This window comes from Prevotella fusca JCM 17724, from assembly GCF_001262015.1.
Lineage (GTDB): Bacteria > Bacteroidota > Bacteroidia > Bacteroidales > Bacteroidaceae > Prevotella > Prevotella fusca.
Genome location: NZ_CP012074.1, coordinates 82,501 through 140,171 on the forward strand (window position 1 = coordinate 82,501; position 57,671 = coordinate 140,171).

A 57,671-nucleotide genomic window follows, 5' to 3' on the forward strand; every position below is an offset into this window, starting at 1 on the left:
AGTGAGTCAGGGCAGTGTGCATGTATCTCTTGATATTGTGCGCACTGGAAATGATTTCTTTACCCTCGACTTCCATGAGGCAGGCGCGGTAATGGTTTCGTGCGACGTCTGTCTTGACCAGATGGAGCAGCCCATAGAGACAACACAGCGTCTCGAAGTTAGATTTGGAACAGAAAACTCAGAAGAGGATGACCTTGTGACGGTGGCCGAGGACGAAGGAATACTCGATGTTACATGGTACCTCTACGAATTCATTGCTCTCGCAATCCCTATCAAGCATGTGCATGCACCTGGAAAATGCAACCCTGCTATGGTACGAGCTCTCGAGGAGTATTCTGCCGCCCGAAGCGGTGAGGAAGACGAGCAGGTGATGGATCCGCGCTGGGAAGCTCTATTAAAATTGAAAGAATAAAATATTAAACGTTTAAAGAATTATGGCACATCCAAAAAGAAGACAGTCAAAGACTCGTACACTCAAGAGAAGAACTCACGATAAGGCAGTAGCTCCTACATTGGCAGTATGCCCTAACTGTGGTGCTTATTATGTTTACCACACAGTTTGCCCAACTTGTGGTTACTATCGTGGCAAGGTTGCTGTCGTAAAGGAAACAGCTGAGTAAGCATGAGTAATATCAATGCGATTATAACAGGTGTCGCAGGTTACGTGCCTGACTATGTCCTCAACAACGAGGAACTGTCTCGCATGGTTGATACCAATGACGAGTGGATTACCACCCGTACAGGTATCAAGGAACGCCGCATCCTCACAGAAGAAGGACTCGGTACTTCCTATATGGCACGCAAGGCAGCCAAACTTCTGCTGAAGAAGACGGGTGCTGACCCTGACAGTATTGATGCTGTCATCGTTGCCACAACGACCCCTGACTATCCGCATCCTTCAACAGCTTCCATCGTTTTGGGCAAGCTGGGTCTGAAGAATGCTTTCGCATTTGACTTTGCTGCTGCATGTTGTGGATTCATGTATGCTTTCGATGTTGCCTGCAACATGATTCAGAGCGGTCGTCACAAGCGTATCATCGTTATCGGTGCTGACAAGATGTCGGCACTTACCGATTATCGTGATCGTGCAACGTGTCCGCTCTTCGGTGATGGTGCGGGTGCTGTGATGGTAGAAGGTACAACCGAAGAAGGCGTTGGTTTGATTGATTCTTATCATCGTACTGACGGCAAGGGACTTCCTTTCCTCCATGTCAAGGCGGGTGGTTCTGTATGTCCTTCATCCCGTTTTACAGTTGACCATCGTCTGCATTACACTTATCAGGAGGGTCGCACAGTCTTCCGTTATGCTGTAACGGCAATGGGAGACGATTGTGATACACTGTTGGAACGCAATGGATTGACGCAGGATGACATTGATTATGTAGTCTGTCATCAGGCTAACCTGCGCATCATTGAGGCAGTTGCAAAGCGGATTGGAGTCCCAGCTGAGAAGGTCTTGGTAAATATCCAGCGTTATGGTAATACCAGTGCTGCTTGTATGCCGCTCGTTCTCTGGGACTTCGAGTCACAGCTGAAGAAGGGTGACAACCTCATCTTCACTGGCTTCGGAGCTGGCTTCGTTAATGGTGCCACTTACTACAAGTGGGCATATGACGGAGATTCTGTAGCGGTTAAGAAATAAAGACTCTAAGTTATCATACAAAAAAACGCATCTTTCTTTTCTTATAAGATAGGTGCGTTTTTTGTTAAGGGACGTTAGCAGATGTATTCTTTGCTTCCGTTTCTCTCATAATAACAACAACAGAACATTTCAAAATCTCCTTCCCCGTGAAGGACATAGTGGTGGAAATATTATATGCACAAGGCAGGATTTGTAAATATCGTTGGTAATCCGAATGTCGGTAAGAGTACGCTGATGAATCAACTCGTCGGTGAGAAGCTCAGTATTGCTACATTCAAGGCACAGACAACACGCCATCGTATTATGGGAATTGTCAATACAGGGGATTCTCAGATAGTCTTTTCGGACACGCCAGGCGTACTGAAACCAAACTATAAGATGCAGGAGATGATGCTCCAGTTCTCTGAGTCAGCCTTGGCTGATGCCGATGTCCTGCTTTATGTAACGGATGTCGTTGAGAACCCGGAGAAGAATATGGACTTCCTTGAGAAGGTCTCAAAGATGACAATCCCTGTCATTCTTCTTATCAATAAGATTGACGAGAGTGACCAGAAGATGCTTGGCGACCTTGTGACGAAGTGGCATGGGCTGCTTCCTAATGCTGAGATTCTTCCCATATCGGCTAAGAATAAGTTTGGTACCGATATTCTTCTGAAGCGTGTCCATGAACTGTTGCCGGAGAGTCCGGCATTCTTCGACAAGGACCAGCTGACAGACAAGCCGGCAAGGTTCTTCGTGTCAGAGATTATCCGTGAGAAGATTCTACGCTATTACGACAAGGAAATTCCTTATTCTGTTGAGGTTGTCGTTGAGCGTTTCAAGGAAGATGACCGTCAGATTCACATCAATGCAATCATTTATGTGGAGCGTAGCAGTCAGAAGGGTATCATCATCGGACATCAGGGAATGGCACTCAAGAAGGTGTCTACTGAGGCACGCAAGAGTCTGGAGCGGTTCTTTGATAAGAAGATATTTCTTGAGACTTTCGTAAAAGTGGATAAGGACTGGCGCAACTCGCAGAAGGAACTGAATAATTTTGGGTATAACCCGGAGTAAGGGAGAACCTCCTACAACCCCTCCGAAGGAGGGGAGTGCCTGGAGGGATAGGCCGGAGAGAGATTTTATTAGCCTTATTGGACTAATAAGCCTTATTAGCCTAATAGTTCCCTTGATAATAAAAACAAATAGCCCTGACTGCTTAGTAGGGTACACTCTCGCACAATGCGAGGGCTGGGGAATGGTCATCCTCGGCAAATATTCATCGGGTGCCTGACCACATCCGGCGCCTTCTCATAGTAAGATAACGGCATAGCCCTGTTGTTATGAGGAGGGAAAAGACCAGCATAAATGGCAAATTTAGTAGCTATCGTGGGACGCCCGAACGTAGGTAAGTCCACACTTTTCAATCGATTAACCCAGACACGTCATGCAATTGTAAGCGATACTGCAGGTACAACACGTGACCGTCAGTATGGTAAGTGTCAGTGGAACGGACGTGAGTTCTCCGTTGTTGACACTGGCGGATGGGTTGTCAAGTCAGATGATATCTTTGAAGATGCAATCCGCAAGCAGGTGCTTGTGGCAACTGAAGAGGCGGATCTCGTGCTCTTTGTGGTTGATACAGAAACGGGTATTACCGACTGGGATGAGGATGTTGCGCTGATTCTTCGTCGCACCAAGCTCCCTGTACTTCTCGTTGCCAATAAGGTTGATAACAGTGGTGAGTATTATCAGGCAGCTGAGTTCTATAAACTCGGACTGGGAGAACCAATCTGTATCAGTGCTGCTACGGGTGGTGGTACGGGTGATTTGCTCGATATTCTGCTCGAAAAGATGAAGGATGTACCTGATGAGACAGTGGAACTGGACATCCCTCGCTTTGCAGTCGTAGGTCGTCCTAACGCAGGTAAGTCAAGTATTATCAATGCCTTCATCGGTGAGGACCGTAACATTGTGACAGAGATTGCAGGAACAACGCGCGATAGTATCTATACCCGTTACACCAAGTTCGGCTTCGATTTCTATCTGGTTGATACCGCCGGTATCCGCCGTAAGAACAAGGTAACCGAAGACTTGGAGTTCTATAGTGTCATGCGTTCCATCCGAAGCATCGAGAATTCTGATGTCTGCATCCTGATGCTGGATGCAACACGTGGTATTGAGGCGCAGGATATGAACATCTTTCAGCTCATACAGCGTAACAACAAGAGCCTTGTTGTCGTTGTGAACAAGTGGGACTTGGTGGAAGACAAGAACCAGAAGGTTATCGATACCTTTGAGAATGCTATCCGTAAGCGCATGGCACCGTTCGTTGACTTCCCAATCATTTTTGCTTCTGCACTGACCAAGCAGCGTATTTTCAAGGTTTTGGAGACGGCAAAAGAGGTTTATCAGAACCGCACGATACATATTGGTACAACGAAGCTGAACGAGGTGATGCTTCCTATTATTGAGGCAACGCCGCCACAGTCAGTGAAGGGAAAGTACATTAAAATCAAGTATTGCTCACAGCTACCTAATACACAGATTCCTTCTTTCGTTTTCTATGCGAACCTCCCACAGTACGTCAAGGAGCAGTATCGCCGTTTCCTGGAGAACAAGATACGTGAGAACTGGAACCTGCACGGCTGTCCGATTAACGTGTTCATCCGTCAGAAGTAGTCGCAGGAGGGGTGTGTATGAAGCGGATCATGCTACCCTTTCTTTTTGCTTCGGCATTGCTGTTGGTAGCTTGTGGAAGTAAGAAGGAAGAGGTTGATCAAGGAGAGTTGGCTGCACGGGCAGCCAAACTCTATTATGAACAACTGCTTGAAGGCAAGTACGAAGCCTTCTTGGAGGGTGAGAACCGTCCGGGAAAGCTGCCCGATGGCTATCGGAAACAGCTTCTGATTAATCTTCAGCAGTTTATGGAGCAGCAGAAGAGTCAGCACAAAGGGATTGATTCCATCTCGCTGGCTTCATCTGTATTCTCGGAGAAAGACAGTACGGCCAGTGCTTTTCTGCTTTTTCATTATGGTGACAAGACTACGGAACAGGTAGTTGTGCCGATGATAAAGAGGAAAGGTGTGTGGATGATGCGATAGGCATTGTGTGGATAATGGCATGTTTACCTTTAAGGCTGTTTGTACTAATGGAGATTACGGGTAGTCCTGGCGATAGAAAGTCGGTTTAATCTTAGATTCTTTTGCCTGAGCTGGGTCTTTATTGTCGGACGGATTTCCTGAAATAGAGAATGAAAAAGATGAAACAAAGCAAGTATCTCCTTTTGACGCTGCTGCTCATGGTCTTGGGAAGCAGCTGTGATAATCAGCGTAAGGTTCCACAGCAGGAGAATACTGCTGATACGGTTGTTGTGGTCAAGAAAGACTTGCTAAGTCTCTATGATAAGCAGATCAGAGCCTATTATCTGGACTTGACAAAAGTGTCGGATGGAGGAATCCTTTCTTTTCCGCAGAAGGCTCAAGTGGAATACACTGATATTGCTGTCGAACTGATAGATGAAGCAATCCGTCGCATGGGCTATAAACCCGTTGATAACGAGAGAGCCAGAGAAGCTATTCTGAAATATTTTGGTGTTGATGTAAGCCAAAGTAATGATATTCAATTGACGAGAGGCTTCAGAACGTACATCTTTAAGAATGGCAATGCAACAGAACGGGCTAAGCAGGAAAAGGCGATGGGTGGTGACAGTTTCGACGAACAAGAGTATTTCTGGAACAGACTTGTCTATGTACCAAACTACAATTACATCATTACTTCCCCCACAATTGACAGTGCGGTAAAGATTGAGGGGCTGTCTGAATATGCCATAGATGAGAATCACAGGAAAACAATAAAACGTGGAAAACTCTATTTTAACTTCAATGATAGCATATTTTTCAACGAAAACAATTTTATCTTCTATGATAGTAAAGACGCTCTTGAATGGTTGAAGAAGAACGAAGCTGCGTTTCTCATAGACCTGCTGCGTGAGTATGGATATGACAGGAACGAAGAAATAAACAAGTTAGTAATGGCTAACATGTTGAAAGAATATACTGATGTTGATGACCCTTGGATTCTTGACAATACTTTAGCCAGTAAAAGAAAGGCGAAGCACGCAAAAGTTGAAATCAGAAAAGGACTTTTGAAAAGCATCTTGAAACTACCTGCAACAGAAGAAAATATGGAGTGGATAAGGCTCTTCAATGATTATATAGACTACCTGTTGAATATAGAGGAGCAAAAACTTCCTATGTGGATGACTGAATTCACGAAGGAAGAACGCTATAAGGTTGCAGCCTATCTTTGTTATTATCTCTATAAGTTCAGTAAGAAGTATGACCGAGAGGATACTTCTCTCCTTGGACACGAGCTCTATTACAACGATTCTTTCCGCAACTATATTGATAGCCGGCATTATTTTAGTCTCCCTGGTTTTGAAACACTATGTGACAAGGTTTATGAGGAGTATGATGTGGCTGTGAAGATTAAAACAAGCCAAGACGAATGAGAATGATAAACTTTCCATTTGCTTTTGTTGACAGAATTGTGAACCCGATTCTTTCTAAGTATGTGGGACTTTGCGTCTGTCGATCTTATGGGAGAAACTTTTTTTTGTCCTGTTTTTTCTTTCCTTCATTTTCAATCTACGCTCTCTTGCACTTCAATTAAGGCTTAATTGCGGTTCAAAAGGGCGTTAATTGAAGCTCAATTAAGGCTTAATTGAAGTCCAATTAAGCACCTTTTTCGCACGACTTTATAACTAATTGATTTACTGCTGGTTGCAAACTTGCTTTTTACACATGTTTTTCCTTTGTTTGCAGATGATTTATTCGAAATCATGTAATGATTTTTCAAAACCCTATCTATGTTGGGTATGAACTCCTCTTGTCCTTCTAACTTTACGTAGCTGATACGCCTTCGTTACAAAGACAGACAATCTGCTCGACAATAAAACAAAACCTGTTCAGGCTCAAATGACTGATTTGCGGTTGGCTTTATCGGACAACAACAGAAATAGATAAGCCCTTATCCCCCTGTTTAGCAGGAAGGATAAGGGCTTGTTTCTGTATATTTCAGAACTGATAAGTTGCTGAATTTCCTTATAATGTAGTCTTGTTTTTTTCCATGCTCTTGACTTTCTTGAAGAGGTCAGAGGCGAAGACAAGGTCGTTCAGTTTCTTGTTCTGGGACGAGATTACGGAGTCCTTGTCGCCTTGCCATTCTTTCTTGCCGTCAGCAATGAAGATGATATTTTCACCAATGCCCATCACCGAGTTCATGTCGTGGGTGTTGATGATGGTTGTCATATTGAACTCACGTGTGATACTTGTCAGCAGTTCGTCGATGACCAATGAGGTTTTTGGGTCCAGTCCGGAGTTAGGCTCGTCACAGAAAAGATATTTCGGATTCATAACGATGGCTCTTGCAATGGCAACACGCTTCTGCATACCGCCCGAAATCTCACCGGGGAACTTCTCTTCGGCGCCGGTCAGGTTTACACGCTCAAGGCATTCCATAGCCCTTTTGTCACGTTCCTGTGAGGTCATGTCCGAGAACATATCCAAAGGGAAACGCACGTTTTCCAGCACGGTAAGCGAGTCGAAGAGAGCTGCACCCTGGAAAATCATTCCCATCTCACGACGCATGAGAATCTTCTCTTTCTTTGTCAGGTTGACAAAGTTACGTCCGTCATAGAGTACCTCGCCCTTTGTCGGGTCGAGCAGACCAGTGAGCGAACGCATCAGAACAGTCTTTCCTGCACCGCTCTGTCCGATGATGAGGTTTGTTTTTCCGTCTTCAAAAACGGTGTTTATATCCTTCAGCACTTCTTTATTGCCGAATGATTTATAGAGATGTTTTACTTCAATCATATTATGAGTATTTGTCAGGAGTTAAGGAGTGAAATGGAGTTAAGACAAATGTTCATCCATCTAATCTGTCATAGCATGGTTATTGGCAATACCACGGCAATATGCATTGAGCAACTTACTTGCTTCTTCAATCTTATTGTGAAGCTGTTGATACTGCTCCATGTATATATATTCTAAATCTCGTGATAAGATAATATAGTCTCTACACTCCTCTGAACTTCCTTGTGCAATGTTCATAAAACGTAATTTATCTTGTCGCCCCAGTTTCTTATATTCTTCTGCTATGTCAGCTTCGATAGATACGGCTGCTCTTCGGAACTGAGACGTTAGTCCAAACTTTTCCTCAGAAGGAAATAGTTTCGTTACTTTATATACACAAAGAACAAAGCTATGAGCTTTCTGCCATGCAATTATTTTTTCAAAACTATATGTTTGAGGATAGTAGAACATAAACTTTAATGCTTTTATTTTAGAGTATAATAGCTTGAGATGAGTTAGGAATTAAATTTGAAGTTGTTTTCTGATACTGTACAAAGCTGGTGTTGTCTTAACTCCATTTCACTCCTTGACTTCTTTAACTCCTTTGTTAACTCAACAACTGTGTGAGGAATACATCGCTGAAGAGAATTAGCACGCTTGAGCAGACTACTGCATCCGTGGAAGCCTTGCCCACTTCAACACTTCCGCCATTCACCGTATAGCCCATATATGAGGATACGCTTGAGATGATAAAGGCGAAGAAGAATCCCTTGATGATACTCATCCACATGAACCATGAGTTGAAGTCGTGCTGCAGTCCTGCGGTAAGGTCTATGGGGGTGATGATGTGTGCGATGTATGCCGTAGCGTATGCACCGACGATACCGGTTGCTGCCGAGAAGATGACAAGGAACGGCATAATGGTAATGAGTCCCAGTATTTTGGGGAGGATGAGGTAACTGGCAGAGTTGATACCCATAATCTCCAAGGCATCAATCTGTTGTGTCACGCGCATCGTTCCTAACTCAGATGCAATGTTTGAACCCACCTTGCCCGACAGGATAAGACACATGATACTGCTGGAGAACTCCAGAAGCATAATCTCGCGTGTTACATAACCCGATACCCAATGCGGCATCCAGGGGCTCTGCACGTTGAGTTTTATCTGTATACATATAACGGCACCGATGAAGAAGGAGATGAGTAGGACGATGCCGATGGAATCAACACCCAGCTGTGACATCTCCTTGATATAGCGTTTCAGGAACATCCTCATTCTCTCAGGGCGACTGAGTGATCGTCCCATCAGTATAAGATAATTGCCGAATGTGTTCAGCCACTTGAAGATAAGCATGATCTTTCTGTTTGGTTTTAAAGTTGCAAAATTAACCAAAATATCACAGAAAGCGGAAAGAAAGACATTATTTAATAAAATCTTTCCTTTTGCTCTGAAAGGTAAAGTGCCCATACGTTTAGTGCACTAAGTGTTTCCTCTTTCTCTATGTTGATGGATAGTTTCTGAAACAAACCGGCATATTGTGGCAATAAATTATGAACTGCAGCTTGTTCAATTGTTGTAATAACAAAAATGTAGCAGATACTTATGGGGGCATTAATAGGATTATTTGATGTCTGATGTTAATTTAACAGCTTTTTATTTGTATAAGTTTTAAAAAAGTATTAATATTGCAGACAAATCACTTATATGTTATGTTGTGATTGCATTTTTACAGAGTCTGGTAGAAGATAAAAGCATATCGAACATATTGTTTGTGTTCGGCAGATAAATTAAATAACTTCTTTCCCTTAACGGGGGAAGCCTAACTAACAAAAGCGTATGATGAAAAATTTACTTGTTTCAGCTTTGTTTCTAAGTTGTGTGAAACTTGTTTCGGCTCAGACTATTCCAAGTGAGCGTGTTGTTCTCAGTATAGCGCCTAATGCTACTGATGTTTCTTTTGTGGTTCGTACGGATGCAAATGCCCCTTTGGTCTGCAATTTTGGAGAGAATGAGGGGATCAAGACTTTCAATGCGGCAACGGATGGCAGCCTGACGAAGGTTGAATATACCTTTGTATATGCTTCCCCGAATGAGCGGACTATAGAAGTGGCTGCTGATAAGTTAGTTACTTTGCGTATTGTGCAGAAGAAACAGGTCAATGGGGTGTTGGAGGTGAAGTCTTCGGTACTACAGAACCTGAATGTTGATTATGTGGACTTGGTTAAGCATAACAAGGTTGACGTGACGCAGTGTCCTAACCTGGAAGTCCTCACTTTGACTTTTACTGGTGTGGAAGAGATAGTCCTGCCTAAGAGTGATATGTTGAAGTCCGTGCAGGCTTCACCAACAATTCTGGGTCAGGGGTCACTGAAAAAGGTTAATAACTGGGATGCGCCAAATCTTACCCAGATAGGTTTCGTGGGTGCTTCTATTGACACATTAGATGTGAGAAACAATACTCATCTGACGTCACTCATCTGTTCTTTACCAGCAAAGAACAAGGGGCTTCGTGGTATCAAGGGTGCCAAGAAGCTGAAGGAGCTGACGATGCTTGATGTTCGGGGAAACAACTTGGCTTTTGACCAGATTCCTGACCGATATGTTGTGGATGCACCACTGGAGGATTTCAGGTATTCATCGCAGGGCTCTTATCTCGTTCCAAAGAGCAAGATGGATGGTCTTAGTGTCGATTTGTCCGACCTGTTCTTTACTCGTGGTATCTCTACGGTGCGTGAGAAGACGGAGTTCGTATGGAAGTATAAGGCGAATGAAACAGCTGCTTATCAGCCTGTTCCTGCTGATATGATGACAAGCGAGTCTGGCAAGTTTACTTTTGATGCCAGTCTTTCGGAGGACGAAGTTCTGCGTGTGTACTGTACGATGCGTAATGGTGGCTATCCTGGTATTGGTGTGAAGGGAAAGAACACCATCAGTACTTATATGCTCAAGCTCGATAAGACCGCTGCAGGTATTTCTGGTGTGACGGCAAATGCGTCTTCGTTTGTTGTTTCTGCTACGGATACAGGTTGTCGTATCGAGTCGTCCAAGCCTCAGAAAGCTACTGTCTATGGTATTGATGGCAAGATTGTTTGGTTGGGTCAAGTACCAGCATTGGTTGACTTGGAGCGTGGTATATATGTCGTTCGTTCAGAATCAGGTGATTATATGAAGCTGATGCGATAGGTTGAGGGAGAAAGTCGTCACTTATAAAAATATAAACAGCAGGGTGGGATACCATTCTGCTGTTTGTCGTTTTAGTGATATTTTCGTGTATTTGCGGAGTATTTAACCTCTTACTGACAGCTATCTGCTTTTTATTTCGTAATTTTGCAGCGATTGTGGAGATGGTATCAGGTGATGACGGGACGAGAGCGTCGGAGCCTTTTTCTGTTCCCTATGGTTTCAGTAAAGTTCATTATCATGCTGGATTTGCAAAAAGAGAAAGATAACGCAGAGTTTGATAAGATTGTTGTACGCCCCGAAGGCGAGGGGAGCATCCTCCGCACGGACAGATTGGTGAAACGGTACGGAAAGCGTACGGTTGCCAATGGTGTGAGCATCAATGTCAAACAGGGAGAAATCGTGGGACTGCTCGGACCGAATGGTGCGGGCAAGACGACATCGTTCTATATGACGACTGGTCTGGTCGTTCCGAACGAGGGACATGTATATATTGACGACCAGGAGATTACCAACTTCCCAGTCTACAAACGTGCCCGTGCCGGCATCGGCTATCTTCCGCAGGAGGCGAGTGTCTTCCGCAAGATGAGTGTGGAGGATAATATCATGAGCGTGCTGGAGATGACGAAGCTGTCGAAGCAGGAACGTATCGACAAGATGGAAAGTCTTATCCGCGAGTTCCGACTGGAGAAGGTGCGCAAGAACCTCGGTGACCGTCTTTCCGGTGGTGAGCGTCGCCGTTGCGAGATAGCCCGTTGCCTGGCTATCGACCCGAAATTCATCATGCTCGATGAACCGTTTGCAGGTGTCGACCCTATTGCCGTTGAGGATATTCAGCACATCGTATGGCGTTTGAAGTTCCGTAATATCGGTATTCTCATCACCGACCATAATGTACACGAGACGCTGAACATCACCGACCGTGCCTATCTTCTCTTCGAGGGGCGCATCCTCTTCAAGGGTACGCCAGAGGAACTGGCTGCCAACAAGATTGTTAAGGAGAAGTACCTCGGTACAGACTTCGTCCTGCAGAAGAAAGACTTTCAGCTGCTCGACCAGCGTAAACGGGCGCAGGAGGATACCTTGGAGGTTGCTGCTCCGCAGGAAAAGTTCTTGTAGTCGTGTTCTTGTCATGCAGAAAGCACCGTGTGTAGCGAATTATTTTCATGGTAAGAAAGAATTATTTTCATGAAGAAAAATATTTCTTTTCGTGAAGAAAAATATTTCTTTTCATGAAAATAATTCGGCAATGATACCTTTCTTTCATCCTATAACGTCCCGGAAAAGAAGCCTGCTTGTGGTAAAACTCTGCATAAGAATCGGCTGTAAGCAGGCTTGTTAGTTCTTGTGCCCCAGGTTATCTTGGTTAAAAAAACAAATTTCCACTTATATATTATAAGGTTATGCGATTTTTTAAGTACCTTTGCACTCCAAAGACCGCAAGGGGGTGGTGTGCCTTCTTGTGAATCTATGCTTTTGATAAATAATAATAAACATAATATATAACATCAAAGATGAAAATTTCATTTGAGAATCCCGACAAAGTGAACGGTTTGATGACCATCACTGTTGAGGAAGCTGATTACAAGGATGAGGTTGAGAAAACCCTCAAGGATTATCGCAAGCGTGCCAATGTTCCTGGTTTCCGTCAGGGTCAGGTGCCTATGGGACTGATTAAGCGTCAGTATGGTCCACAGGTGAAGATGGATGCTATCAATAAGATTCTTGGTGAGAACCTCCAGAAATATATTGCTGACAACAAGATTCAGATGCTGGGTCAGCCAATGGGTTCTGAGTCTCAGGAAGCTGTTGACTTGGAGAAGCCAGCTCCTTACGAGTTCAAGTTTGATATTGCTGTAGCTCCAGAGTTCAAGATTGAACTGAACGGAAAGAATAAGATTGACTACTACGAGATTGCAGTTGACGACAAACTGATTGACCAGCAGGTGGAGATGTTCCAGAGTCGTGCAGGTCGCTATGACAAGGCGGAGTCTTTCGACCCAGAGCAGCGTGATATGCTGAAGGGTGACCTCCGTGAGTTGGATGAGAATGGAAACACACTCGAGGGTGGTATCACCGTTGAGGGTGCATCATTGATGCCACAGTATATCAAGGTTGAAGACCAGAAGAAGCTCTTTGATGGTGCTAAGACTGGTGACATCATCACTTTCAACCCGACAGCAGCTTACCCGGACAATGATATCGAGGTTTCTTCACTCTTGAAGATCAAGAAAGAGGAAGTTGCAGAGCACAAGGGTAACTTCTCTTATCAGATTACTGAGATTTCACGCTTCGTAAAGGCTGAGAACAATGCTGAACTTTGGAAGGGTGTTTACGGTGAGGACGCTGACATCAAGGATGAAGCTGCTTTCCGCAAGACTATTGCTGACGGATTGACAGCACAGTTGAAGGGTGATTCTGACTATAAGTTTGTTCAGGACCTCCGTGCTTACTGCGAGAAGAAAGTAGGCGAGCTGACATTCCCGGATGCTATCCTGAAGCGCATTATGCTGGCTAACAACCAGGATAAGGGCGAGGAGTTTGTAGAGAAGAACTACGCTCAGAGCATTAAGGAGCTGACATGGCACCTGATTAAGGAGCAGTTGGCTAAGGACAACAACATCAAGGTTGAAGACGACGATGTTCGTGAGAGTGCTCGTCAGATGGCTCGTGCACAGTTCGCTCAGTATGGTATGACCAATATTCCAGAGGACTATCTGAATGGTTATGCTGATGAGATGCTGAAGAAGCGTGAGAATATTGACTCATTCGTTGAGGCTGCTCTTGACCGTAAGATCGCTGCTGCCATCAAGGAGGTAGTTAAGCTGAACGTTAAGACTGTAAGTCTTGAAGAGTTCAATAAACTCGTAAGCGAGCAATAAATTTAAGAAAAATCTTCCTTTATATATAGAGGTTATCGATTTTTTTGCTTATCTTTGCTTTAGATATGCTGGCTGGTGTCGCTCTGAGTGGCATGGTGTTTGCATAGATGGCAATGATAGGAGAGGTCGATAGCCTCTATTTTTTGTCACAATAAATCATATAGAAAGGAAAACAATGAACGATTTTAGAAGGTATGCCACAGGGCATCTTGGGATGAGTGGTATGGTGCTTGATGATGTCATAAAGGCACAGGCGCAGTATCTGAACCCATATATCCTTGAGGAGCGTCAGCTGAATGTGACCCAGATGGACGTGTTTTCACGTCTGATGATGGAACGAATCATCTTCCTCGGCACACAGGTGGATGATTATTCAGCCAATACTATTCAGGCACAGCTTCTTTACCTGGATTCTGTTGACCCGGGTAAGGATATATCTATTTATATTAACTCTCCTGGCGGAAGTGTCACGGCGGGTCTGGGTATCTATGATACCATGCAGTTTATCTCCAGTGACGTTGCTACACTCTGTACAGGTATGGCTGCCTCAATGGCTGCCGTATTGCTCGTTGCAGGTCAGGAAGGCAAACGTTCTGCCCTGAAGCACAGTCGTGTTATGATTCATCAGCCGCTCGGTGGTGTGCAGGGTCAGGCGTCTGATATTGAGATTGAAGCACGGGAGATACAGAAGTTCAAGAAGGAACTCTATACCATCATCAGCGAGCACTCTCATCAGCCATTTGAGAAGGTGTGGAACGACAGTGACCGTAACTACTGGATGACGTCCGCAGAGGCTAAGGAGTACGGTATGATTGATGAGGTCCTGATGAGGAAACCAGTAAGTAACGCTTCAGAAGAAGTAAAGTAAAGGATAGATAATGCCCCAGAAGAAATGTAGTTTTTGTGGTCGGGGTGAGAAGGAAGTAAAGCTCCTTATCACTGGCTTGAACGGCTATATCTGTGAGGAATGTGCACAGCAGGCTTACAATATCGTCATGCAGACAGGTGCGTTAGCGCAGTCGCAGAATGGCAATGATGAGGCTTTTAAGCTCAAGAAAGTTCCTAAGCCAAAGGAAATCAAGAAGTATCTTGATGAGTATATCATTGGTCAGGACGAGGCGAAACGTTATCTTGCTGTAGCTGTTTACAACCATTACAAGCGTTTGCAACAGCCTAAGGATGATGACGGTGTTGAGATAGAGAAGAGCAATATCATCATGGTAGGTTCTACAGGTACGGGTAAGACATTGCTCGCCCGCACCATAGCAAAGCTCCTTGATGTGCCCTTTACCATTGTTGATGCGACCGTATTCACTGAAGCCGGATACGTAGGTGAGGATGTGGAGAGCATTCTCTCACGCCTGTTGCAGGTTGCCAATTATGACGTTCCTGCCGCCGAGCGTGGTATTGTCTTCATCGATGAGATTGACAAGATTGCACGCAAGAGCGACAATCCGAGTATCACCCGTGATGTTAGCGGTGAGGGTGTACAGCAGGGTTTGCTGAAACTCCTTGAGGGAACGATGGTGAACGTGCCGCCAAAGGGTGGACGTAAGCATCCTGACCAGGATTATATACATGTTGATACCCGCAATATTCTCTTTATCTGTGGTGGTGCCTTTGACGGTATCGAACGTAAGATAGCACAGCGACTCAATACACATACGGTTGGTTACAACTCTGTGCAGAACGTTGCCAAGATAGATAAGACAGACTTGATGAAGTATGTCCTGCCGCAGGACTTGAAGTCGTTTGGTCTCATTCCTGAGATTATCGGACGTCTGCCGGTACTTACTTATCTTAATCCGCTTGACCGTGAGGCATTGCGTAAGATTCTTGTTGAACCCAGAAACTCCATCGTAAAGCAGTATATCAAGCTGTTCAGCATGGACGGAATTACGCTCAGCTTCACGGAATCTGCTCTTGACTATATCGTAGACAAGGCTGTCGAGTATAAACTCGGAGCCCGTGGCTTGCGCTCTATTGTTGAGGCTGTGATGATGGATGCCATGTTCGATGTGCCGTCACGACGCATCAAGTCGTTTGAGGTGACGGAAGAATACGTCCGTCAGCAACTTGATAAGGCTCATATTCAGAAATCGAATAAAGTCTCATAACCTAATATATACAGCCTGCTGAAGTGAAGAAGACTTTGCTTCAGTGGGCTGTGTGTCTTTCTACTGAACCGAAAAAGATTGGAACATACCCAGCTATTAACATGACACAAGAAGTCAATCTTACCGAAAAACTAAAACATTACTTTGGCTTTGACAAGTTCAAAGGCGACCAAGAGGCTATTATCCGCAATCTTCTTGACGGACAAGATACCTTTGTGCTGATGCCGACAGGTGGTGGCAAGAGTCTTTGTTATCAGCTTCCTTCATTGATTATGGAAGGAACGGCGATAGTCGTTTCTCCGCTCATTGCATTGATGAAGAACCAGGTGGACGTCATCAATGGAATCAGCGAGGAAGATGGTGTGGCGCATTATCTCAACTCTTCCTTGAAGAAAGCCGAAATCGATCAGGTGCGTTCGGACATTGTTTCTGGTCGCACAAAACTGCTTTATGTGGCTCCGGAGTCCTTGAACAAAGAGGAGAATATGGAGTTCCTTAAGTCGGTGAAGATTAGCTTCTACGCTATAGATGAGGCACATTGTATCTCTGAGTGGGGACATGACTTCCGCCCTGAGTACCGTAAGATTCGTTATGCCATCGAAACGATTGGCACTGCGCCTGTCATTGCACTTACCGCAACGGCTACTGACAAGGTACGTACTGACATTGTGCGCAGTCTGGGCATTGAGGATTGTGCGGAGTTCAAGAGTTCTTTCAACCGTCCTAACCTTTATTATGAGGTGCGTCCGAAGAAGAATGATGACGATACGAATAAGCAGATTATCAAGTTTATCAAGCAGCATGCGGGCAAGAGCGGCATCATCTATTGTCTTTCACGCAAGAAGGTGGAAGAGCTGGCAGCCATTCTGCAAGCCAACGACATCAAGGCTGCTCCCTATCATGCCGGACTTGACTCGGAGACACGCTCCAAGACACAGGACGACTTCCTTATGGAAGAACTGGATGTGATTGTGGCAACGATAGCTTTCGGTATGGGTATCGACAAGCCTGATGTGCGTTTCGTCATACATTATGACATTCCGAAGAGTCTTGAGGGTTATTACCAGGAAACTGGACGTGCCGGACGTGATGGAGAGGAAGGGATATGTGTCGTGTTCTATTCCAAGAAAGACCTCAATAAACTGGAGAAGTTCATGGAGGGAAAGCCTGTTGCTGAACAGGATATCGGGCGTCAGCTGTTACAGGAAACGGAAGCCTATGCGGAATCATCTGTCTGTCGTAGGAAGATGCTGTTGCATTACTTTGGTGAGGAGTATCCGAAGGAGAACTGCTGTATGTGCGACAACTGTCTGCATCCCAAGAAAAAGATTGAAGGTCAGAAGCAACTTCTCATTGTCCTTCAGGCTGTCAAGACGCTGAAAGAGAACTTCCGGCAGGAGTATGTCATCGACTTTGTGCGGGGTAGGGCTACTGACGACCAGAAAGACCACAAGCACGACGAGTTAGATGAATTCGGTGAGGGTGAGGACGAAGATCCGAAGATATGGAATCCTGTGATACGTCAGGCGTTACTGGCTGGCTATCTGAAGAAGGATGTAGAGAACTATGGACTGTTGAAGCTGACTTCTGCCGGTAAGCGGTTCATGAAGTCGCCCGAGTCGTTTATGATAGTTATGGATGCCGAATTCAAGGAGGAGGATGAGGACGATGAGCCAATGATGGGTTCGGCGGTGCTTGATCCGGAACTCTTCTCCATGCTGAAGAACCTTCGCAAGAAGATTGCGCGTAAGTTGGAAATCCCCCCTTATGTTATCTTCCAGGATGTTTCCTTGGAGCAGATGGCAATGATGTATCCTGTCAACGAACAGGAACTGCAGAATATCCAGGGCGTCGGTGCCGGTAAGGCGAAACGTTATGGAAAGGAGTTCTGTGAACTGATAAAGCAGCATTGTGAGGAGAATAACATCGAACGTCCGGAGGAACTGCGTGTCAGGACAGTAGCAAAGAAGTCGATGCAGAAGGTCAAGATTATACAGAGTATCGACCGTCAGTTGCCGCTTGATGACATCGCATCAGCTGAAGGACTTGATTTCGATGACCTGCTGACAAAGATAGAGGAGATTGTCTATAGTGGAACGAAACTCAACATCGACTACTTCCTTGAGGATGTGTATGATGAAGACCAGATAGACGATATCTACGATTATTTCATGGATAGCGAAACTGACAGTCTTGATGCTGCGATGGAAGAACTTGATGGCGATTACAGCGAAGAAGAAATCCGCCTTGTCCGCATCAAGTTCCTGTCAGAGATGGCCAACTGATGCCGTCCGCCCCTGTAGTTTCAAGGGCGTGTAATCATCTGTCTGCAAGGGATGCAGGCTTTGCGCTTCCGTTAACTTGTCTGTAGCGGACGCATGCACCGGCATCCCCTGCGGATATATCCCACAATGCCTTAGCGGCATCTTCTTCCTTTGACGGCTTGAAAACCTGAAAGGAAGCCACAGTGTTCTGCCCTTTCCAACAGTTGGCCATGAAATATTTATAAATCTTAATAATGTAATTTATTTATTCCATATATTTGGATATTTGTAATCTATTTGTTACCTTTGCTTATGGATAAACTAGTAAGAGAAATCATTTACTCGCCAGAGTATGAAGCCTATTATGCAGGTTTGGATTCAAGAACCAAAGAGAAGTACGATTATGTGGAACATATTATCAAAACACAGGATGTGGTAAAGAAGAAGTATGTAAAGCATTTAGAGAATACAGAACTTTACGAGGTACGTGTCTCTTTAGGGAGTAATGAGTATCGTACGATTCTCTTTGCTGTGGACGCTGCAAGTTTCATGCAGGCAACGAAGATTCTGTATCTTAATTCTTTTTTGAAGAAAGATACGAAACAATATAAGCGAGAGATAAGCAAGGCTTACAGGTTGTTGGAAAAATATATGGAGGATTAGTTATGGTAAAGTTAGATGAAAACAAATTGTCGATGTTGCGCACCTCTTCTGAACGTCTGGCAGAGAAGTATGGTGAGCCTGGTTCACCCGAACGTGAAGAGTTCGAGGCACGTGCCAAGGCTTATTATTATGCAGAATTACTAAAAGAACAGCGTAAGCAGCAGAAGATGACACAGCAGCAATTGGCTGATAAGATAGGCAAGGAGCGGGAATATATCTCAAATATCGAGCGTGGAAACAGTGATATGCAGCTTTCTACCTTTATGCAAATAGCGAATGCTTTAGGACTTCGTTTTGCATTGGTTGTAGGGTAGTTATGCTGGTGATAAGAAATAAGTTGACTCCGCTTCGGTAGTATATTGCAAGGTATTTAGCACTCAGCACCATTGGTGTTTACCAACAGCACGATATGTGCGGGGTAACAACACGATATGTGTGGAGTAATAACATGTTAGCTGAAGATGGAAATGTAGGGCCTTTACGGTTATTATAAAGAATTATTGTAAGAAGATAATGGCTAACTCACATGGGAAACATTTGCCAGGAAGTTCTAAAAATAATTCTTTCTTTTCATGTAAAAAAAACAAGAAAGAGACTGAATCAGAAAGTGGTCAGTGGTTAATGAAGGGTGGTACAAGTTTAGTCAAATCTTCAATTAAGCCTTCTGACGAATGTGTATGGCGTGCATTCTTACTTCTGAATCAGCCTCTTGGTATTTATAATGTTTTTGTTTTATTCTGCGCAGCTCTGTGATTTTACAGCAACGAGCATCCAAACGGTCTTTTCCTGCTCTTTGAGGAAATCGCTCATCAGTGAAACTGTTGTATCATCCTTTGCATCTGAAGCAAGTTCGATGATTCTGCGCTCACGTGCAATCAGTGTCTTGTAAGTTGTTAAGAGGATGTCAAGTGCCTCATTGCTACAGCTTACGACACCAACTTCTTTGAGTTCTGCTGTCTGTAAATAGGCACTGTAACGGCTCTCCGGAGTACTACCTAACTGAAGGATACGCTCTGCTACCTCGTCAACCTTCTCAGCAGTGTCGTTGTAAAGCTCTTCATACTTTCTGTGCATGATGAAGAACCCATGCCCCTTTACGTTCCAATGGAAGCCACGAAGGTTACTGTAATATACCTGAAGGTCTGCCAGTAAAACTGAAAGTTCGTTTACTACGTTCTGTACCTTCTTCTCATCTAAACCTAACAAATCTAATGTTTTCATCTTTAATATGTTCTTAAGTTGTTGTTTCTTGTTTTCGTTTGCAAAGTTATTGAGTTTGTCAATCTACCACAACAGATAAATTCTATACACTCATTGATACAGTCTATAGATGCTTGTTATTGTCTGATAATGAGTAGATTATTGTCTACATGTTGACTTTTATAAAGTGTGGATGCGGGCTTGATATTTTATAGTCATTGGCGAAAGGCAGGGAATATGTTAAGGAATAAATATTAAATACTTTTAATAAGGTGTGAGAAAAACCGGAAAAAGCCTGTCTGTTTGATTTTTAATTGCTAAATTTGCATGCAATAAATTTCTAAAATACAATTATGTCATCATTTGTTGCAGACAAAATCATGATGGACGGCTTGACCTACGATGACGTCCTTTTAGTCCCGGCTTATTCAGAAGTACTGCCCAAAGAGGTGGAGTTGAAAACCAAGTTTTCACGTCACATTGAACTCAATGTGCCTTTCGTTACGGCGGCTATGGACACCGTTACGGAGAGTTCGATGGCAATTGCCATTGCACGTGAAGGCGGTATCGGTGTGATTCACAAGAACATGAGCATCGAAGAACAGGCACATCAGGTTGCTATCGTGAAGCGAGCTGAGAACGGTATGATTTATGACCCGGTTACTATCCGGCAGGGACGTACCGTGAAGGATGCACTTGACATGATGGCTGACTATCACATCGGTGGTATTCCTGTTGTTGATGAAGATAACCATCTTGTGGGTATTGTCACCAACCGTGACCTCCGTTTTGAGCGTCATCTGGACAAACTTATTGACGAGGTGATGACCAGGGAAAACCTTGTTACTACCCATCAGCAGACTGATCTCATGGCAGCTGCACAGATTCTGCAGGAAAACAAGATTGAGAAATTGCCAGTAATCGACCGTGAGAACCATCTCGTGGGTCTGATTACCTATAAGGATATTACCAAAGCCAAGGACAAGCCGATGGCTTGTAAGGATGAGAAGGGTCGTCTGCGTGTGGCGGCTGGTGTCGGTGTTACCGGCGATGCGATGGAACGTGCACAGGCACTTGTTGCTGCAGGTGTTGATGCCATCGTCATTGATACCGCTCACGGACATTCTGCCGGTGTGATCGGCAAGCTGCACGACGTGAAGGCAGCCTTCCCTAACCTTGATGTTGTTGTGGGTAACATTGCAACAGGTGAAGCTGCAAAGTTCCTTGTTGACAATGGTGCTGACGCCGTTAAGGTGGGTATCGGTCCGGGGTCTATCTGTACGACACGTGTCGTAGCAGGTGTCGGCGTACCACAGCTGAGTGCTATCTATGATGTGTGCAAGGCGTTGGAGGGGACAGGCGTGCCATTGATTGCTGATGGTGGTCTGCGTTACTCTGGCGATGTTGTAAAGGCACTGGCAGCTGGTGGCAGCAGTGTGATGATTGGTTCGCTGGTTGCTGGTACGGAAGAGTCACCTGGTGATACGATCATCTTCAACGGACGTAAGTTCAAGAGCTACCGTGGTATGGGCTCATTGGAGGCAATGGAACAGAAGAACGGCTCACGTGACCGTTACTTTCAGGGTGACGTCGGCGATGTGAAGAAACTTGTGCCGGAAGGTATTGCTGGTCGTGTTCCTTACAAGGGAACCGTACAGGAGGTTATCTATCAGCTTGTTGGTGGTCTTCGTTCGGGTATGGGTTACTGCGGTGCAGCTTCTATCGAAGGCTTGCATAACGCCAAGTTCACACGTATCACCAATGCCGGTGTGATGGAAAGTCATCCACATGACATCACCATCACCAGCGAGGCACCAAACTATTCGCGCCCGGAATAATAAAAAGACGATAAATAATAAGCCCTCTTCCCTGCTTTGTCAGGGGAGAGGGTACCTGTGTTTTAAAATAATAACAATGAAATTCAAGGTACTTCTATCAGTTGCACTGCTCTCAGCAACAATAGCATACGGGCAGACAGACCCGACAATAATGACTATCAACGGACAGCCGGTGAGCCGTTCGGAATTTGAGTATTCGTACAATAAGAACAATGCTAAGGGGGTGATTGACAAGAAGAGTGTTGATGAGTATGTTGATCTCTTCATCAATTACAAACTGAAGGTACAGGCTGCACTCGATGCACGTCTTGACACACTCAGTTCTTTCAAGAAAGAGTTTCTCAGCTATCGCAACCAGCAGGTACGCCCGACGTTCATCACTGATGCTGACGTTGAGACTGAAGCACGTAGGATTTACCGTGAGACGCAGCAGCAGGTTGAGGCTAATGGCGGACTGTGGCATTGCGCACATATTCTCATCGGATTGAGCCAGCATGCGCCACAGGATGAAGAAACTGCTGCAAAGCAGTTGGCTGACTCCATTTACACGGCTCTCCAAGGCGGAGCTGACTTTGCAGAACTTGCGAAGAAATATTCAACGGATGTCAACTCTGCCAAGGATGGCGGCGACCTTCCACATCTTCAGAAAGGGCAGACAGTATCTGAATTCGAGAAGGCAATGTTGGCATTGAGTCCAGGACAAATAAGCACTCCTGTGCTTTCACCTTTCGGTTATCATATCATCAAGATGTTTGGGCGTGAGAACTTTCCGACTTATGAAACGCTCCGGGCTGACATCATGCAGTACATTGAGATGCGTGGATTGCGTGAACAGATTATCGACCAGAAACTTGATTCGCTCGTACAGAAGGAGGGAAAGAGTGTTACGCAGGAGCAGTTGCTCGACAGGAAACTTGCCTCATTAGAAGAGAAAGATGCGGGCATGAAGAACCTTATCCGTGAATATTATGACGGTCTGCTGATGATTGAAATGAGTAACCGTACTGTCTGGGACAAGGCTGCCAAGGACGAAAAGGCACTCGAAGCCTATTTCCGTAAGCATAAGAAACAATATAAGTGGGCTGAACCACGTTTTAAGGGTATTGCCTATCACGTGAAGACAAAGGCTGATGTAGATGCCGTGAAGGCTTGTGTGAAGAATCTGCCTTTCAATAAGTGGGCAGCGAAACTACGTGACACGTTCAATGCTGATAATACAATCCGCATCCGTGTAGAGAAAGGTATCTTCCGCAAGGGTGACAATGCGCTTATAGACCGTGATGTCTTCGGTGTGAAGGCAACTGTTAAGTCAGTTGACGGATACCCGATTGACGCAGTATTCGGCAAGAAACTCAAGGTCCCCGAGAGCCTGGACGATGTGCGCGACCTTGTTGTATCCAGCTATCAGGAAGAACTGGAGAAGGAATGGGTGGCTGCATTGCGCAAGAAGTATAAGGTAGTTGTTGACAAGAATGTGCTTTCAACAGTCAATAAGCATTAAGAAAATAAAGGAATTCAATGAAGATAAATAAAGGAAAAACGATAGTCCTGCTTGCAGGAACAGTTCTTACGGCAATGAGCTTGCATGCTGGTGCGTTCCGTGCCAGTGCTTCTGTTGGTCTGGCTGACTCTGTGAAAACTGAGACAACTGCCATGGATAAGTCGAACAGTGTCGTAGATGAAGTCATCTGGGTAGTAGGTGATGAACCTATACTGAAGTCGGAAGTCGAGATAATGAGGCTGCAGTCTGAGGCAGAAGGCATGAAGTGGGATGGCAATCCTGAGTGTATTCTGCCCGAACAGATTGCCGTTCAGAAACTTTTTCTCCATCAGGCAGCCCTTGACAGTATTGAGGTGACAGAGTCAGAAATATCCCAAGGCATTGAACAGCAGATTAACTACTGGATTTCCCTGCCGCAGATTGGTTCAAAGGAGAAGCTCGAAGAGTTCCAGCACAAGAGTATGGCACAGATTCGTCAGGACCTGCATGACGACTACAAGAACCGTCAGCTCGTGCAGAAGATGCAGGAGAAACTGGTCAGCGATGTGAAGATTTCACCTGCTGAGGTACGTGAATACTTCAGAAAGCTGCCCGTAGATAGTATTCCGATGATTCCTACAACGGTTGAAGTTGAGATTCTTACGCAGACTCCGAGAGTTGAGCCGGAGGAGGTGAACCGCATCAAGAACCAGCTGCGTGATTATACGGATCGTGTTACGAAAGGCGAGACATCCTTTGCAACATTAGCTCGTCTCTACTCTGAAGATACTGGGTCTGCCCGACAGGGTGGCGAGTTGGGCTACATGGGACGTGGTATGCTCGACCCTGCATTTGCTGCAGCAGCTTTCAATCTTACTGACCCTAAGAAGGTTTCAAAGGTCGTAGAAAGTGAGTTCGGCTACCATATTATCCAGCTTGTCGACCGTCGTGGCGATAAGGTGAACTGCCGTCATATCCTGTTGAAGCCGCATGTGTCAATGGCTTCTGTTGATGCAGCCAAGGAACGTTTGGATTCAATAGGCAAGGATATCAAGAAAGGTAAGTTTACATTTGAGGATGCTACGGCTTATCTCTCTGATGATAAAGACACGAAGAACAACCACGGACTGATGGTCAACTCGTCTGAAAACTCCCGTACATCACGTTTCAAGATGAAGGATTTGCCGACAGAAGTGGCTCGTGTAGTCGAAACGATGAAGGTTGGAGAGATCTCAATACCGTTCCAGATGGTCAATGCCCGAGGCAAGGTTGTCTGTGCCATTGTGAAGCTGAAGGCACGTGTGCCAGAGCATCGGGCAACGATTACCGAAGACTTCCAGGCTATGCGTGACATCGTTACTGCTAAGCGCAGGATGGAAATTATCCATGACTGGGTTGTGAAGAAAGTAAAGGAAACCTATGTAAGGATTAATCCTCGTTATAAAGATTGTAAGTTCCAGTACGAAGGTTGGATTAAATGACAATAAACAGCAGGTATAAAGATACATTTTGCGGGCATAGAATCCTGGTAATCATGATTCTATGCCTGTTTGGACTATGGCAGTCACAGTCGGTTATGGCTCAGAAAGTAGCGGAGAAGAAAGGCAACAAATTCTATATTGACCATGCCGACAATCTGCGTCATAACCAGATGGAGATGCCCGATGTGATGATTGCTAAGGGAGATGTACGCTTTCGCTACAAGGGAATGACGCTTAAGTGCGACAGTGCTTATTTCAACGAGAAATCAAACTGGTTCAAGGCGTTCAGCCGTGTACACATCACCCGTCCGGGTGGGGTGACACTGGATTGCCAGCGTCTTCATTATGACGGTTACGGACAGATGGTTCAGGCACGTGGAAAGGTGGTTGCGAGAGAGCCGGGCAGGTCGCTCCGTTGCGACAGCTTGGATTATAACACAGCATCTAAGGTCGCTAACTACTTTGGCGGACGTGGTACGTTGGTCTATAATGGCAATACTGTTATCGCTGACCAGGGCGACTACAATACGGAGACACATGATGCCAACTTCTTCGGAGATGTCGTGATGTTCACGCCTAAGTATCGTATCACGACACCAGAGGCGCACGGTAACACCGAGACAGGTCTTGTCCACGTCATCGGCAAATCGGTTATCAAGACAGCCAAAGGGGAAGTAGTGCACACGAATGATGGTACCTACAACAGCAAGACTGACCACATGGAGCTAAACGGACGCTCCACCATTACCTCACCAAAGCAGGATGTTGAGGGTGATAACATCATCTACAACAGTACGACAGGCGATGCAGAAGGTCATGGTAATGTGAAGATTGTTGACAAGGCAAACAACCGTACCATCATAGGTCAGGATGTGTTCTATAATGAAAAGACGGGGCATAGCAACGCACGTGGCAACGTGAAGATTGACGACCGTAAGGTGCAGCGTGTCATTACAGGTGATGAAGTGACCTATAATGCCAAGACTGGCTATAGCGAAGGGCGTGGTAATGTGAAGATTGTGGACAAGTTGAAGCAGCGTACCGTGACAGGTCGTGACCTTACCTATAACAGCAATACGCACGAAGGAACAGGTGAAGGCAATGTATATTACATTGACTACAAGGGAAAGCACGCTTTCTATGGTGATTACCTGCATTACACTGATTCTGCTGCGATAGCCTTCGGTGGCAATCCCGGACCTGTTGCCAAGGACTTCTCACAGGGTGATACGCTCTTTGTACATGCTGATACCATCAGTATGAAGGGCTTTCACATGAATACTCCACAGATGTATCGTGAGATATATGGTGTGAACAACGTCCGTGCCTACCGTACAGACGTACAGGCTGTGTGTGGTTTTATGGTAGCCAATACCAAGGATTCTTGTCTGACGATGTATGATTATCCTATCGTGTGGAGCGGTAACCGCCAGCTGGTGGGCGATTCCATCAAGGCGTATATGAACGACTCCACCATCCGTCAGGCGTTTGTCTATGGCAATGCTTTCTCTATCGAGAAGCTGCCCGACAATAAGTATTACAATCAGATATCCTCGAAGGATATGCGTGCTGACTTCGTGAATGGTGCTGCCCGCCGTGTTGATGCCTGGGGAAATGTGGAAGTTATCTTCTATCATACCGATAAGGATAGTACGCTCATCGGGCATAATTATACCGAGACGGACACTCTTCGGATGTTCATTTCGCCTGAACGGAAGTTGCAGAAGATATGGATGTCGAAGTCGAATGGTGTCATAAGCCCGATGACGCAGATACCGCCCGACAAGTTGACACTGCCTCACTTTGAGCTTTTCGATGAGGTACGCCCTAAGGATAAGGGTGATATATTCCGCCGTGCCGCACGTAAGACGAGTGCAACTGTGCGTAATGCACGGGTATCTCTACCGCCCCGACAACATATAGAATGACGAAGGATTACGTCGGATGCAGACTTGGTTGGATGATTGCCTGTCATTGGAAACTCGATAACTAAGGGCTGGTAACAGGCATACCAAGGCTTTGTAGAACTATTACCAAGGTTTTGTAGAAACATTACCAAGGCTTTGTAGAACTATTACCAAGGCTTTGTAGAACTATTACCAAGGCTTTGTAGAATCATTACTAAGGCTTTGTAATATCATAGCCAATGGTTGGTAATATTTTGCCAAGCAGCAAGAAAGCGACGAAAAGACCGCTGTTTGCAGGTTATCTGCTGTCTGTCTGGCTGCCAAAGTCAAGTCGGTTTTTGTGTTATTTATCAATACAGGGAATATTGTCAGTCCCCTTTCAAATCATTGACTTGATGGTATTGGTCATCTGGCTTGAAACCCTTGACGCTCTAACTTCTTAAATTCCTTATACAAGAATGTTTTTCTTCCAGTCATCACGTCCCCGTCGTTTCCACCATGAGTATATGTATGTGGACGAACGCAAGGAACTGCTCAAGGATATGGAGCAGCGTGCACGCCGTGAGCTGAACGGTGAAAAGGTTTCTGACAGCAGGTGTCGGGAGGAACTGCAGCACAGGTTCAGCGGTTCATTGAAGCCCGAAGTGCTGCGCCATCGAGGCAATCGTTTTACGGCAATGTGGGTGTCGTTGATTCTTTCAGCAGGTGTCATCGCCCTGCTTACATTATTTTTATTCATTGCTTAACAGGATAGTTCATGAGTGATATTATACAACTTTTACCAGACAGTGTAGCCAATCAGATTGCAGCTGGTGAGGTCATCCAGCGTCCGGCTTCGGTTGTCAAGGAGTTGGTGGAGAATGGGATTGATGCCGGAGCAAAGCGTATTGATGTGCTGGTGGTTGATGCCGGGCGCACTTCCATTCAGGTAATCGATGATGGGAAGGGTATGTCAGAGACCGATGCACGCCTTTCTTTCGAGCGTCATGCCACTTCTAAGATTCGCAAGGCGGACGACCTCTTCTCGCTTCGTACGATGGGTTTCCGTGGAGAAGCACTGGCATCCATTGCTGCTGTGGCTCAGATAGAACTGAAGACACGCATGGAGAGCGAGGAACTGGGTACACATCTGTCTGTTTCGGGCAGCCGTTTTACTGGTCAGGAGCCTTGTTCCTGTCCTGTGGGAAGCAACTTCCTGGTTGAAAATCTCTTCTTCAATGTGCCAGCCCGCCGCAAGTTCCTGAAGTCGAATACTACCGAGCTCAATAATATCATCACAGCCTTTGAACGCATCGTACTGGTCTATCCGCAGATTTCCTTTACCCTGCACAGCAACGGGACAGAGCTTTTCAGCCTTCGTGCCTGCAACTATCGCCAGCGTATCGTTGAAGTATTCGGCAAGCGACTCAATCAGGATCTTCTGCCGATAGATGTTGATACGAGCCTTTGCCATATCCACGGCTTTGTCGGTAAGCCAGAGGCAGCACGGAAGAAGACACCGCATCAGTATTTCTTTGTCAATGACCGCTATATGAAGCATCCCTATTTTCACAAGGCAGTCATCACGGCTTTCGACCGACTTATCCCACAGGGAGAGCAGGTTCCTTATTTCCTTTACTTCGATGTGCCGGCAGAGAATATTGATGTGAATATCCATCCGACCAAGACAGAGATAAAGTTTGAGAACGAACAGGCTATCTGGCAGATTCTGCTTGCAGCCGTTAAGGAGGCTGTTGGACGTTTCAATGATATTCCAGCCATTGACTTTGATACCGAGGGCAAGCCAGATATTCCTGTGTTTAACCCCAATGCAGGTACGTCTGCACCAAAGATTGACTTCAATCCATCCTATAATCCTTTCAAGCAGACGGCTCGGCCGAATAAGCCTTCGGCACCGGAAGGCTGGGAAGACCTCTATGCCGGCTTGGATTCCGGAGGTGAAATCCGCCAGTCAAAGCTCTTTGAACAGGGTGAGGTGGAGACGATGGACAGTGGAATGGAGGAAGGAACGATTATCTCCTCGGCAGTAACACAGTCTGTTGATGAGACAATAATAGAGGACAAGGCACCGTCGCATTATCAGTATAAAGGCTGTTACATCATGACTGCCGTGAAGTCGGGGCTGATGATTATTGACCAGCATCGTGCCCACATCCGTATTCTCTACGAAGAGTATCTGCGCCAGCTGTCTGAGCATAAGGTACATTCTCAAAAGGTTCTGTTCCCAGAGATGGTTCAGTTCTCTGTTTCTGACCAGACGGTTCTTGACCAGGTCCTGCCCGAGATGGCGGAGATGGGCTTCCAGCTTGACAGCCTTGGTGGTGGCAGTTATGCAGTCAATGGTGTCCCAGCAGGCATTGAGGGGCTGAATGTCATTGCGCTTGTCAATGATATGGTGGCTTCAGCTATGGAGAGCGGAACGAGTGCGAAGGATGAGATTGACCAGACTTTGGCACTGAGCCTTGCCCGTAATGCAGCCATACCGCAGGGACAGGTCCTGAGCAATGTTGAGATGGATAATATTGTCAACGAGCTCTTTGCCTGCAGTAATGTCAATTATACGCCTTCTGGTGAACCTGTGATTGCGATAATGAAGCAGCAGGATATTGAGCATCTCTTTGATAGTTGATGGTCTTTTTGTTGGGACTGTTTGTCTTATTAGCCCTATTAGTCTGATTAGTCTAATAGGGCTAATTGTTTGTTATAGCCTTTATTTAAAGTTGATGCTCAACGTTAAATAAATTGTATTTTTTTGAAAAAAGCGACCGTGATAGATTTTAATTATTATCTTTGTGCATAGGCTTAGCACCATTGTCAAGTCTTATTGTCTGGCAATGGACAGGAATGGATTAAGATTGTTAAATAATAAGATTATGAAAAAGTTATTGATACTATTGGCATTGGCTGGTGCATCTCTGACCAGTTTTGCGCAAGATGAGGTTCTTACTGATAAGTATAGCGTCGCAACAAATTCGTTCTGGAGCAACTGGTTCGTACAGGTCGGTGCAGACTGGAATGCGTGGTATTCCGATCAGGAGCACGGTCGTGATGCTGCTGTCAGTCCTTTGAAGGACTTTCGTTCAAAGTCGGGTGCTTCCTTCGCCATCGGTAAGTGGTTCACACCAGGTATCGGTCTTCGTACAAAGGTACAGGGTATATGGGGCAAGCGTGTGGGTGCTGACAGCAATCCTGCGTCTCAGCTCGATAACAGTAACAAGTACTGGATAGCACAGGAGCAGGTGATGTTCAATCTTAGTAACCTCCTTTGTGGTTACAATGAGAACCGTGTATGGAACATTGTTCCGTTTGCTGGTGCCGGTGTCGGACGCTCTATGTCTGCCAACCGTTATGCCATGGGGTTGAGTGCAGGTCTTCAGTCGTCCTGGAAGGTCAGCAAGGGAATGCGTGTCTATCTTGAAGCTGGTTGGAACCGCTATGAGGGTGACCTCGATGGTGCTGCCTATGCGAATAACGAACGCCGTGGATGGGAGTCACACGACAATAACCTTTATGCGGAAATCGGTCTGAACTTCAACATCGGTAAGGGCACTTGGGACAAGACACCGGATATGGAAGCCATTAATGCACAGCATCAGGCAGCACTCGACGCACTGAATGCCCGCCTTCAGGATGCAGAGGAAGAGAGTGCCCGTCTTCGTGATGAACTGGCTAATCAGAAGCCTGTCGAGACTACATCAGAATCTGTTAAGCAGTTGATTACAACACCTGTTTCGGTCTTCTTCGATATTAACCAGTCTACAATAGCTTCGCAGAAAGACCTTGTAAATGTACAGGCACTTGCCAAGTATGCCAAGGAGAACAATAACAACCTCCTTGTGACTGGCTATGCTGACAGTGCAACGGGGTCTGCTGCTTACAACCAGAAGCTGTCAGAGCGTCGAGCAGCTGTTGTTGCCAACGAGCTTGTCAAGATGGGCGTTGAGAACAACAAGATTACGACTGTTGGTAAGGGTGGGGTAGAGACCTTGTCTCCAATCTCCTTCAACCGCCGTGCAACCGTTCAGATTACGGAATAAGATAAGTATAGTCAAGATATTTCTCAAATGCAAGTAGGGATACACGGTCGTGTATCCCTACTTTTTGTTATGATGATAGGACCAATTGGGCTTATTAGGCTAATTGGTCTAATAAGTCCAATACCAGTTCTTTTATCATTGCCCCTTTGTGTTCCCCATCGTGTAAACAATGGTTTAAAACCCTTCTGCTGCGTGGTAAGACGAACGGACAAGCGGACCGCTCACCACGTGCTTGAAGCCCTTGTCTAATGCAATCTGCTTGTATTCGGCAAACTGTTCGGGTGTGATATAAGCCTTGACAGGCAGATGATGGGCTGTAGGCTGGAGATACTGACCGAGTGTGAGGCGTCGGCAGCCTGTTGCGAGGATGTCGTCCATAGTCTCTAAGATTTCCTCGTGTGTCTCACCCAAGCCGAGCATGAAGCCTGTCTTGGCAGTGATGCCACAGTTCGTAATCTCTCGCAGCACGTCTAAACTACGTTCATAGCGTGCCACAGAACGCACGGATGGTGTGAGGCGACGCACCGTTTCCATATTATGTCCTGCCACATGCGGATGTGTTGCCATCACCTGGCGTATGAGTTCCGCCTGTCCCATGAAGTCGGGGATGAGCAGTTCAATCTTTGTGTCGGGATTCAACCGTCGTACTTCCTCAATGGTCTTTATCCAGTGGGCAGCACCATAGTCGGGCAGGTCGTCACGGTCAACGGAGGTAATGACGGCATAACGCAGTCCGAGTGCCTTGATCGACTCTGCCACATGGCGTGGCTCGTCGGGATTGAGCTGTCTGGGTTTGCCGCTCAAAGTATTGCAGAAGCGGCACTTACGGGTACATATCTCACCACCGATCATCAATGTTGCCGTGCGAGCCATCCAACATTCCGAGCGGTTCGGACAGAGTCCGCTCGTGCAGATGGTGTTCAGATGATGCTTGGCAAGGATGCCTGCCGTCTCACCTGTCGACTTCTTCGATGTGAGGTCTATCTTCAGCCACTCCGGCTTCATTACGTGCGGTTCACGTCCGAAGAGCAGACGGAGGAACTGCCGTAGCGTCAGACCACGTATGATGGTTGACAAGTCCAGTTCCTGCAGCGTTTCGCCTACAGCTTCCCGTGTGAACTCACAGCCCTTGAGTAGTGCAAGGAAATCGTGGTCGATGTCGCCAAGAAGAAAGTAGTCGCCCACCATATTGATGCTCCCGATGATGTTGTTCTTCAGTTCCACATGTGCCTCGAGTGTTCCGACACCTTCAAAGCGATGTTTCCGTACAATGGAATATTTCGGATTCTTCCCATAGACGAACTCATAGGAAGCCAGTTCTTTCTCAATCTCAGCCACCTCTTTCATGTCTTCTTCGGTCAGCTTCAGCACGTCCTCACCGCACATCTCCCGTCTTACATGGTCCATGAAGTCCGTTATGTTCAGCTGTGTGTAGGTTGCAACGTTTGTAACACGCTGTCTGATAGATGCCACCCCCTTGCTCTGCAGTTTCTCCTTTGCTGGAGTGAGTGCATTGGAGAGGTGGTCGAGCTGGGTGTCGAAGAGCAGGGAGTTATGCAGCACGCTTCGGTTGGGAAGCTGATAGAAAGCGCAGCCCGACACCTTTGTGTTGTCGATAAGAATATCATTACGTCCCGACAGCTGTGCATCAATATTCAGTCCTTGCAACATTCCCGCCATCCGTTGCATGTATTGCGCAAAGGCTTCATTGGCATTGACGGCGCACGAGATATAGGAGAACTGTATGCAACCCTTGTCGGCATAGATACATCCGCCGCCGCTTTTCCGTCTGAAAATATCTATCTTGTGTTCCTTGCAATAGTCTGTGTTGACCTCATTGTCAATCAGTTGGTTGCGCCCCAGCATTACCGTAGGGTTCACACGCCAACCCACAAAGTAGTCGTCATCGGTGTAATGACGTGCCACGTATTCTTCCACTGCAAAGTAGAAGGGCAGTTGATGAATGGTATCTGGTTTTGGCAGTAGTATATATTTCATCGTTGGTATTGATTGTTTTATGGGAACAAATGTACAAATAAAATAATTAAAGAGAGAATAGAAAGTGAGGAAAATAGTGGAAAGTGGTTGTTAGGGCAATAAGGCAATTTAGTCTTATTGGGTTAATCGTTATCCCTTTTGAATGCGAGAGGAACTGAGAATGTTCTCTTTTTCCCTTTTTATGTTATGCCGTCTGGGTAGTTGGATAAGGAGAGTGACATTTTAGCCATGTCCACCCGTTACTATGCCTTTCCGTCTTCTATAAACAACTTGTTCTCATGTCAATCGTCTTTTGTAAACTATTTTCATCTAACTCAAAGCGGATACATGCTCTTTTGGCTTCTAAAAGACGCCCAATTGGCTTGCAAAAGATGCCCTTTTGAGGTCTAACTAACGCCCTTTTGAAGTCCAATTAAGCACCTTTTCTTGTGCAGCTCCATAACCAACTGATTTACTGCTGGTTGCAAACTTGCTTTTTACACGTGTTTTCACCTTTGTTTGTAGATAGTTTGTCCGAGATTATGTCATGATTTTTCAATTCATTGTCTGCGATTTTCAAAGTGTTAAAATGAAAAGGTTTTCTGTGTCGGAGGATGATAACAGAATAGACAGCCAAGACTGTCTTGGTTATTATTTTGTATAATGCATAACTTCGGTTCTTTTGCTAAAACTATGCGAAAAGTGTCCACGCATTTAACGGAAGAACCATTTTAGGGGTGGCTTGTTATAAGAAGAATAAGTAGGAAAAGTTTTCTTTCCCCTTTTTCAAAAGGCTTTTCATGTTGCCTGTTTCATATTTGTAGTCTGCTGATACGTTGCGTGTTACGTATTTCAGTTGTACACTCCTGCGAATTATTTTCATGAAAAGAAATATTTTCTTTCATGAAGAAAAATATTTATTTACGTGAAAAGAAATAATTATTTACGTGAAGAGAATTTCACAAAGCACGTAATCATACGTAGTTTTGATGTTACGTTGATGAGTTGGCAAGCTGGAATTAATATGGTATTTATAGTGTTATTTGATGGAAAAAGTGAAAAAGAGACAAAGTTCAAGATAAGTTCAATATAAAAACTTTTGCCATTGAATAGATAATCACTACCTTTACAAATAAAATCATGTCACGAGTCATTTATCTTCCAGAATGCCTTTAATTGGAGAACGAATCAAGGATGGGAATTATAGTAACAGAAGTTTTTCCCATAAGGTCTATTTTACCTTTTTCAATATTGCTTATTACTGCAACATCTAAATAGAGGATATGTCTTATTGCATCCCACTCCTCAGCTCTTTCGGTATCTGCTCCCCTCCCTTTGTGGGAGGGGCTGTCTTTCTTTTATCTTACTTCACATTCCCCACCTTAATCAGGTACTCTGCAATCTGCACAGCATTCAGTGCAGCACCCTTACGGATCTGGTCGCCAGTAAGCCAGAGTGTATTGCCGTTGTCATCGGCAAGGTCCTTGCGGATACGACCCACATAGATGTCGTCGTGACCGGCACTCTCGAGCGGCATCGGGTAGACGTAGTTCTGCGGATCGTCAACGACGGTAACGCCTGGGGCAGCCTTCAATGCCTCACGGATTTCGTCAGCAGAGAGCGGGCGCTCGGTCTCGAACCATACGGTCTCAGAGTGGCTGCGGAGAGAAGAGACGCGGACGCAGGTGGCAGAAGTGCGGATGTCAGAGTGCATAATCTTACGTGTCTCGTTGAACATCTTTACCTCTTCCTTTGTATAGTCGTTTTCTGTCATTTTGTCAATCTGTGGAATGACATTGTATGCCAACTGATGTGGGAACTTCTCGATAGTTTTCACCTCGCCTGTCTCAACAAGTTCCTTGTACTGCTGCTGCAGTTCTGCCATAGCGGCAGCACCTGCACCGGAAGCACTCTGGTAGCTGCTGACGTGCACCTTCTTGATATGGCTGAGTTTGTCGATAGGGTTCAGTACGACAACCATCATGATTGTTGTACAGTTTGGGTTGGCAATGATGCCACGTGGACGGTTCAAGGCATCGTCTGCATTGATTTCCGGGACAACCAATGGCACGTCATCATCCTGACGGAACTGGCTGGAATTGTCAATCATGACAGCACCGTACTTGGTGATGGTCTCAGCAAACTCAGCTGATGTTCCGCCGCCAGCACTGGTAAAGGCAATATCAACATCCTTGAAGTCATCGTTATGCTGGAGCAGTTTTACCTCGTATTCCTTACCCTTGAATGTATATTTCTTACCTGCAGAACGCTCAGAACCAAAGAGAACAAGCTCATCCAACGGGAAGTTTCTTTCATCTAAGATGCGCAGGAACTCCTGCCCTACAGCACCACTGGCACCAACAATTGCTACTTTCATATCTTTTATCTTTAATTGTTTACTAACCTATTCGTAGTTGCAAATTTACTATTTTTCCGCAACACAGACAACAGGATGTCACTCTTTTTCTGTTTCCATGGTTATGATTCATGATGAAGCCGTTGTTTTCTGCCATTCAGTGATGACGTCAGAACTTATTAGGCAGTTAATGTTAGGAGGTTGCCAAAGTTTTTTCGTAACTTTGCAAGCAGTAATTTTATAGACACTCATGCTGAATTTATCTGAATATTTCCCGATAACTGACCCGACATTGATTTTCTTCGTTGTCCTGCTGATGATATTGCTTTCGCCTATCATCATGGGACGGCTGCGCATTCCGCATATCATCGGTATGGTTTTGGCGGGTGTCATCGTAGGACAATACGGACTGAATATCCTTGGTCGTGATGCTTCATTTGAGCTTTTCGGGCGTGTCGGACTCTATTATATCATGTTCCTTGCTGGTCTGGAGATGGACATGGAGGGACTGAAGAAGAACCGTAACAGGATGGCAGTCTTCGGTATGCTGACCTTTTCAGTACCATTTATAATGACTTACTTCATGGGAGTCAGCCTGCTTGGCTATCTTCCGTTGGCATCGCTTCTGCTTTCGGCAATCATGGCTTCTAATACCTTGATAGCTTATCCGATAGTGGGGCGGTATGGACTGACACGGCATACGAGTTCGACGCTGAGTGTGGGGTCGTCCATGATGGCACTCTTTATGGCGTTGATAGTCATGGCATCCATCGTCAACTCGTTTCATGGGAATGGCGGAATTGCTTTCTGGTTGCTGTTCATTGTGAAGTTCGTTGTTTATTGTGTCGGTCTTATTATGGTGATTCCACGTGTGACACGCTGGTTCCTTCGTCGGTATTCTGATGCTGTGATGCAGTTTATCTTCATCCTTGCCGTGGTGTTCCTGTCGGCAGCCTTGTCGGATGCAGTAGGACTGGAAGGCATCTTCGGAGCGTTCATGTCCGGCTTGATACTGAACCGTTTTGTGCCAAAGGTGTCTCCGTTGATGAACCGCATAGAGTTTACAGGTAACGCACTCTTCATTCCTTACTTCCTTATCGGGGTGGGTATGCTGATTAATGTACGCCTGCTTTTTGAAGGAAGCAAGATTCTTTGGGTTGTGTTCTGTGTCGTTTTCTTCGGTACTTTGGGCAAGGCTGTGGCAGCTTACTTGGCTGCCCGCATCTTTCGTATGTCTTGGCTGTCAGGCCACATGATGTTCGGTCTGACCAGTGCCCATGCAGCCGGTGCCATTGCGATGGTGATGGTGGGGCGCAGACTGGAGGTTGCTCCGGGTGAATACCTCTTTGGTGACGAGGTGTTGAATGGGGTTGTGATAATGATACTTTTCACCTGTGTCATCTCAACCGTCATAACCGAGCGGGCTGCACAGCGGCTTCGTTTGCAGGAAAAGGAAGAGCTGGACGTGACGAAGAACCTTGATGATGAGAAGATACTTATCCCTGTGAAGTACCCGGAGTATGCCGATAGTCTTGTTACGATGGCTACCATGATGCGCAATCCCCGTTTAAAACGGGAGTTGGTGGCATTGAATGTGGTGTATGATGATGTGAATATGCGACATAATCAGGCTGAAGGACAGCGGTTGTTGGATCATCTTCAGCATCTGGCGAGTGCCTCTGATGTGCCGATGACCACACAGGTACGCATAGCAGCCAACATTGCCAATGGTATCAAACATGCCTTCAAGGAGTTCCAGGCATCAGAGATATTGATGGGGTTGCACTTCCATAAGGAGATAAGCCGTAGCTTCTGGGGAGAGTTTACACGAAGCCTTTACAATGGATTGAGCCGTCAGATAATCGTGACACGTATCATGCAGCCGTTGAATACAATCCGTCGGATACAGGTAGCTGTGCCTTCGCGTGCAGAGTTTGAGCCTGGGTTCTACCGTTGGTTAGAGCGACTGGCACGTATGGCAGGCAATCTGGAGTGTCGTATCACCTTTCACGGACGACAGGATACGCTGCAACTTGTCAATGAGTTCATCCGCAATCGGTTCTCAAGTGTAAGGGCTGAGTATGAGGAAATGGAGCATTGGAAGGAGTTGCCCAAGCTCGCTACGAGGGTTCGTGAGGACCATCTCTTTGTCATTGTGACTGCCCGTAAGGGGACAATATCCTATAAGAGTGCGATGGAACGGCTGCCCGAGGAGGTGAATAGGTGTTTTAAAGGCAAGACGATTATGATTATCTTCCCCGATCAGTATGGTAACAGAATGGATGATATGACCTTCGCCCAGCCGCAGCATACCGAGGAGCGCAGCGCATACGAGGCTGTAAGAGAGTGGATTCATAATAAGGTATAAGGGGGGTAGCCCAATTGGACTTGTTAGCCTAATTAGTCCAATAACCCCAATAAAAGAACAGAATATGATTGACATTAAGAACATAACAAAAAGTTTCGGGTCGCTTCAAGTGCTGAAAGGCATTGATCTGCACATTGATAAAGGCGAAGTTGTCAGTATTGTCGGACCGTCCGGGGCTGGCAAGACCACCTTGTTGCAGATACTCGGAACGTTGGATAAGCCCGACGGTGGTTCTGTTGTTGTGGATGGCATTGACGTTGGTAGCTTGTCAGGAAGCAAGTTGAGCGACTTCCGCAACCAGCACCTGGGTTTTGTCTTTCAGTTCCATCAGTTGCTACCAGAGTTTACAGCTCTTGAGAATATCATGATTCCGGCTTATATAGCAGGCAGGAAGACCAAGGATGCACGTCAGCGTGCCGAGGAACTATTGGAGTTTATGGGCTTGAGCGACCGTGTCAACCACAAGCCTAATGAGCTTTCAGGCGGTGAGAAACAGCGTGTGGCAGTAGCTCGTGCGTTGGTAAATAATCCTGCTGTCATCCTTGCCGATGAGCCTTCGGGCAGTTTGGACTCAAAGAATAAGCAGGAACTTCACCAACTCTTCTTCGATCTCCGTGATAAGTTCGGTCAGACCTTCGTCATCGTTACACACGATGAAGGGCTTGCAAGTATCACAGACAGAACGATACATCTTAAGGATGGCTTGATACAGAATGACATCAGTCAAGAGACAGAATGATGTTTGTTGAAAGCCAGAATGACATAAAGACATAGTTTTTAATGACATATTCTTTATAGAGTATGTTTGTAGACGATAAACTTAATTATTACTATTCGCCTGATGAATATAGAAGAGCTTATAAAGCTGATAATCAATAAAGCCTATGAGGTTCGGAGCCATTTTGTAGCTGGGTATTTAGAGAGTGTTTATAAGAAAGCATTGCTAATAGAACTCAGAGAAGCTGGACTGAAAGTAGAAGAAGAGGTTGAGATGCCTGTGATATATAAAGGGCATGTAATAGGTGATTTTCGTGCAGATATTGTCGTGGAAAGATGTATCATTATAGAACTAAAAGCTGTTGCTCAGTTATTACCAGCACACGCAATTCAACTTGTAAACTATCTCTCTGTGTCAGGAATAGACAATGGACTGCTTATAAATTTTGGCTCGACTGAACGGCTGGAGGTTAAGCGTAAGTATAGAGTCTATAATCCTCATGCCTAAAAGGTAAATCGAGCGAAAGCTCGATAAGAAAATATGTCATTGAAAGAATATGTCTTTATGTCATTCTGGCTTCAGACAATTTAAATATAGAATATATGTCTAAAATAAAACTTGGAGCATACAATAAGCTCACAGTACAGAAGGTTGCCTTGCGTGAAGGCAACGGTGACCCGTTCGGACTCTACCTTGATGGTGGACCGGCTGGTGAGATTCTCATGCCCCAGAAGTATGTCCCTGAGGGTACAGAGATTGGTGATGAACTGGAAGTATTCGTCTATCTTGACCAGGACGAGCGTCCGATTGCTACCACCGAGGAGCCCTTGGCACAGGTAGGCGACTTTGCTTACTTGGAGTGTTCGTGGGTGAATGAATATGGTGCATTCCTGTCCTGGGGCGTGATGAAGGACCTCTTCTGTCCTTTCCGTGAGCAGAAGAAGCGTATGGTAATCGGCAATAGTTATATTGTTCATATCCATCTTGACGAAGATAGTTATCGTCTTGTTGCTTCAGCGAAGGTGGAACATTACCTTGACGAACAACCACGGGGTTATAAGCACGGACAGGAAGTTGACCTGTTGATATGGCAGAAGACCGATCTTGGCTTCAAGGTCATCGTTGATAATCAGTATCCGGGGCTTATCTATGAAGACCAGGTGTTCCAGTACGTCCATACTGGCGACCGTCTGAAAGGCTACATCTCAACCGTTCGTCCTGATGGTAAGATTGACTGCACTCTTCAACCAACCGGACAGCAGCATGCAGAAGACTTTGCTGAAGTGCTGCTCCAGTACCTGAAGGATAACGGTGGCGTATGCGACCTTGGCGACAAGAGCGAAGCAGAAGACATCAAACGTCGTTTCCAAGTATCGAAGAAGGTGTATAAACGTGCTGTAGGCGACCTCTATAAGCGTCATCTGATTACAGTTGAACCGCTGGCGATAAGGCTGGTTTGATGGAAGTCGGGCTAAAATAAAGGATAAACAAACACAATGCAGAATCAATTTTCAAGAACCCAGATGCTTCTTGGGAAGCCTGCTATCGACACGTTGAGAGGTAGTCGGGTGGCAGTCTTCGGTGTTGGTGGCGTGGGAGGTTACGTTGTTGAGGTGCTTGCACGCAGTGGCGTGGGTGCTATTGACATCATTGACGACGACCGTGTGTGTCCGACAAACATCAACCGGCAGATTCTTGCCACTACAAAGACAGTGGGGCTGTATAAGGTTGATGTGGCTGAAGAGCGTATCCATGCCATCAATCCCGATTGTATTGTGCGCAAGCACCCTACTTTCTACCTGCCCGAAACTGCCGGTCAGTTTGATTTTTCCCTTTATGATTATGTCGTTGACTGTATTGATACGGTCAAGGCAAAGCTCGATATAATCTGCCGTTGTCATAGTCTGGATATTCCTTTGCTTTCCTGCATGGGTGCTGCTTATAAACTCGATGCCACCCAGTTCCGTGTGACTGACCTCTTCAAGACCATCAATGACCCGTTGGCAAAGGTTATTCGCAAGAAACTCCGCAAGACAGGTATCAAGCACGTGAAGGTTGTCTATAGTCCTGAAGAACCGCTTGAAAGCATCGGTCAAGGTGAAAGTTCCGGTCTCTCCGATGGCAATACCTCTGGCGATGACATGCAGGTAAGTACCGAATGCCGTCCTGTCCCCAGCTCTAACGCATGGGTACCGGCTGCAGCAGGACTGATTGCAGGCGGTGAAGTAGTGAAAGACCTCATCAACTCCGCTCGCACCATGCGCATCCGCCCGGAGGATGAGGCTGCCAGCGAACCTGCCCGCATTGCTCGTGAGCGTGCTGCGATGATGCTTGAGGAAAGCAAACGACTCAAGGTTACTGCTGGGGAAGGCGAGGGAGAGGCTTAGGAATTCTGTGTTTAGGGTAATGAAATATATTTACATTTGTTTTTGTTGTTGCTGTATTGAAACGGAGAAAAAAGACCTTGTTTTCCCTGTTTGTAACAAACAGACAATCAACAGGTTATAAACCTGTGCAAGAAAAGGTGCTTAATTGGACTTCAATTAAGGCTTAGTTAGCCTCCAATTAAGCACCTTTTGAACCTCAATTAGGGCTTAATTGGAATGGAATTAAGCACCTGTAATTTTCCAATGTGGGATTTATTTTTACAAACCATGTAGAGCAGTTGTTTGGTACAGAACTGTTCTTACTGAAACCTGTTTTGTATCCAATCCTTTATTATACGCTTGTTAATGCCTTTACTGACTGACAGGTAAGCTATGTTCTCGTATTGAAAACGTATGTCGAAGAGTTGCTCTATGTGCTCAACGTATGTTCGGAGCTGTAGCAGGTCGGGCATTCCGACATCATTTTTATCTACCTTTATTGTGAAGATTTCAGTTTCAGATGCCTTGATGCGGCGCATTTCGGACGAGTTGCAGTTCTCTATATTGATTTCGTAGGTGTTACCCATAACACGGGGAGAACCAAAGTTAATGTGGAGTTTGAATCGGCGGGTACGTTCTTCGTCCGTCAGTTCGGAGGGCGTAAGCCTTGCGCCGTCCGTGGTAAGTTCAATATCGACAGCCCATTTATATCGGTTGGCAGGTGCTGTTCCTAACTTGTTCAGTAGCTGATAGGAGGGCAACGTGTCAAGGACACTGTCATAGTAGGTTTCTATTTTTGCGCATAAAGGATGCTGTATCGTCGGGAAACTGAAGATTTCAAACAGATAATTAAGGAAGAAGGGAGTCCCGGAAATGTATTGGTCAATCAGCTGTTGGAAATAGGAGAGTACCGCCGGCGATTGCGAGAAAGCCAGCACAGCCCACACCGCACGCAGGCTGATGATGTCGTGATGCTCTGCTGCTGTTCGCTCCGTACTGTCATATTCTGCCAGACAGTCTAATAGGAAGGCATCCACTGTTGGTGTAGAAAACTTGCGTAGCTTCTCAACAATCTTTTCATCGGGGTAGTATGAGTCTGTAATCTTGTTGCATAGCTGTTTAACTAACTTCGCATCAGCTGCATCCAGTTGCCCCAGTCGCTTTTGGATAATATCTTTCAGATAGGTCATTTCTTCTTTGTTTTACGTATGCAATAATCGTAAAAAAATCCGAGATATACAAGGTTTCAGTTCTCAATTATAGTATTTTAGCATCCTTTGCTTCCTGCCTTGAAGGTTTTGTTTGTTCTGTCAGAAAGCCGCCCATGTACTTGCAAAGTACGGGGTTGCCTGCCTTTGCAAAGCTGCCGATGGTAGGCAGAGGTGAAGACACTATGTACATTGGGTGTCACAGAACTTACAACGAACTGTAATGAATGTTTAGAAAACTTGGCAGGGGCTTGTGTTCTGTATCTTTTTCGTATCTTTGTAAGCATATAATACAATCATATAATATGGAAACAAACAGATTTGAAGCTCCGCAGGACTGGGGTATGTATATGCAACAGCTGGAGGACAAGCCAGCCGTAACACGTGTGAATATTGCGCTCAACACGGTGGCTCCCGTGGATGGTTACCGTTATCGCCTGCAGTTGGCAGTGTATTACAGGACGCCGACGGAGAATGGTCTGCCTGTTGCGGAGGAGAATCCGGAACTGTGGAAGATTGAGGATGCCTTTGTGGAACTGCTCAATAAGGTAGATGCCATTGATGCAGGATTGATGAAATGGAACAATCGGGTAAACTTCTTCTTCTATGCAAAGGTGGCAGATGTGGGTGATGAGCTCGTCAAGGGGCTGAAAGAACAGTTCCCCGACTATGAGTACAAGCTGTGGGTTGATGAGGATGAGCAGTGGGAAGGATATTTCCTGACGCTCTTCCCCAATAAGTATTCGATGCAGGAAATACAGAACAACAAGGTGCTTTCTGCGCTTGACCGTGAGAATGATGACCTGGGGAAGGAACGTGTCATAGAGCACTTCCTCCTTTTCAAGGATGAAGCTGCAGCCAATCGCTTCGTGGAGAAGGTTGCGGAGAAAGGTTTTGTGGAGTTCCATCGCAGTCCGTTGGAAGATAATGAATACATGCTGCAGATAGGAGTTTCACGCCCTGACATTCCCGATAATATTCATAACATCACATGGTATCTGCTGGATGAGGCGGAAGAAGCAGGCGGATATTACGATGGTTGGGGCTGCGGTATGGCATAAGACGACAGCTGCCAGCTGTGGTGTAAATGAGAAAATGTTGGTTTTCTTTTGGCGGTTACATGTAAAATTCTTATATTTGCGAGTAAACTGACAACTTGGAACTAAGAACCAGGTATAAAATATTTTGAATATGAAATTACGGGAAGTTAACATAGTTGTTTCCAACAAAAGGACAGGGGAGACTTATTTAGCCAGATCCTTTCCATGTAGTGATAGGAACCATAATGGAAAGCAAGAATTATATGAAGTTCCTGTATACTATGTATATATAAAGGGGGTAGATGAGAATGGTATAAGTGTTACAAAAACGTGGAAGGCTCTTCGCTTTATGCCATATTACAAGCCTCGCAATTTCCCTGCACCATATAGAACAGTAGGATGGGCTGATAGTGGACTGCGGCAATTAGGGAGACGGACATCTCCTCGATACAATAGACACTATCAAGTCCATAACACGTATTCAGAATATAATGGAGCCATCGTTTTAAGAGACAGCTTCTACATTCATGCTGGTCCAGAGCGATTAGCTCATGAGGGGTGGGGAGCAGCAGGTTGTGTCGAAGTTATTGGTAATTTCGGAAACTTCAAGGCTGATATATATAAGCTGTCTGGTTCTACTGATTTTGATATTGAGCGGACTCTTGAGACACTGGTTGAACAAAAGAAATTATTTGTAGAAGTAGAGTCTGCAATGGCACCTTCCTTGAAGAGTAAATTTAAGAAAGAAGTATAGAAATGAGGCACTGTTTATCACTTTTTGTATTGATTAGTCTGTTGAATCTCTCTTCTGTTGCAGGAAGAGATACGGGTTCGTATGATACATTAAAGGCATTGTGTCCTAACGATTCCTGTAAAACAGGCATTACTGTTTCGGAGTTAATGGAGTATTCCTGGGATAAAAAGGCATATCCTAAGGATTCCTCTTGCAAGATTCATCAGCTTGAAAATATACACCAGTATAACGTAATGCCAGTTTTTAAGTTCCTTGTCAGAAAGAGTGGTAAGGCTTTAAATCTGAAAGCTGATAATATAGAATATTCTTGCCTGCATACCCGTTTGAAGGCATCTCGCCTTAATGAAAAAGATAGCGTATGTGATTCATATTTCGTTATAGAGAGTATTGTATTCCCATCTTCGCAGGAAAGACTATCAAACTATTTTAAAACGAAGATCAATAATAAGCTGTTAAAGGTTGACGTTGTGTCGGAAGCACCCGTTTCATGCTTTACTTATTGGAGAGGGAATGCTTTGATAATTGTTTGGTACAATTTCTTTGATGATGAAAAGCTGATAAAGAAATCGGTGGAAACTTACTTGAGAAACTTGGAATAGGGCTGATTTATTATTGGCTCCTTAGATAGTCGTTCCTTAAAAAGCCCATTTCGTCGAAAAGTTAACTGAAATTAACTTTTCGGCGATACTCTTTATAAAGCACAAAAGAGCTCTCATAGCTCTTCTGAAGTTATATGCTGCAGCTGCCAGCATTATATTCATAGCATCTCCTTTCACACCTTTATAAAAGTTGCGAGATAATCTGTAATCACTTTTAAGATGTCCTATGGTTGGCTCTATTCCTGCCCGCTTGCAAAACAGTTTGTGTTTCTTTTTCTTTTGATAGTAACTATCTTTGTCTTTAGGGGCTTGTGGTATGAGTATTTTTGTTGTTCCAACCAGATCTGTTCCTCTATATCCTCTGTCTCCTGCCAAGTTGTCAATGCGCTTGCCTGTCATTCTTTCGGTTTGTTGTAAGGATGCTTCTATGGTATGCCCATCATATTCATTCCTAAAAGAAACGGCAGCAAGAATAATTCCTGATAACGAACGGATAAATGAGGCTTTGTTGCCAAACTCATACTTCTTATGTTCCTTACCCTTACTGATGCATTGTACTTCAGGCTCGTGAAGAGAATATATCTTATTACGACTGTTACGTTTTTGAGAAAGGACCTTATAGAAGAGCTCAAACATCTTTTCATAGCCTTTCCTGTCAGGAAGATTACGGTCAGGTTCTCTGACCAAACGACCGGCTATGGTGCGCAGACTCCGGTCAGCCTTGACAGCCTTCCTGTGATTCCTGGGGTGATTGCGAAAACGTTGGTTGCGAGAGATTGCTTTCTGTGTCCTTTGGTAGCTCTGACGTAAAGGAAGTTTCTTCTCACGAACGATTTTGAGCACTCGATTGATTATCTTTTTATGCAACTTCGCATCCGTTGGGTAAGTGATATTCTTCTCCTGTACCGTAGAATCTATAAAAGCTGTGTTAAAATGATTCTCATTATCATTCTCAGTATTGACACGGATGCTCTCAGCAAGAATGACTTCCATTCCTTCTTCGCCTATACGATTGCGGAAGTGAACCAAATCAGAAGCTTCGCAAGGTTCTTTGGGAAGAAACTCCAGTTGACCACAGAAATACTGATAATAAGCATTTTCACTCCACTGTAAAACAACACTTTCGTCAGAGACATTACGCAAGTGTTTCAAGATTAAAAGTCCGCACATCAAACGAATAGGATGCGCAGGGCGACCATTTGTACTACAATACAAACGAGAGAAGGAGTCTTCAAATCTACGCCAGTTGATTTTATTACCAAGCGTATAAAGGGGGTGGTTGTGATTGAGCATATCCTCTAAGGAAGAGAATAATGATAATTGATTAGAGGTCCTTTTTAACATATATTTCTGCAAGTTTTATACTGTAAAGGTATAAAAACTTGCAGAAATATACAAATAAACAGAGAGATAATTAACTGTAAATCAGTATGATATAATGTATTTAAGGGATGACTAAATAGTATATGGATTTGAAAAGATTGATGACTGACATAGAAGATATGATAACAGATGTACGGACAAAGAAATTTACGTACAATACTTCCTCGAAAGTTCCTTCGCTTTCTGGCTGTGATTTAACATACGAAAGTGGATATGCAAAAAAAGGCAAGTGTATTGAAACATGTGTTTTGTTTGTTGATATCCGAAACTCTGTGGAGCTGACTTGTAAACATTCTACTGAAACGATGGGACAAATTTATACCGCCTTTACTAAAGGGGTACTTTGTGCAGCGAGAGAATATTGTGGATATGTTAGAAATATTATAGGGGACAGAGTGATGGTTGTATTTCCTGTTAATAGCTGTTTTGTTAATGCGGTAAATTGTGCCATTACAATTAACCATATATCTCACTTGATTAATAAAGTATTCTCTAATGTTGATTTTCGTTGTGGTATAGGTGTCGATTATGGTGAAATGCGAGTGATAAAAGTTGGCATTGAGCGTAAAGGAGACGAGAACGCAGAAAATAAGGGATTAGTATGGGTGGGTAAACCTGCTAATCTTGCTTCACGCCTTACTGATTTCGCAGGTAAAATGATAGAAGACGAATTTTATAATGTAACAGGAATGTTTTATCGTTATGACCCATTATATATCCCCTCGTTTTTAAAAAAGCCACGCAATGGATGGTTTGAAGAAAGAAGGAGAATTACAGCAGAACAGCTTGCGCATGAATTATATTATTCTCCAACTAATGGTTTATGTATTAACATTTATAACATTTCTTCATTTGAGAAAGAAATGGTAAAATATAAGTATAGCCCTATATTGATTTCAGATAAAGTATATTCGGAGTTCAAAAAACAATTTCCGCAAAGAGCCTCAATGTGGAAGCAAGAAAAGAGAGAGATAAGAGATATAACATTCAAGGTATGGGGAACTGATTTGTGTTGGAAACTAACGTAAGTATTTTGTATACAAATGCAGAATGCTTGCCTTTATAATTAAGGTTATTCTCAATTATTTTTTATTTAGTTTGCTGTCATTTTTAACACTCTTCGTACTGTGCTTATTATCAGTACTTTATGTCTAATAATAGAGTGATAGGAATGACAGCAAACTTTTATATTATAATGTTGTGTGGTTTAAGTTCTTTTTATATTCCTAATTGGTAAAATAATGCAATGTTAATAAAAACGCTGTATGCCAATGAATGAGAGCTATAATATAAACTTATAAGTTATGTGTTATTGCTTAGTACTTGTTGCGTTTATGCCTAACACATATTGTGCGGATGCTTAGCACCAATGGTGCGGAGGGTAAACTCCCTATGCAAATGACTCTTTGTAATAGGGAGTAACTTATAGAATAACCTGCGTTTTCAGTGAAACTACAGGGTAATTTTAAGGGATGTTATTACCAATTAATTCCAAATCCGATACTTGCAAAGACGATAGTCCTGTCTTTGTAGAGATTTGTTCGTGAGTTGTAATGGCGGACGCCTAATCCGAATCTTGGTTTGATTTTACATGTTCCTAAGTCGGTGAACGCCATTGCCTCATAGTAGTCATATTTCCAATCACTGTTTTTTCGTTTCATATTGCTGCCATATCCGATTTGTGCCCCAATATTATAATTCTCTGAGTGATAGACTGCGTAGCCAAGATTTAAACCTACGATGTGACTATGAGCATAGTCTTTTATACCATTCTCTTTAAAAAGAGCGATAGCGTTCTCATATCTAAGGTCTGCATACAGGTTATCGGTAATATTGTAACCTAAGTCGCAACAAAGTTCGTAGGGCTTAAACTGTTTTGAAAGTCCTATTCCTTGAACCTGCATTAAGGTCCTAAATGTTCCTTTCTGTGAGAATGCTGCTATTGGAATTAGTAATAGGAAAAGAAGAATATGTCTTTGTCTCGTTTTTGAAACAAGAAACTCTACGTAAGATAGTTTTCTCATTGTAATAGGATTTAATTAAATAATTAATACTCGTTACAAAAATAGAAAATATAATGTTTTATGTCAAGTCTTTTTGGAGATATAGTTTGAAAGTTTTTTTGGTGCTTCCGAAATATGGAGTGATAAAGTAAGCCTACTGCATATGAAAGGCACACAGAGAGAGGGAGAACACGGAGGTGAAAGTAGACAATATCACGGAGGTGCCGAAGGCACAAAGAGCGACAGAGGTGTAGTGTACGTGTTGCTGATAGCTTTGGTTATAAACGTTTTTAACCTCACTCGGTTATTAAACCCTAAACATATTGTGGTCTAATGACTGATTGGGGTTTAATAAATCTTGCAAACCACTGCTTTGTAATGAAGTAGATAAAAACATTAATAAAACTCGCAAATATCCTCTGTTCCTCCACACGTACCAACGGTACCTCTGTGTCTAACGATTTCTGCTATATAAAACCTCTGTGCTCTCCATTTCTCTGTGTGAACTTTTTTCAAAGTTTTAATCTCAAAAGGTATCACTCCAAATTGCTGAAGCCCCTTTTTAAACGAAGTTCGAGAGTTGATAGGTAAGTGATACGTAGGTTAGATGGGTTTGGATGTGAATTAATTTGCTGTCATTCCTGTCACTCTTTGTGAGTTCTTAAATGCTTAATATATAGTGATTTAATGAGAAATGTTAAAATGATAGCAAACGATTTTATACTTATATTTGGGTTAAAGATTAACTCTTTGATAGTATTATGGTATAGCGAAGAACACTCCCAACGAATAATTTATTTTGCAGATGGAGTTTCGAATTCGTAAGTAACCTTTACGGCTTTGTCACGAGACAGTTGTCCCGGGTTAGTTCCGGGTTCTCCTTCTGGTACTTCACGATGATAGAAGGCATAGAATTGAGTCCAAGCATCCAAGACTTTTCCGTTGTTATCGTGGAAGGACATAGGGATTGTAGAGAAAATAGGTAAGCCGTGATGATCGACAAATGATTTCTGAATCAATTCACTACAATAGATTTCTTTATCATCGGGCATGTAGAAACGATCGTATGGTCGACCAAGGTAGCTTAATGCTCGCTTCATAGAAGTATTCATGTCACAGTCAACGATGACTCTGCCTACTGCAATGAGTGGTTTTCCTTCTTTTCCTTTTGCACGATTGAGGAAGTTGGTAAGAGGAGTAAGTGACACCGCTTTGCCGTAAGCTTCTAAAGCATAATCGGCACTATCCGTATGATGGAAGATTGCAACGTGGTCAATCTTTAGTCCATTAATACCTTGCGTTGCATCTGTGATAGGGTTACTTGTTTCCTTCACAACGAACATGAGATCGCCCTCATGCAAGTTACGTAACGATATTTCCTCGTCTTGGAAGGAGTCAGTAGAGCAACTTACTAAGAGAATAAGGCACAGTAAGAGAAGGTTTGATGGGATTCTTTTTAGTTTCATGATAATTTATTTTTATGTACGTGTTATGTTTAAGTTTCGTCGGGAGTGTTCTTATAGGTAAATAAAAAAGCGACTATCTTTTGGAGGATAGTCGCCTTTTGTGTTTTATGTTAGAACTCAGCGTTCTTTGGAGTACGTGCGAATGGGATAACGTCACGGATGTTCTGCATGCCAGTAACGAAGAGGATGAGACGTTCGAAACCGAGACCAAAGCCGCCGTGTGGGCAAGTTCCGTACTTACGGGTATCAAGGTACCAATCGTAAATATCACGCTTCATACCACGGCTTTCAATCTCTTGAACCAGTTTGTCATAGTTCTCCTCACGAACTGAACCACCGATAATCTCGCCGATACGTGGGAAGAGAACATCAGTTCCCTGCATAGTCTTGCCGTCTTCGTTCTTCTTCATATAGAACGACTTGATTTCGCTTGGATAGTCAGTCATGATTACAGGACGCTTGAAGTGCTCCTCAACGAGGTAACGCTCGTGTTCACTGCTGAGGTCCATACCCCAATGAGTGATTGGGAACTCAAATTTCACGCCGTCAGCAACAGCTTTCTGCAGAATCTCGATACCCTCTGTGTAGGTAAGGCGAACGAAGTCTTCCTTCAATACGCCCTCCAAACGAGCGATAAGTTCCTTGTCAATCATCTTGTTGAGGAACTCAAGGTCGTCCTTACAATGTTCTAATGCCCAGCGTACACAGTACTTGATGAAGTCTTCCTCAAGATCCATCAATTCGTTCTGGTCGATGAAGGCAACCTCTGGCTCAACCATCCAGAACTCTGCCAAGTGGCGTGGAGTATTTGAATTCTCAGCACGGAAGGTAGGACCGAAGGTGTAGATAGCACCCAATGCGGTAGCACCTAACTCGCCCTCCAACTGTCCAGACACTGTAAGGTTTGTACGCTTTCCGAAGAAGTCAGCACTATAATCAACCTCACCACCCTTTGCAACGCGGTCAAGGTCGAGTGTTGTTACCTGGAACATATTACCAGCACCCTCAGCATCGCTGGCAGTAATCAGTGGAGTATGGAAATAATAGAAGCCATGCTCGTGGAAGTACTGATGGATAGCGATTGCCATATTGTGGCGAATACGGAATACAGCACCGAAGGTATTGGTACGAAGACGCATGTGTCCGTATTTGCGCATGTACTCAAAGCTCTGTCCCTTCTTCTGCATAGGGTAGTCGCTTGGGCAGAGACCGTAGATTTCAATCTCCTTGCACTGAACCTCTGAAGTCTGACCAGCACCCTGACTCTCTACGAGCGTACCGATAACGCTGATACAAGCACCTGTAGTGATGTTCTTCAGTTCTTCTGCATCGATAGTTGCTGGGTCAACTACAATCTGAATATTCTTGATAGTAGAACCATCATTCAGTGCAATGAAGTCAACAGCTTTGCTGCTTCTGTGGGAGCGAACCCATCCCTTTACGTTAATATCCTTTCCAAAGTCGGTGCAAACAAGAGCATCGACGACTTTTGTTCTTTTCATTTGTTCTATTATAATTAGGTCCTCCCCAAGTCCCTCAAAAAGGAAGATAAGATATTTGCCAATATGTGTAATGCCTATGTTGTAGCATTGTTCGGTTTCTTACATCCGCTTCTCTTGAAGGGTTTGGGGAGGTTTCTATTTATTCAAAAGCACCCATGCGCAGCATGTCAACTTCCTTCTCAGTGAGGAAACGCCAGTCGCCACGACGTACATTCTTCTTAGTCAGACCAGCGAACTGCACACGGTCGAGTTTTACGACACGATAGCCGAGGCTCTCGAAGATACGACGTACGATACGATTCTTGCCACTGTGGATCTCAATGCCTACCTGAGTCTGGTCCTGTGGGTCAGCATACTCGATTGCGTCAGCCTTGATTTCGCCGTCTTCAAGCTCGATACCGTCGGAAATCTTCTGCAGGTCATTAGCCGTAACAGGCTTGTCGAGGAATACGTGATAAACCTTCTTCTTCAAGAACTTAGGGTGAGTAAGTTTTGAAGCAAGGTCGCCGTCGTTGGTAAGGAGCAGTACGCCCGTTGTATTACGGTCAAGACGACCAACTGGATAGATACGCTCTGGGCAAGCGCCCTTCACAAGATCCATCACAGTCTTACGCTGCTGTGGGTCATCGCTTGTGGTAACATAGTCCTTTGGTTTGTTCAGAAGGACATACACCTTCTTCTCCAATGACACCGGCTTCTCCCGGAAGAGCACCTCATCAGTACGCAGCACCTTGCTACCAAGCTCTTTTACAACCTCGCCATTTACGGTTACTGCACCAGAAAGGATGAACTCATCAGCCTCACGACGTGAGCATACACCAGCGTTGGCAAGGTACTTGTTCAAGCGAATAGGCTCATTCGGGTCGAAGTTTTCCTCCTTATATTCTATGCGCTTCTTGAGTGAATACTTTGCATTTGGGTCATAATCAGCACTATGCTGGCGATAACCACCCTGGTTGTAACCGCCTCGGTTGTTGTATCCGCCTCGGTTGTTGTATCCGCCACGGTTCTGATAGCCACCGCGGTTGTTGTTATATCCACCACGGTTGTTGTAACCGCCTCGGTTCTGATAGCCACCCTGGCGTGGCTGGTAACCGCCTTGACGTGGCTGATAACCACCCTGGTTAGCCTGATAGCCGTTGTTCTCCTCGCCCTCAGCACCGTTGTTGGCATTGTAGCGTGGACGGTAAGGCTGTGGCTGGTATCCGTTTTCATCGTTGTTGTAGCGTGGACGATAGCCTCCCTGCTGCGGACGGCTCTGGTATCCACCACGGTTGTTGTATCCACCTTGACGTGGCTGGTAACCACCTTCCTCACCATTGTTGTTGTAGCGTGGGCGATAACCTCCCTGCTGCGGGCGGCTCTGGTATCCACCACGGTTGCTGTTATATCCGCCACCGTAGCTGTTCTGGCGTGGGCGATAACCTCCCTGCTGCGGGCGACTTGCGTTCTGCAAGCCAGAACCAAATCCTTCCGGACGGAATCCGCCCTCGTCGTTACCGCTGTTAGCCTTGTCGCTGCTGTAAGCACGCTGGCTATGAATACGTGGACGCTGTGAACGTCCTGTGCCACGGTACTCTCTCTGATAGCCGCCTTGACTGGATGCAGAATAGCCCTCTCGGCTATTCTCATTCTGCTCAGACTGAACTTCTTTGTTTTCAAATTCTTCTGTCATAATTGTTGTTTTGCTTTTAGTTTTGATACTACCGGCCTCACGGCCAATGAATAACTGTTGTTTTTGTTTGTTAAATGAACTCCGTCTGACGGAGATACTCAGTTTGACTACTGTCTGTAGTGCTTTATTGGGTTGTTTATATTCCCGTATAGTTATGTGGGGTGATAGCCATCAGCTCAGCTTTCACGCTGTCACTGACGTTGAGTGTCTGTATGAATGCGTGTATCGTTTCCTCGGTCATCTTCTCGTTTGTGCGGGTGAGAGCCTTCAATGCCTCGTAGGGATGTGGATAGGCTTCACGGCGCAGGATGGTCTGGATGGCTTCTGCCACGACTGCCCATGTGTCTTCGAGGTCTTCTCCCAGCTTCTCTTCGTTGAGGATGAGCTTGCGCAGCCCCTTCAATGTACTCTGTATAGAGATGACGGTATGACCGAAAGGAACGCCGACGTTGCGCAGTACGGTTGAATCCGTAAGGTCACGCTGCAGGCGGCTTACCGGCAACTTCTGTGCCAGGAACTGCAGGATGGCATTGGATATGCCGAGGTTACCCTCGCTGTTCTCGAAGTCGATTGGGTTCACCTTGTGCGGCATAGCACTTGAACCAACCTCGCCAGCCTTGATCTTCTGCTTGAAATACTCCATTGAGATATACATCCAGAAGTCACGGTCAAGGTCGATGATGATGGTGTTGATACGACGGATAGCATCGAATATGCTGCCCAGATGGTCGTAATTGCTGATTTGTGTCGTCCATTGCTCACGCTCTAATCCCAGCTTTTCGCTGACAAAGCGATTGCCGAAAGCACGCCAGTCATGCTGTGGGTAAGCCACGTGATGGGCATTGAAGTTACCTGTGGCACCACCGAACTTAGCTGTGATCTTGCAGTTGCGCAAGGTGGCAAGCTGCTCGCTGAGTCGATAGACGTAGACCTCAACCTCCTTTCCCAGTCGGGTAGGAGAGGCTGGCTGACCGTGTGTCTTTGCCAGCATCGGCACATCTTTCCATGCCTCGGCATATTCCTTCAGCTGTGCAATCAGTTCCTCGACCTGTGGATAGAACACCTCCTCGAGGGCTTCCTTTACTGACAGCGGAACACTTGTGTTGTTGATGTCCTGTGAAGTCAGGCCGAAATGGATGAATTCCTTGTAGTCGTCCAGCCCGCCAATCTTGTCGAACTCTTCCTTGATGAAGTATTCAACCGCCTTTACGTCGTGGTTGGTTGTGTTTTCAATCTCCTTTACACGCATTGCCGAAGCCTCGTCGAAGTCGCAGTAGATGTTGCGCAGTCGTTCAAACAGGGAGCTGTCGAAGCCTTCCAGTTGCGGCAAGGGCAACTCGCAAAGCGTGATGAAATATTCAATTTCTACACGTATGCGATAACGGATGAGGGCATACTCTGAAAAATAGTCAGCAAGACATTCTGTTTTACTTCTGTAGCGACCGTCAATAGGTGATACGGCTGTTAATGTGTCGAGACTCATAACGATATTTATTTATATGGTGCAAATTTAGCAATAAAATCAGTAACAGCGCAAATAATAATAATAATAATCTCAAAAAGAATGTAGATAAATTCTCAATAAAACAAAAAAGACCTCACAACTGTTTGTTGCAAAGTCATCATCTTTAAGTTTTAAAGGTGGGCGTTGACGGATTCGAACCGCCGACCCTCTGCTTGTAAGGCAGATGCTCTAAACCAGCTGAGCTAAACGCCCTTTAAAAATCCCCTGCAACCCCGAAAGGTCACAGGGAAACACCCCTTGTGGGCGTTGACGGATTCGAACCGCCGACCCTCTGCTTGTAAGGCAGATGCTCTAAACCAGCTGAGCTAAACGCCCTTACTTTTTGTAAGGCGAGTGCAAAGGTAAGGAAAGTTTTTCAATCCCGCAAACAAATGGCAAATAATTTAGTTGAAAATCTTGTTTTACTTGTTTTCCTACTGTGTTTTCCTTCGGCCAGCGATGCCAAATCTCAATCGGTCATCAGACTGCAATGAGCTCATTATCCTTATTAGCCGTACTGTTCCCTGACATGATTCTTCCGTTCAATACGTAGATTGGAAACAGAATAAAGGCTTGTACACTTGCATGGTATGACTATCCAAAAATAGACGGTCTCACAAAAAGGGATAAAGCACAAGATAATAAATGCAGAAAACAAATACCATGTCTTTCCGTCTTCTACTAACAACTTATTCCCATTTCAACTAATGTTTGTAAACTATTTTCGTACAACTCAAAACCAATATATGGTCTATTGGCTTCCAAAAGACGCCCAATTGGCTTGCAATAGATGCCCTTTTGAGGTCTAACTGACGCCCTTTTGAAGTCCAATTAAGCACCTTTTCTTGCACGACTCCATAACCAATTGATTTACTGTTGGTTGCAAACTTGCTTTTTACACGTATTTTTGTCTTTATCTGTAGGTATTTTACCCGAAATTATGTCATGATTTTTCAAGCTGTTGCCTGTAATTTTAGAAGCGTTAACATGAAAAGGTTTTCTGCATCCAGGAGGATGATAATAAAGTAAGTAGCCAAGACCGTCTTGGCTATGTTTTGCTTAATGAATAAGCTCGGTTCATCCTTTAAAGCTATATGGAAAGTGTCCACGCATTTAACGGATGAACCCGATAAAATGCCTCACCTTTTTCCTACTGAGCCAAAGTCTGGCTTCCAAACTCTTTCAACGGTTAAATTGATAACCGGGAGGTTTGTCTTTAGCAAATTATCTTTATGAACTGTAATATGTTTCTGCTGCCAGTCTGGTATGGAATATTTTATGTGTGCAAGACCGACAGTTCCCCAAAATAGTTTATTTTGTCTTGCGAGAACTGTTTATTTTGCTTATATTTGCACCGTTTTTATATCTCAAAACCGATAAGAAGAAGATTATGTCAGTAGAAATAAGACTGGAACAGAGTAAGTTCAAGGACAAGAAGGGTGCAGGGAAATGGTATGCCCGTACGGTCAGTACGGGTGTTGCTACGACGGACGACCTTGCAGATTCCATTCAAGAAAACACTTCGTTTTCACGTGGTGACGTGCGCGGACTCGTTATTGCTTTGATTGACGAAATCTCTTATCGCCTTCGCCAGGGCGAAACGGTGGCTCTTGAGGGGCTGGGGCGGTTTCATCTTACGGTGGAGAGTGAGCCTGTTGACAATCCCGACGACTTCGACATCAAGAAGCATATCAAGAATGTGAAATGCCGTTTTGTACCGACCAGTACACGCAATGCCCGTACGGGAAAGAAGAACCAGACCCTTGCCTACGGTGCTCGTGTGGAGTGGGCAGAGCCCGAATATGATGACGAAGACGATGATTGATTTCTTGTATTGATGTGCAGCTGATAATGGGCTGCGTTTTCATAGCATCTTTCCCAGCCTTTATAGAGGGCTGGGATTTTTTGTTTCTCTTGTAGGATAAATGGCAGTAGCTTTCATGTTTCAGAAGAAGCAAGTGCTGCTTACGTTGTTATGTTTCCGTATGTTTTGTAATAAAAAATCATTTATAGGAAATCAATAGATGCTTAATTGCGTTTCAATTAAGGCTTAGTTGGCGTTCAATTAAGCCTTAGTTATACGCTAATTAGTGCTTAGTTGAAGCCTATTTAAGCACATTTATATTACGTGCTTTTGTAACTTGCTGGTGTTGTGGTATTTGTGGATGTAAGCGTAAAGCCTCTTTTGGGTAAAAGTTCAGGTGCTGAAATGACGTTGTTTTGTAATAAAATCTCACAAAGACCATCTTTGCATTTTAGGATAGTCTGTCGTCTTTGGAGCGAAGAGATTATGATTGTCTGATAAAACTTTCCGCATATAAGTTAGTCATTATTATCTTACTAATATTATAATGATGACAATAATACTCCCTCTCTTCCTATTATCAACTGATGTGTTGAGTACCAAAAGCCTTGCAATATGTTGCCAGTGCAGACGCAACTTGTTGACAGGCAAGAGTTGTACTACCAAAAGCAAGCAATACTTATTTGATTAGTGGGATTACTTCATCAAAACTAATAGGATATTATCTGTTGAATAGAGATTCCGTGTGGGGCGCATGTTATTAAAGTTTTAGAGGACAGTAATTTAAAAAGTTGCCCAAGTATGGATGGGTTGTTGTAGGCAAGAGAAGTCAAAGGGTTTTTATGTTTACAAGGTATGGATATTCCCGTCTTTCAGCGTTGTGCCTTGATAAGCCTCTGCTGTATGTCGGCCGGTTTCGGGATTGTCAGACACCTTGGAGCTTACTGTTTTCATTCTTGCAGGTCATGTTTACGTGCCATTCCTGTAGAATTAAGTCCTTATAAATGAAAGAACCGGATAATTGATTTTCAATTACCCGGTTCTTGTTTCAGTGCGCCTAACAGGACTCGAACCTGCACAACGTGAGTTACTAGATCCTAAGTCTAGCGCGTCTACCAATTCCGCCACAGGCGCATAACGGCTGCAAAGATACGTAATGTTTTGGAGATAGCCAAATGTTTGAGAATAACTTTTTAAGAAGTCTTCTCCCAACTCCTCCGAAAGGAGGGGAGTGTTGGAATGAATAGCTTTCTTATTACCAGTGCCACTTGCTTTCGTAAGATGTTGGGTGACAACAGGAGATACTGTTTATAATTATCAAAGTCAGTTCCCGTCAGGCGTTCCCTCTTCTCGGACGGACTGATGTGGGTGCAGAAAAGTACTGCTCGATAGCCATGAAAGTCAGCTCCCGTCAGGCACTCCCCTCCTTTTGGAGGGGCTGGGGGAGGCTTTTATCATCTTCCTTGCAAACTCTATAATTGTATCCTTGCCTCGTGCAAAGTCCTCAGAAGTGAGGGATACCTTGTGGTCCGGGTCAATACCGAACTCTGTCATCTGCTTGTCACGGTCGTACATCGGGCAGGCAGAGAAGCGGATTCCCCATCCGTTGGGTAGCTCGGAAGAGAATGGCAGACCTGCTCCGCCACCCGTGCGGTCGCCCACAATGGTAACATTCGGACAACACTTCATATACTTAACAAACTCGTTGGCAGCAGAGAAGACGCTGCGGTTGGTCAGTACAACGACTGGTTTATGCCAACGTATACCCTTTCCCGGTTTCAGATATTCTGGTTTTAACGAAGAGAAATCGTTATGGCCTTTTCCCGTTTTATGCTGTATGTAGCCTACGAGCAGTTCCTTGTTGGTAAAGCGTGCAGCCAGTTCTTCTGCGTTGTTTACGTTCCCCCCTCCGTTGTTCCGCACGTCGATAATCAGTCCGTTGCAGGGCTGCAGATGAAGGAAGATGTCGTCGAGGTTGCCTGCACCGATAGCTTTCTGGAAACTCTCACAGCGCACATAGCCGATGTTGTCATCGAAAATAGTATAGTCCAGACCACTTGCAATGAGGTAATCGGTCTTGAGATACAGGCGTTGCAGTGAGTCGGAGTAGTTCTTGGGATAGTCTTCATGCCACGACCAGTAGCGACCTATATTGAAAGAAGTGTATAGATTGACGTGTCCGTCCTTCAGTTCTGAGAGCATGTTTGTCATCACTTCAAACTGTTGTTTGGCAGTCATGGAAGCATCAAACTGCCGGGCATAACGGTTGTGTACCTCCTGCCAGTCGATTCCTTTATGTGAGAAGAAGCAGTAATGCTCATCCATGATGCGCCATAAAGCCTCGAAGTTGCCTTGTGGATTATCGGGGAGTTCGTCATTAGTGACGCAGCTTGTGGCGGTGCCGAGCAGTGTAAGTGCCGGG

47 protein-coding genes and 3 tRNA genes (2 of these 50 only partly in view) are annotated in these 57,671 nt (G+C 44.8%); 32 read left to right on the forward strand and 18 right to left on the reverse strand.

Annotation, left to right across the window (positions count from 1 at the left end; genetic code table 11):
- The 7 genes from ADJ77_RS00350 to ADJ77_RS00380 all read left to right on the forward strand — a co-directional run.
- On the forward strand, window positions 1-412 hold the 3' portion of the coding sequence (locus ADJ77_RS00350) for a YceD family protein (RefSeq protein ID WP_025078690.1). Its footprint begins 107 nt before the window's first position; 412 of the gene's 519 nt are visible here — the last part of the coding sequence; its start codon lies off the left edge, out of view; it ends in the stop codon at window positions 410-412.
- A 22-nt stretch (window positions 413-434) separates the two neighbouring features.
- Complete coding sequence (rpmF, locus tag ADJ77_RS00355) at window positions 435-620, forward strand: 50S ribosomal protein L32 (protein WP_004382259.1); 186 nt, start codon at window positions 435-437, stop codon at window positions 618-620.
- A gap of 2 nt (window positions 621-622) precedes the next feature.
- On the forward strand, window positions 623-1,642 hold the full coding sequence (locus ADJ77_RS00360; RefSeq protein WP_025078691.1) for a beta-ketoacyl-ACP synthase III: 1,020 nt from the start codon (window positions 623-625) through the stop codon (window positions 1,640-1,642).
- Window positions 1,643-1,816: 174 nt separating this feature from the next.
- Window positions 1,817-2,698 carry a GTPase Era gene (gene era / locus ADJ77_RS00365; protein WP_025078692.1) on the forward strand — a complete coding sequence of 294 codons (882 nt, stop codon included), beginning with the start codon at window positions 1,817-1,819 and terminating at the stop codon, window positions 2,696-2,698.
- A gap of 291 nt (window positions 2,699-2,989) precedes the next feature.
- Window positions 2,990-4,303, forward strand: coding sequence for a ribosome biogenesis GTPase Der (gene der, locus ADJ77_RS00370; protein ID WP_025078693.1), 1,314 nt, complete (start codon window positions 2,990-2,992; stop codon window positions 4,301-4,303).
- Window positions 4,304-4,320: 17 nt separating this feature from the next.
- Entirely contained in the window at window positions 4,321-4,725 is a 405-nt protein-coding gene (locus tag ADJ77_RS00375; protein WP_050695904.1) for a hypothetical protein, read from the forward strand.
- Between the two features lie 149 nt (window positions 4,726-4,874).
- Window positions 4,875-6,134 carry a hypothetical protein gene (locus ADJ77_RS00380; protein ID WP_025078694.1) on the forward strand — a complete coding sequence of 420 codons (1,260 nt, stop codon included), beginning with the start codon at window positions 4,875-4,877 and terminating at the stop codon, window positions 6,132-6,134.
- A gap of 592 nt (window positions 6,135-6,726) precedes the next feature.
- Here ADJ77_RS00380 and ADJ77_RS00385 read toward each other — a convergent pair.
- The 3 genes from ADJ77_RS00385 to ADJ77_RS00395 form a co-directional block, all read right to left on the reverse strand.
- The gene (locus tag ADJ77_RS00385; RefSeq protein WP_025078695.1) at window positions 6,727-7,497 is read right to left on the reverse strand and encodes an ABC transporter ATP-binding protein; all 771 of its coding nucleotides are present in this window, start codon (window positions 7,495-7,497) and stop codon (window positions 6,727-6,729) included.
- Window positions 7,498-7,557: 60 nt separating this feature from the next.
- Window positions 7,558-7,947, reverse strand: a complete 390-nt coding sequence (locus ADJ77_RS00390) for a four helix bundle protein (RefSeq protein WP_025078696.1) — start codon at window positions 7,945-7,947, stop codon at window positions 7,558-7,560.
- 136 nt (window positions 7,948-8,083) lie between these two features.
- Window positions 8,084-8,830, reverse strand: coding sequence for an MlaE family ABC transporter permease (locus ADJ77_RS00395; protein WP_025078697.1), 747 nt, complete (start codon window positions 8,828-8,830; stop codon window positions 8,084-8,086).
- A 483-nt stretch (window positions 8,831-9,313) separates the two neighbouring features.
- Here ADJ77_RS00395 and ADJ77_RS00400 point away from each other — a divergent pair, with 483 nt between their 5' ends.
- From ADJ77_RS00400 to recQ, 6 genes are all read left to right on the forward strand, one after another.
- The gene (locus ADJ77_RS00400; protein ID WP_025078698.1) at window positions 9,314-10,660 is read left to right on the forward strand and encodes a hypothetical protein; all 1,347 of its coding nucleotides are present in this window, start codon (window positions 9,314-9,316) and stop codon (window positions 10,658-10,660) included.
- Between the two features lie 213 nt (window positions 10,661-10,873).
- Window positions 10,874-11,776 (forward strand): LPS export ABC transporter ATP-binding protein, encoded by a 903-nt coding sequence (lptB, locus tag ADJ77_RS00405; RefSeq protein WP_394330586.1) that lies wholly within the window; start codon window positions 10,874-10,876, stop codon window positions 11,774-11,776.
- Between the two features lie 395 nt (window positions 11,777-12,171).
- Window positions 12,172-13,539, forward strand: coding sequence for a trigger factor (gene tig / locus ADJ77_RS00410; RefSeq protein ID WP_025078700.1), 1,368 nt, complete (start codon window positions 12,172-12,174; stop codon window positions 13,537-13,539).
- A gap of 175 nt (window positions 13,540-13,714) precedes the next feature.
- Complete coding sequence (clpP, locus tag ADJ77_RS00415; protein WP_025078701.1) at window positions 13,715-14,407, forward strand: ATP-dependent Clp endopeptidase proteolytic subunit ClpP; 693 nt, start codon at window positions 13,715-13,717, stop codon at window positions 14,405-14,407.
- Between the two features lie 10 nt (window positions 14,408-14,417).
- Window positions 14,418-15,656, forward strand: coding sequence for an ATP-dependent Clp protease ATP-binding subunit ClpX (gene clpX / locus ADJ77_RS00420; protein ID WP_025078702.1), 1,239 nt, complete (start codon window positions 14,418-14,420; stop codon window positions 15,654-15,656).
- Window positions 15,657-15,757: 101 nt separating this feature from the next.
- On the forward strand, window positions 15,758-17,941 hold the full coding sequence (gene recQ / locus ADJ77_RS00425) for a DNA helicase RecQ (RefSeq protein ID WP_050696202.1): 2,184 nt from the start codon (window positions 15,758-15,760) through the stop codon (window positions 17,939-17,941).
- Window positions 17,942-17,975: 34 nt separating this feature from the next.
- Here recQ and ADJ77_RS13680 read toward each other — a convergent pair whose 3' ends face one another.
- Window positions 17,976-18,122, reverse strand: coding sequence for a hypothetical protein (locus ADJ77_RS13680; RefSeq protein WP_154663373.1), 147 nt, complete (start codon window positions 18,120-18,122; stop codon window positions 17,976-17,978).
- A 110-nt stretch (window positions 18,123-18,232) separates the two neighbouring features.
- On the opposite strand from ADJ77_RS13680, the gene ADJ77_RS00430 reads away from it, so the two are divergent.
- Window positions 18,233-18,583, forward strand: coding sequence for a type II toxin-antitoxin system RelE/ParE family toxin (locus tag ADJ77_RS00430; RefSeq protein ID WP_025078703.1), 351 nt, complete (start codon window positions 18,233-18,235; stop codon window positions 18,581-18,583).
- A 2-nt stretch (window positions 18,584-18,585) separates the two neighbouring features.
- On the forward strand, window positions 18,586-18,897 hold the full coding sequence (locus tag ADJ77_RS00435) for a helix-turn-helix domain-containing protein (protein WP_050695905.1): 312 nt from the start codon (window positions 18,586-18,588) through the stop codon (window positions 18,895-18,897).
- A 418-nt stretch (window positions 18,898-19,315) separates the two neighbouring features.
- On the opposite strand, the gene ADJ77_RS00440 is transcribed toward ADJ77_RS00435, so the two are convergent.
- Window positions 19,316-19,804: a Dps family protein gene (locus tag ADJ77_RS00440; RefSeq protein WP_025078705.1), complete on the reverse strand. Its 489-nt coding sequence runs from the start codon at window positions 19,802-19,804 to the stop codon at window positions 19,316-19,318.
- 332 nt (window positions 19,805-20,136) lie between these two features.
- On the opposite strand from ADJ77_RS00440, the gene guaB reads away from it, so the two are divergent.
- The 7 genes from guaB (at window position 20,137) to ADJ77_RS00475 (ending at window position 30,526) form a co-directional block, all read left to right on the forward strand.
- Entirely contained in the window at window positions 20,137-21,621 is a 1,485-nt protein-coding gene (guaB, locus tag ADJ77_RS00445; RefSeq protein ID WP_050695906.1) for an IMP dehydrogenase, read from the forward strand.
- A gap of 76 nt (window positions 21,622-21,697) precedes the next feature.
- A complete protein-coding gene (locus ADJ77_RS00450; RefSeq protein ID WP_050695907.1) occupies window positions 21,698-23,122 on the forward strand; it encodes a peptidylprolyl isomerase in 1,425 nt (474 codons plus the stop codon).
- Window positions 23,123-23,139: 17 nt separating this feature from the next.
- Complete coding sequence (locus tag ADJ77_RS00455) at window positions 23,140-24,582, forward strand: peptidylprolyl isomerase (RefSeq protein ID WP_025078706.1); 1,443 nt, start codon at window positions 23,140-23,142, stop codon at window positions 24,580-24,582.
- 53 nt (window positions 24,583-24,635) lie between these two features.
- Complete coding sequence (locus ADJ77_RS00460) at window positions 24,636-26,510, forward strand: OstA-like protein (RefSeq protein ID WP_050695908.1); 1,875 nt, start codon at window positions 24,636-24,638, stop codon at window positions 26,508-26,510.
- A 437-nt stretch (window positions 26,511-26,947) separates the two neighbouring features.
- The gene (locus ADJ77_RS00465; RefSeq protein WP_025078707.1) at window positions 26,948-27,235 is read left to right on the forward strand and encodes a hypothetical protein; all 288 of its coding nucleotides are present in this window, start codon (window positions 26,948-26,950) and stop codon (window positions 27,233-27,235) included.
- Window positions 27,236-27,246: 11 nt separating this feature from the next.
- Window positions 27,247-29,118 (forward strand): DNA mismatch repair endonuclease MutL, encoded by a 1,872-nt coding sequence (gene mutL / locus ADJ77_RS00470; protein WP_025078708.1) that lies wholly within the window; start codon window positions 27,247-27,249, stop codon window positions 29,116-29,118.
- 244 nt (window positions 29,119-29,362) lie between these two features.
- Entirely contained in the window at window positions 29,363-30,526 is a 1,164-nt protein-coding gene (locus tag ADJ77_RS00475) for an OmpA family protein (RefSeq protein ID WP_025078709.1), read from the forward strand.
- A 174-nt stretch (window positions 30,527-30,700) separates the two neighbouring features.
- Here ADJ77_RS00475 and lipA read toward each other — a convergent pair whose 3' ends face one another.
- The gene (gene lipA / locus ADJ77_RS13115; RefSeq protein WP_081784448.1) at window positions 30,701-32,524 is read right to left on the reverse strand and encodes a lipoyl synthase; all 1,824 of its coding nucleotides are present in this window, start codon (window positions 32,522-32,524) and stop codon (window positions 30,701-30,703) included.
- A gap of 1,342 nt (window positions 32,525-33,866) precedes the next feature.
- Entirely contained in the window at window positions 33,867-34,880 is a 1,014-nt protein-coding gene (locus tag ADJ77_RS00485; RefSeq protein WP_050695909.1) for an aspartate-semialdehyde dehydrogenase, read from the reverse strand.
- A gap of 229 nt (window positions 34,881-35,109) precedes the next feature.
- Here ADJ77_RS00485 and ADJ77_RS00490 point away from each other — a divergent pair, with 229 nt between their 5' ends.
- The 5 genes from ADJ77_RS00490 to ADJ77_RS00510 all read left to right on the forward strand — a co-directional run bounded on the left by ADJ77_RS00490 (window position 35,110) and on the right by ADJ77_RS00510 (window position 40,332).
- The gene (locus tag ADJ77_RS00490; protein ID WP_025078711.1) at window positions 35,110-37,227 is read left to right on the forward strand and encodes a cation:proton antiporter; all 2,118 of its coding nucleotides are present in this window, start codon (window positions 35,110-35,112) and stop codon (window positions 37,225-37,227) included.
- Window positions 37,228-37,291: 64 nt separating this feature from the next.
- Window positions 37,292-37,966 (forward strand): ABC transporter ATP-binding protein, encoded by a 675-nt coding sequence (locus ADJ77_RS00495; protein ID WP_025078712.1) that lies wholly within the window; start codon window positions 37,292-37,294, stop codon window positions 37,964-37,966.
- Between the two features lie 102 nt (window positions 37,967-38,068).
- Window positions 38,069-38,452, forward strand: a complete 384-nt coding sequence (locus ADJ77_RS00500) for a GxxExxY protein (RefSeq protein ID WP_025078713.1) — start codon at window positions 38,069-38,071, stop codon at window positions 38,450-38,452.
- 95 nt (window positions 38,453-38,547) lie between these two features.
- Window positions 38,548-39,405 (forward strand): CvfB family protein, encoded by an 858-nt coding sequence (locus ADJ77_RS00505; protein WP_050695910.1) that lies wholly within the window; start codon window positions 38,548-38,550, stop codon window positions 39,403-39,405.
- Between the two features lie 36 nt (window positions 39,406-39,441).
- Window positions 39,442-40,332, forward strand: a complete 891-nt coding sequence (locus ADJ77_RS00510; protein ID WP_025078714.1) for a tRNA threonylcarbamoyladenosine dehydratase — start codon at window positions 39,442-39,444, stop codon at window positions 40,330-40,332.
- A gap of 299 nt (window positions 40,333-40,631) precedes the next feature.
- On the opposite strand, the gene ADJ77_RS00515 is transcribed toward ADJ77_RS00510, so the two are convergent.
- Window positions 40,632-41,501 carry a hypothetical protein gene (locus ADJ77_RS00515; RefSeq protein WP_025078715.1) on the reverse strand — a complete coding sequence of 290 codons (870 nt, stop codon included), beginning with the start codon at window positions 41,499-41,501 and terminating at the stop codon, window positions 40,632-40,634.
- A 323-nt stretch (window positions 41,502-41,824) separates the two neighbouring features.
- On the opposite strand from ADJ77_RS00515, the gene ADJ77_RS00520 reads away from it, so the two are divergent.
- The 3 genes from ADJ77_RS00520 to ADJ77_RS00530 all read left to right on the forward strand — a co-directional run bounded on the left by ADJ77_RS00520 (window position 41,825) and on the right by ADJ77_RS00530 (window position 43,912).
- Entirely contained in the window at window positions 41,825-42,580 is a 756-nt protein-coding gene (locus ADJ77_RS00520) for a DUF695 domain-containing protein (RefSeq protein ID WP_050695911.1), read from the forward strand.
- 130 nt (window positions 42,581-42,710) lie between these two features.
- A complete protein-coding gene (locus ADJ77_RS00525; protein ID WP_025078718.1) occupies window positions 42,711-43,313 on the forward strand; it encodes a hypothetical protein in 603 nt (200 codons plus the stop codon).
- Window positions 43,314-43,315: 2 nt separating this feature from the next.
- Window positions 43,316-43,912, forward strand: a complete 597-nt coding sequence (locus ADJ77_RS00530) for a hypothetical protein (protein WP_025078719.1) — start codon at window positions 43,316-43,318, stop codon at window positions 43,910-43,912.
- A gap of 36 nt (window positions 43,913-43,948) precedes the next feature.
- Here ADJ77_RS00530 and ADJ77_RS00535 read toward each other — a convergent pair whose 3' ends face one another.
- Window positions 43,949-45,256, reverse strand: coding sequence for an IS5 family transposase (locus ADJ77_RS00535; protein WP_050695912.1), 1,308 nt, complete (start codon window positions 45,254-45,256; stop codon window positions 43,949-43,951).
- Between the two features lie 140 nt (window positions 45,257-45,396).
- On the opposite strand from ADJ77_RS00535, the gene ADJ77_RS00540 reads away from it, so the two are divergent.
- The gene (locus tag ADJ77_RS00540; protein ID WP_042741124.1) at window positions 45,397-46,323 is read left to right on the forward strand and encodes an adenylate/guanylate cyclase domain-containing protein; all 927 of its coding nucleotides are present in this window, start codon (window positions 45,397-45,399) and stop codon (window positions 46,321-46,323) included.
- A gap of 450 nt (window positions 46,324-46,773) precedes the next feature.
- On the opposite strand, the gene ADJ77_RS00545 is transcribed toward ADJ77_RS00540, so the two are convergent.
- The 7 genes from ADJ77_RS00545 to ADJ77_RS00575 form a co-directional block, all read right to left on the reverse strand.
- Entirely contained in the window at window positions 46,774-47,319 is a 546-nt protein-coding gene (locus tag ADJ77_RS00545; protein ID WP_244148543.1) for a hypothetical protein, read from the reverse strand.
- 773 nt (window positions 47,320-48,092) lie between these two features.
- A complete protein-coding gene (locus ADJ77_RS00550) occupies window positions 48,093-48,764 on the reverse strand; it encodes a YiiX/YebB-like N1pC/P60 family cysteine hydrolase (RefSeq protein WP_050695913.1) in 672 nt (223 codons plus the stop codon).
- A 110-nt stretch (window positions 48,765-48,874) separates the two neighbouring features.
- Window positions 48,875-50,266: an asparagine--tRNA ligase gene (asnS, locus tag ADJ77_RS00555; protein WP_025079186.1), complete on the reverse strand. Its 1,392-nt coding sequence runs from the start codon at window positions 50,264-50,266 to the stop codon at window positions 48,875-48,877.
- A 139-nt stretch (window positions 50,267-50,405) separates the two neighbouring features.
- A complete protein-coding gene (locus ADJ77_RS00560; RefSeq protein ID WP_025079187.1) occupies window positions 50,406-51,941 on the reverse strand; it encodes a pseudouridine synthase in 1,536 nt (511 codons plus the stop codon).
- A 136-nt stretch (window positions 51,942-52,077) separates the two neighbouring features.
- Window positions 52,078-53,424: an adenylosuccinate lyase gene (gene purB / locus ADJ77_RS00565; protein WP_050695914.1), complete on the reverse strand. Its 1,347-nt coding sequence runs from the start codon at window positions 53,422-53,424 to the stop codon at window positions 52,078-52,080.
- 159 nt (window positions 53,425-53,583) lie between these two features.
- Window positions 53,584-53,658 (reverse strand) — tRNA-Val (locus ADJ77_RS00570).
- A gap of 48 nt (window positions 53,659-53,706) precedes the next feature.
- Window positions 53,707-53,781 (reverse strand) — tRNA-Val (locus ADJ77_RS00575).
- Between the two features lie 1,054 nt (window positions 53,782-54,835).
- Here ADJ77_RS00575 and ADJ77_RS00580 point away from each other — a divergent pair.
- Window positions 54,836-55,270, forward strand: coding sequence for an HU family DNA-binding protein (locus ADJ77_RS00580; RefSeq protein ID WP_025077993.1), 435 nt, complete (start codon window positions 54,836-54,838; stop codon window positions 55,268-55,270).
- Between the two features lie 1,031 nt (window positions 55,271-56,301).
- On the opposite strand, the gene ADJ77_RS00585 is transcribed toward ADJ77_RS00580, so the two are convergent.
- Both ADJ77_RS00585 and ADJ77_RS00590 read right to left on the reverse strand, forming a co-directional pair.
- Window positions 56,302-56,383 (reverse strand) — tRNA-Leu (locus ADJ77_RS00585).
- Window positions 56,384-56,650: 267 nt separating this feature from the next.
- Window positions 56,651-57,671 carry the 3' portion of a S41 family peptidase gene (locus ADJ77_RS00590; RefSeq protein WP_025077994.1) on the reverse strand. It continues 38 nt past the right edge of the window, so only the last 1,021 of its 1,059 coding nucleotides appear in the window; the start codon falls outside the window, past its right edge; it ends in the stop codon at window positions 56,651-56,653.

What these genes read in the sequence shown, in the direction of transcription:
- ADJ77_RS00460 (WP_050695908.1), top strand. Translation starts at nt 24,636, where the DNA reads ATGATTCTATGCCTGTTTGGACTATGGCAGTCACAGTCGGTTATGGCT.
- ADJ77_RS00505 (WP_050695910.1), top strand. Translation starts at nt 38,548, where the DNA reads ATGTCTAAAATAAAACTTGGAGCATACAATAAGCTCACAGTACAGAAG.
- ADJ77_RS00430 (WP_025078703.1), top strand. Translation starts at nt 18,233, where the DNA reads ATGGATAAACTAGTAAGAGAAATCATTTACTCGCCAGAGTATGAAGCC.
- purB (WP_050695914.1), bottom strand. Translation starts at nt 53,424, where the DNA reads ATGAGTCTCGACACATTAACAGCCGTATCACCTATTGACGGTCGCTAC.
- ADJ77_RS00495 (WP_025078712.1), top strand. Translation starts at nt 37,292, where the DNA reads ATGATTGACATTAAGAACATAACAAAAAGTTTCGGGTCGCTTCAAGTG.
- tig (WP_025078700.1), top strand. Translation starts at nt 12,172, where the DNA reads ATGAAAATTTCATTTGAGAATCCCGACAAAGTGAACGGTTTGATGACC.
- ADJ77_RS00380 (WP_025078694.1), top strand. Translation starts at nt 4,875, where the DNA reads ATGAAAAAGATGAAACAAAGCAAGTATCTCCTTTTGACGCTGCTGCTC.
- ADJ77_RS00515 (WP_025078715.1), bottom strand. Translation starts at nt 41,501, where the DNA reads ATGACCTATCTGAAAGATATTATCCAAAAGCGACTGGGGCAACTGGAT.
- ADJ77_RS00475 (WP_025078709.1), top strand. Translation starts at nt 29,363, where the DNA reads ATGAAAAAGTTATTGATACTATTGGCATTGGCTGGTGCATCTCTGACC.
- ADJ77_RS00440 (WP_025078705.1), bottom strand. Translation starts at nt 19,804, where the DNA reads ATGAAAACATTAGATTTGTTAGGTTTAGATGAGAAGAAGGTACAGAAC.
- ADJ77_RS00510 (WP_025078714.1), top strand. Translation starts at nt 39,442, where the DNA reads ATGCAGAATCAATTTTCAAGAACCCAGATGCTTCTTGGGAAGCCTGCT.
- asnS (WP_025079186.1), bottom strand. Translation starts at nt 50,266, where the DNA reads ATGAAAAGAACAAAAGTCGTCGATGCTCTTGTTTGCACCGACTTTGGA.
- ADJ77_RS00450 (WP_050695907.1), top strand. Translation starts at nt 21,698, where the DNA reads ATGAAATTCAAGGTACTTCTATCAGTTGCACTGCTCTCAGCAACAATA.
- ADJ77_RS00530 (WP_025078719.1), top strand. Translation starts at nt 43,316, where the DNA reads ATGAGGCACTGTTTATCACTTTTTGTATTGATTAGTCTGTTGAATCTC.
- ADJ77_RS00360 (WP_025078691.1), top strand. Translation starts at nt 623, where the DNA reads ATGAGTAATATCAATGCGATTATAACAGGTGTCGCAGGTTACGTGCCT.
- lipA (WP_081784448.1), bottom strand. Translation starts at nt 32,524, where the DNA reads ATGAAATATATACTACTGCCAAAACCAGATACCATTCATCAACTGCCC.
- clpX (WP_025078702.1), top strand. Translation starts at nt 14,418, where the DNA reads ATGCCCCAGAAGAAATGTAGTTTTTGTGGTCGGGGTGAGAAGGAAGTA.
- ADJ77_RS00435 (WP_050695905.1), top strand. Translation starts at nt 18,586, where the DNA reads ATGGTAAAGTTAGATGAAAACAAATTGTCGATGTTGCGCACCTCTTCT.
- ADJ77_RS00395 (WP_025078697.1), bottom strand. Translation starts at nt 8,830, where the DNA reads ATGCTTATCTTCAAGTGGCTGAACACATTCGGCAATTATCTTATACTG.
- der (WP_025078693.1), top strand. Translation starts at nt 2,990, where the DNA reads ATGGCAAATTTAGTAGCTATCGTGGGACGCCCGAACGTAGGTAAGTCC.
- mutL (WP_025078708.1), top strand. Translation starts at nt 27,247, where the DNA reads ATGAGTGATATTATACAACTTTTACCAGACAGTGTAGCCAATCAGATT.
- lptB (WP_394330586.1), top strand. Translation starts at nt 10,874, where the DNA reads ATGGTTTCAGTAAAGTTCATTATCATGCTGGATTTGCAAAAAGAGAAA.
- guaB (WP_050695906.1), top strand. Translation starts at nt 20,137, where the DNA reads ATGTCATCATTTGTTGCAGACAAAATCATGATGGACGGCTTGACCTAC.
- clpP (WP_025078701.1), top strand. Translation starts at nt 13,715, where the DNA reads ATGAACGATTTTAGAAGGTATGCCACAGGGCATCTTGGGATGAGTGGT.
- ADJ77_RS00535 (WP_050695912.1), bottom strand. Translation starts at nt 45,256, where the DNA reads ATGTTAAAAAGGACCTCTAATCAATTATCATTATTCTCTTCCTTAGAG.
- ADJ77_RS00455 (WP_025078706.1), top strand. Translation starts at nt 23,140, where the DNA reads ATGAAGATAAATAAAGGAAAAACGATAGTCCTGCTTGCAGGAACAGTT.
- ADJ77_RS00500 (WP_025078713.1), top strand. Translation starts at nt 38,069, where the DNA reads ATGAATATAGAAGAGCTTATAAAGCTGATAATCAATAAAGCCTATGAG.
- ADJ77_RS00550 (WP_050695913.1), bottom strand. Translation starts at nt 48,764, where the DNA reads ATGAAACTAAAAAGAATCCCATCAAACCTTCTCTTACTGTGCCTTATT.
- ADJ77_RS00390 (WP_025078696.1), bottom strand. Translation starts at nt 7,947, where the DNA reads ATGTTCTACTATCCTCAAACATATAGTTTTGAAAAAATAATTGCATGG.
- ADJ77_RS00400 (WP_025078698.1), top strand. Translation starts at nt 9,314, where the DNA reads ATGATGAAAAATTTACTTGTTTCAGCTTTGTTTCTAAGTTGTGTGAAA.
- ADJ77_RS00520 (WP_050695911.1), top strand. Translation starts at nt 41,825, where the DNA reads ATGGAAACAAACAGATTTGAAGCTCCGCAGGACTGGGGTATGTATATG.
- ADJ77_RS00385 (WP_025078695.1), bottom strand. Translation starts at nt 7,497, where the DNA reads ATGATTGAAGTAAAACATCTCTATAAATCATTCGGCAATAAAGAAGTG.
- ADJ77_RS00540 (WP_042741124.1), top strand. Translation starts at nt 45,397, where the DNA reads ATGACTGACATAGAAGATATGATAACAGATGTACGGACAAAGAAATTT.
- ADJ77_RS00580 (WP_025077993.1), top strand. Translation starts at nt 54,836, where the DNA reads ATGTCAGTAGAAATAAGACTGGAACAGAGTAAGTTCAAGGACAAGAAG.
- ADJ77_RS00465 (WP_025078707.1), top strand. Translation starts at nt 26,948, where the DNA reads ATGTTTTTCTTCCAGTCATCACGTCCCCGTCGTTTCCACCATGAGTAT.
- ADJ77_RS00490 (WP_025078711.1), top strand. Translation starts at nt 35,110, where the DNA reads ATGCTGAATTTATCTGAATATTTCCCGATAACTGACCCGACATTGATT.
- recQ (WP_050696202.1), top strand. Translation starts at nt 15,758, where the DNA reads ATGACACAAGAAGTCAATCTTACCGAAAAACTAAAACATTACTTTGGC.
- ADJ77_RS00375 (WP_050695904.1), top strand. Translation starts at nt 4,321, where the DNA reads ATGAAGCGGATCATGCTACCCTTTCTTTTTGCTTCGGCATTGCTGTTG.
- rpmF (WP_004382259.1), top strand. Translation starts at nt 435, where the DNA reads ATGGCACATCCAAAAAGAAGACAGTCAAAGACTCGTACACTCAAGAGA.
- ADJ77_RS00560 (WP_025079187.1), bottom strand. Translation starts at nt 51,941, where the DNA reads ATGACAGAAGAATTTGAAAACAAAGAAGTTCAGTCTGAGCAGAATGAG.
- era (WP_025078692.1), top strand. Translation starts at nt 1,817, where the DNA reads ATGCACAAGGCAGGATTTGTAAATATCGTTGGTAATCCGAATGTCGGT.
- ADJ77_RS00485 (WP_050695909.1), bottom strand. Translation starts at nt 34,880, where the DNA reads ATGAAAGTAGCAATTGTTGGTGCCAGTGGTGCTGTAGGGCAGGAGTTC.
- ADJ77_RS00545 (WP_244148543.1), bottom strand. Translation starts at nt 47,319, where the DNA reads ATGAGAAAACTATCTTACGTAGAGTTTCTTGTTTCAAAAACGAGACAA.
- ADJ77_RS00525 (WP_025078718.1), top strand. Translation starts at nt 42,711, where the DNA reads ATGAAATTACGGGAAGTTAACATAGTTGTTTCCAACAAAAGGACAGGG.